Genomic DNA, 56,729 nt, shown 5'->3' with positions numbered 1-56,729 from the left:
TCGGTGGGGAGGTCGACCGCCCGCGCGGAGAGGCCGTCCGCCGCCGAGCGGAGTCGGCGCACCTCGTCCCGCCAGCGGGCCGCGTACGCGTCGCTCCCGCGCCGGGCCGCCCGCCAGGCCGCCGCCAGATCGTCCCCGTACTCCCTCGGCGGCTCCTCGCTCAGCAGGGCGACCACCTCGGCGGCCCGGTCCGCGCCCACCTCCGGCGCCGCGTCCAGCAGCGCCCGGGCCAGCCGTGGATGCAGACCGAGCCGGGACATCCGCACACCCCGTTCCGTGGCCCGCCCCGTCGCGTCCACGGCGCCCACCGCCGTCAGCACCGACCGCGCCGCCGCCATCGCCCCGCCCGGGGGCGGGTCCAGGAGCGCCAGCCCGGAGGCGTCCGGATCGCCCCAGCACGCCGTCTGCAACGCGAACCCCGTCAGATCGGCGAGCCTGATCTCCGGCGCCGGGAAGCGGGCCAGCCGCGCGTCCTCCGCCTCGGGCCAGCATCGGTAGACCCGGCCCGGCGCCTCACGCCCCGCCCGGCCCGCTCGCTGCCGTCCCGCCGCCTGCGAGGCCCGTACGGTCGTCAGCGCGCTCAGCCCGCGGGCATGGTCCACCCGCGGCTCCCGCGCGAGCCCGGAGTCGACGACCACCCGCACCCCGGGCACCGTCAGCGACGACTCGGCGACGGCCGTCGCCAGGACCACCCGCCGCCCGGCGCCGGGGGACAGCACCGCGTCCTGCACGGCCGCTGGAGCCCGGCCGTGGACCTGGAGCACCTCGACATCGCCCAGGCCCCCCAGCTGCCCCGCCACCCGGGCGATCTCCCCGACCCCGGGCAGGAAGCAGAGGACGTCGCCCTCGCACTCGGCGAGCGCCCGCCGCACCACCGACGCCACATGCGCGAGCAGCGCCGGGTCCACGCGCAACCCGTGCGGTGGCCGCACCGGGCGCGGAGGCGGGGCCCACACCACCTCGACGGGATGCGACACCCCCTCCGCCTCGACGACCGGGGCCCCGCCCAGCAGCCGCGCCCAGCCCTGCGCGTCCGTCGTCGCGGAGGCCGCCACGAGCCGCAGCTCGGGCCGCAGGGCCTCCCGCACATCGAGCAGGAAGGCGGCAGCCGTGTCGGCGTCCAGGTGCCGCTCATGGCACTCGTCGAGCACGACGACGCGCACGGTGTAGCCGATGCTGTGGCCGGGCTGCTCCCCGAGCAGCCACGCCATCCGCCGGGCCGCGGCCCGCGCGGCGATCCGGCGCGGCTCGGCGACGACCACACGGCGCGCCGGGCCGCCGCCGACGAGCCCGGCGAGGACCAGCGGCACAAGGGTCGTCTTGCCGGTGCCGGGCGGAGCGCACAGCACCGCGACACCGCTCCTCGAGCGCGTTCCGGAGGGCGGGGACGGCGGAGCGGACGGGAAGGCGGTCGAGGGCGTCGTGGCGGATCACTACACCAGTTTCCCAGGCGGCGCCGCCACGGTGTCAGGGAAGAAGGCCGCCACGGTGTCAGGGAGGAAAGCCGGCACGGAGTCAGGGAATAAAGCCGGCACGGAGTCAGGGCAGAAAGTCGTGCTGGCACCGGCGGCAGAACTGTTTCCGGTGCCAGTCGGCGCGTTGCCTCGCCGCCTGGGCCACCCTGTCGCGCAGCGACACCAGCCAGAGGCCCCCGCCGGCCACCCCGACGAAGCCGAGCCACGCTTCGCAGACGAGGAGGGCGCAGCCCAGGGTGAGCAGCCCCAGCGGTGCGCTCCAGCGCTCGTCGTGGAGCGCGGGACGTGCGAGCTGCTGTGCCCCGGCCCGCCGGTCGGCCGGAAGCGCCCTCCAGTGCGCGCTGAGCTTCATGGTCCTGTCGCTCCGCTTGCAGACCGGACAGACGTGCATGCGCGTACCCCCCACCGCGTGGCACCGCTGACCGCAGCCTCGAGGGCGACTTGTCGACTCATTGGTTCTGCCCGGCCCGCATGGCGGGCACACGCGGCCGGCTGCCCGCGCCGCCGATGGGCCGGAACCCGGCCGGAACCGCCCGGGGCCGCCCCTTCAGCCCCGCTCCCGCACGGTCAGCCCCGCCGGCGCGCCGTCAGTCCCGGTCGCACACGAAGATCGCCGTACCCGGGATCAGGCCGCCCCGCAGCGGCGACCAGCCGCCCCACTCCGCGGTGTTCCAGGCGGGCCACTCGGGCTCGACCAGGTCGACGAGCCGGAAGCCGGATGACGCGATGTCCCGCACCCGGTCACCGAGCGTGCGATGGTGCTCCACGTAGACCGCCCGGCCCCGCTCGTCCTGCTCGACGTAGGGCGTGCGGTCGAAGTACGAGGCCGACACCGACAGACCCTCGGGGCCCGGCTCGTCCGGGAACGCCCAGCGGATCGGGTGCGTCACCGAGAAGACGAAGCGGCCGCCGGGACGCAGCACCCGGTGCACCTCGCGCAGGACGAGGACCGGGTCCGCGACGAACGGCAGCGCGCCGTACGCGGAGCACGCGAGGTCGAAGGAGCCGTCCCGGAAGGGCAGCATGGCCGCGTCGGCCTGGACCAGGGGGAAGGTCCCGCCGATGCGCAGGGAGTGCTGGAGCTGGCGGTGGGAGAGGTCCAGCGCCACCGGACGGGCGCCCTGCCCGGCCAGCCACCGGGAGCACTGCGCCGCGCCGGCGCCGATCTCCAGGACGCCCTTGCCCTTGAGATCCCCGGGTGGGCCGAGCAGCTCCGCCTCGGCCTCGTCGAGCCCCTCCGGGCCCCAGACGAAGCGGTCGTCGCCGAGGAAGGTGCCGTGCTCGATCTGGTACTCGTCCGCGTTCCGGTCCCACCAGCCCCGGTTGGCTCGGGAGCTCTCCGTGACGCCCGCGGCACGTCGGGTGGCTTCCGGCTCGGACTGCTCGGGCTCTTGGATGATCGGCTCCCTCGTCGTACTCTTCCGTCCATCCCGCCTCGGTGGTGTCACGGAAGAGGTGTCTCAGGCCTGCGCGGCCTCGTGGCGTGTCCGGTATACGGGTGGTGTCGCAGGCCGCCTTGTGCCGGGAATGCGGCGATCCGCCCCGGGTGTGCGCGTTCGCGCATTGACCCTGTCCGGCTGCCCCCGTATGCTACAAGTTGCGCTGCGGGCCTGCGCACCTCAGACGTAGCAGGCTGCGCTCGCATCTGTTGTATGTCCCCTCGGTTCTCGAGGCGCTGCCACCAGTGAATGGTGGGGCGCTTCCTTGGCTGTCCGGCTTCTACAGAGCGAAACGGGCTCCCGGCGTAAGCAGTGCCTACGACTTCAATGTCCGTACCGGAGCCCTTTCCCACATGACGAGCAGCACCGAGACCACCGCCACCACCCCGCAGGTAGCGGTCAACGACATCGGTAACGAGGAAGCCTTCCTCGCAGCGATCGACGAGACGATCAAGTACTTCAACGACGGCGACATCGTCGACGGCGTCATCGTGAAGGTCGACCGGGACGAGGTCCTGCTCGACATCGGTTACAAGACCGAAGGTGTCATCCCGAGCCGCGAACTCTCGATCAAGCACGACGTCGACCCGAACGAGGTCGTTGCCGTCGGCGACGAGATCGAGGCCCTCGTCCTCCAGAAGGAGGACAAGGAAGGCCGCCTGATCCTCTCGAAGAAGCGCGCCCAGTACGAGCGTGCCTGGGGCACCATCGAGAAGATCAAGGAAGAGGACGGCATCGTCACCGGTACCGTCATCGAGGTCGTCAAGGGTGGTCTCATCCTCGACATCGGCCTCCGTGGCTTCCTCCCGGCCTCCCTGGTCGAGATGCGCCGCGTGCGTGACCTCCAGCCGTACGTCGGCAAGGAGCTCGAGGCGAAGATCATCGAGCTGGACAAGAACCGCAACAACGTGGTCCTGTCCCGCCGCGCCTGGCTCGAGCAGACCCAGTCCGAGGTCCGCCAGACGTTCCTCACGACCCTCCAGAAGGGTCAGGTCCGCTCTGGTGTGGTCTCCTCGATCGTCAACTTCGGTGCCTTCGTGGACCTGGGTGGCGTCGACGGTCTGGTCCACGTCTCCGAGCTGTCCTGGAAGCACATCGATCACCCGTCCGAGGTCGTCGAGGTCGGCCAGGAGGTCACCGTCGAGGTCCTCGACGTCGACATGGACCGCGAGCGTGTCTCCCTGTCGCTGAAGGCGACCCAGGAAGACCCGTGGCAGCAGTTCGCCCGCACCCACCAGATCGGCCAGGTCGTGCCCGGTAAGGTCACGAAGCTGGTTCCGTTCGGTGCGTTCGTCCGCGTGGACGAGGGCATCGAGGGTCTGGTCCACATCTCCGAGCTGGCCGAGCGCCACGTGGAGATCCCGGAGCAGGTCGTCCAGGTCAACGACGAGATCTTCGTCAAGGTCATCGACATCGACCTCGAGCGCCGCCGCATCAGCCTCTCGCTGAAGCAGGCCAACGAGTCCTTCGGTGCGGACCCGGCGTCGGTCGAGTTCGACCCGACCCTGTACGGCATGGCCGCGTCCTACGACGACCAGGGCAACTACATCTACCCCGAGGGCTTCGACCCCGAGACCAACGACTGGCTCGAGGGCTACGAGAAGCAGCGCGAGGAGTGGGAGCGCCAGTACGCCGAGGCGCAGCAGCGCTTCGAGCAGCACCAGCAGCAGGTCATCAAGAGCCGCGAGGCCGACGCTGCCGCCGCTGCCGAGGGTGGCGAGGCCGCCGCTCCGGCCGCGACCGGCGGTTCGTACTCCTCCGAGGGTGGCGACACCTCCGGCGCCCTGGCGTCGGACGAGGCGCTGGCTGCCCTGCGCGAGAAGCTGGCCGGCGGCCAGAGCTGAGCGCTCGCCGCTAGGCGGTAGCTGTTGACTGAGGGCCCACCCCCCATGGGGGGTGGGCCCTCAGGCGTGTCCGACCAGAGGCGACCGCCCGAACCGCAGGAGGGGGCAGCTCACGGACGCGGGCCCGGGAATGCCCACGTGCCGGAGCGCGTTGTGCCGGAAAGAACACGAGGAGGAGCGGTCCACAGTGCTTGATCCGCAGGGTTTGTACGCATGGGAGCCGAAGGGGCTCGCCGTCGTCGACATGGCGCTAGCCCAGGAGTCGGCGGGCCTGGTCATGCTCTACCACTTCGACGGATACATCGACGCGGGCGAGACCGGCGACCAGATCGTCGACCGGCTCCTCGACTCGCTGCCTCACCAGGTCGTGGCGCGCTTCGACCACGACCGGCTCGTGGACTACCGCGCGCGCCGTCCCTTGCTCACCTTCAAGCGGGACCGGTGGACGGCGTACGAGGTCCCGTCCATCGAGGTGCGTCTGGTCCAGGACGCCACCGGGGCGCCCTTCCTGCTGTTGTCCGGTCCCGAACCGGATGTGGAGTGGGAGCGGTTCGCCGCCGCCGTCGGGCAGATCGTGGAGCGGCTCGGTGTCCGTCTGGCCGTCAACTTCCACGGCATCCCCATGGGTGTGCCGCACACCCGCCCGGTGGGCCTCACCCCGCACGGCAACCGTACCGACCTCGTGCCGGGCCACCGCAGCCCCTTCGAGGAGGCGCAGGTCCCGGGCAGCGCCGAGTCCCTGGTCGAGTACCGGCTCATGGAGGCCGGGCACGATGTCCTGGGCGTCGCCGCGCATGTCCCGCACTACATCGCCCGCTCCCCGTACCCGGACGCCGCGCTGACGGTTCTGGAGGCCGTCACGGCCGCGACGGGACTCGTCCTCCCGGGGATCGCGCACTCGCTGCGCACGGACGCGCACCGCACGCAGACGGAGATCGAGCGCCAGATCCAGGAAGGCGACGAGGAGTTGGTCGCGCTCGTCCAGGGCCTGGAGCACCAGTACGACGCCGCCGCGGGCGCCGAGACGCGCGGCAACATGCTCGCGGAGCCCGTCGAGATCCCGTCCGCGGACGAGATCGGACAGGAATTCGAGCGTTTCCTCGCGGAGCGCGAGGGCGAGGGCTGAGGGCCGAGGGCACGGCCTGCCACCGCGACTGTCAGTGGCAGGCCGTAGGCTTCCCGTCATGCTGAAGGTGGGCCTGACCGGCGGTATCGGCGCCGGCAAGAGCGAGGTGTCGCGGCTGCTCGTGGAGTGCGGGGCCGTGCTGATCGACGCGGATCGCATCGCGCGCGAGGTCGTGGCGCCCGGCACTCCCGGGCTCGCGGCGGTCGTCGAGGCCTTCGGTGGGGACGTGCTCACCCCCGACGGCAGCCTGGACCGCCCCGGACTGGGCTCCCTCGTCTTCTCCGATCCCGGGAAGCTCGCCGTCCTCAACTCGATCGTGCACCCCCTGGTCGGCGCCCGCTCCCGTGAGCTGGAGACCGCCGCGCCCGAGGACGCCGTGGTCGTCCACGACGTGCCCCTCCTCACGGAGAACGGACTCGCCCCGCTCTACGACGTGGTGGTCGTCGTCGACGCGAGCCCCGCCACCCAGCTCGACCGGCTCGTCCGCCTGCGCGGCATGACGGAGGAGGACGCACGGGCGCGCATGGCCGCCCAGGCGTCGCGCGAGAAGCGCCTGGAGATCGCGGACATCGTCATCGACAACGACGTCCCCCTGGAGGAGCTGCGACGGCAGGTGAGGGAGGTCTGGGCGGATCTCGTGCGCCGGGCCGGGCGCTCACCGGAATAGCGATCGCCGCGGGGAGCGTTGAATCGCTCCAGTAAGGGAAGGACTCAGCCGTGCCCGAGATCAGCGATCCCACCGGACGTAGTCCGGAGACCCATGTGATCGACTTCCGTGCCGCCGAGCAGTTGCTCGCCGCACGGGATCCGCGGGGCGCGGTCAAGCTGCTGGACGGCGTGATCGCCGCGCACCCCGAGAACACGGCCGCGCGACTGCTGCGCGCGCGTGCCTTCTTCGCCGCCGCGCAACTGCGCCCCGCGGAGCTGGAATTCAGCATCGTGCTGGAGCGTGAGCCGGACAACGCGTTCGCGCACTTCGCACTGGCCCGCACCTATGAGCGTCAGGCGCGGCCCGAGGAGGCGAAGCGGCACTTCCGGCTGGCGGCCGCGCTGGACCCCAACCCGCAGTACCTGAAGGCGGCGGGCTTCGACTCATAGCCCGGACGCGGAGTCTCGGATCGCAGCCCCACGGCGCGCTTCGGATCGTAGCCCGGACACGGCGGGCTTCATGGTCCGGACACGGCGGGCTCGGGACCGTAGCCCAGAGGTGGCGGCTTCGGCCCCTGTCCGGACGGCCGCGGAAGCACGAGGGCCGCTACGGCCCCTACCAGCGGCGCCGGCCTGGCGGCGGATACGGCGGGACGTCGCGGCCCGGCTGCCAGTGGGGCCCTTGCCGGATGTGCCGGACGATCATGGCCATGTCCGCGGTGATCACCAGCCACAGCACTCCGCACGCGATCGCCCAGCCCGGCCGTCCCACCAGCGCGAAGATGACCGTTCCGAAGGTTGCCCAGGCCAGGCCCCAGACGCTCAGCCAGAAGCGCATCCGCAGCGCACTGCGCGCCGTCGCCGGTTCACTGCCCGTACGCATCACCATCATCACTCCTGACCGGTCACGTACCCTTCGTGGTGCATGTTCACCATGGAACGGCGACCGGAATCCGGAGGCGCGGGGGCGCGGCCGGGGTCACCAGGGGAGGCGATGGTGCTGCTGGAGGCGGTGCGGGCGGACGCGAGGCTCGCCGAGTGGCTGAGGGACCTGGAGCGCGAGGACGCCGCGGGCGTGGCCGTCGTCCTGCCAGAGGCGGACGAACTGCCCGACATCCTGCTCGACCTGGCCGTACCCCACGAGGACATCAACGAAGTCGTCGCGCTGCGGGTCCGGCTGGGCCGGGACCCCGAGGCGATGAGGCTGCTGGCGCGGTGCGTCACCCGTTTCGTGCGCGACATGGGGGAGATCGGGAAAGCCTGTGAGCCGCCCCTGTTCCCGGCCTCGGCCGGGGCGCTCGGGCGGTTCTTCCATCTCTACGTCTTCGTCGCCTCGCTTCCGTATGTGCGCGCGTACCACCGGGAGCGCGGTGTTCCGGAGGAGGTGACCCGCCGGACGCTGGCGGATCTCGGACGCCAGGTCGCGGTGCACCGCAGACGACGCGGCACCGGGGGACTGCTGTTCCCGTGGTGGCCGGCGCTGCACTTCCACGGAGAGCTGTTCCAACTCGGGCGGTTGCAGTTCCAGCGCGGACGGCTGGGGGAGCGCACGGGCCGGGCCGTCGCGGCGGCGGGGCACGGGCTGGGGCCCGGCGACCTGTGCCTGGAGCTGCACATACCCGGCTTCCGGGGCCCGCTGTCACCGGCTGCGTGCGAGCGTTCCCTGGCCCTGGCACGGGAGTTCTTCGCCCGTCACTACCCCGACGAGCGCCATGAGATCGCCGTGTGCCACTCGTGGCTGCTGGATCCGCAGCTCAGGCGGTATCTGCCCGCCGGCTCCAACATCATCCGTTTCCAGGACCGCTTCGAGATCGCGTACGAGGAGACGGCACCCGACGACGGGGTGCCCATCGGGTTCGTCTTCGGCGATCCCGACCTGCCGGTGGTGGAACTGCCGCGGCGCTCGAGCGTCGAGCGGGCGGTGGTGGACCATCTGCGCGCGGGCGGGCACTGGTACACGGGTCACGGCTGGTTCGCCCTGTGAGCCGGGCGCGGCGGCCGGTCATGACCGCCCGCCGTCGTCTCGACCTCGCCGTCCCCCTCCTCAGCGGCTGCCGGAGCCGCTCCGCCCCTGAGCCCGGTCACGGCCCCTCGACCCGCCCTGGCCACCGGTCCCGCTCTGGCCACCGGTCCGGCCCTGGCCACCGGACCCACCCTGGCCACCGGTCCGGCCCCGGCCACCGGACCCACCCTGGCCACCGGTCCGGCCCCGGCCCTCGGCCCGGCTCTGGGCGCCGAGGGCTTCGGCGTAGCCGTCGTACGGACTGCCGGGTGCCGTGCCCAGACCGCGCAGGCGTTCCATCTCGCGGCGGTCGCGCTTGGTGGGACGGCCGGCGCCGCGGTCGCGGATGCCCGCCGGAGCCACGGCCTCGCGGGGCGGCGGGGGAGGGCTGTTGTCGACATAGCACTGGACCGCCACCGGGGCCCCCACCCGCTTGCGGATCAGCCGCTTCACCACGACGACCCGCTCCCCGCCCTCGTGCCGCAGCCGTACCTCATCGCCGATCCGCACGGAGTGCGCGGGCTTCACGCGCTCGCCGTTGACCCGGACGTGCCCGCCCCGGCAGGCGGTGGCGCCGGCCGAGCGGGTCTTGATGAGCCGCACGGACCAGATCCAGCTGTCGATGCGCACACTCTCGCCGGGCGCCGGGCCGGCCGCCTCGGCGGCGGCCACCGCGGCAGCGGTCTTCGGGTCCCTGCCCTGGGCGGCGGCGTCGGGGTCCGGGGTGTCCGCACCGGACTCCCGGGGTGCGGTCTCGCCGCCGTCCCGGCGGGGCCCGGACTCCTGGTCCGTCGCCGTCGCGCGGGATGCCCCGGTCCCGCCCGCCCTCTCGTCGTCGGTGCCTTCGGAAGCCATGTCCCCGACCTTAGCTCGCCGGGCCCCGTGCACCCGACGCCTTTTCCGCGGGCCCGACGGCCCGGGCGCTCGCCGTGCGGACCTACCGTGGAGGCATGGACGACAGCAGCCTCGCCAGGCTGGACGAGGAGATCACCCGGTGCCGGGCCTGCCCCCGCCTGGTCGCCTGGCGTGAGGAGGTGGCCCGTACCAAGCGCGCCGCGTTCGCCGACTGGACGTACTGGGGGCGGCCGGTGCCGGGCTTCGGGCCGCCTGATGCGAGGCTGCTCGTCGTGGGGCTCGCACCCGCGGCACACGGCGGGAACCGGACCGGACGGATGTTCACCGGGGACCGGTCCGGGGATGTGCTGTACGAGGCTCTGCACGCTGTCGGGCTGGCGTCGCAGCCCACGTCGGTGTCCGCCGACGACGGGCTCGAACTCTACGGCGTACGCGTCACCGCGCCCGTCCACTGCGCTCCGCCGGCCAACAAACCGACGCCCGAGGAGCGGAACACCTGCCGGCCCTGGCTCGTGCAGGAACTGCGACTGCTGCGCCCGTCCCTGCGCGCCGTGGTCGCGCTCGGCGCCTTCGGCTGGCAGGCCGCACTGACCGCGCTCGCCGAGGCGGGCTGGGCCGTGCCCCGGCCACGGCCCGCCTTCGGGCACGCGGCCCGGGTGCCGCTGGACGGGCTGGAGCTCTTCGGCTGCTTCCATGTCAGCCAGCGCAACACGTTCACGGGCCGGCTGACCCCTGCGATGCTCCGGGACGTGCTGCGTGCGGCGGCGCATGCGGCGGGGTTGCCGACCGCACCGTAGGGGTGGACCGGCGCGGTTCACCGCCCCGTGGAAACCACGGCGGTCGCGGTGACCTCCACGAGCCGGCCGGGGTAGCCGAGGCAGGCCACTCCGCCAAGGGTCGAGGAGTGCGGCCCGGCGCCGAGCCCTGACGCCCCGACCACGTCCCACACGGCGGAGAGCACCGCCGGCCCACCGCTCACCACATACACGCGCGTGGACACCGCATGCGCCATGTCGCTCCCGACCGCGCGCAGCTGCGCGTCGGTGCTCGGCGCCGTCGTCTTCGCCGTGCCTGCCGCCCTGCTGCCCCGGCCGGCGGGGCTCATCGCCCTTGTGGCACCGTGCGGAGCGCTGATCCCCCGGCCCTTCGCAGCCCAGACCGCGGTGGTGACCGTTCTCGTCCTCGCCCTGGTCATGGCAGGCGGAGAACCGGCGGCCTCCCGGAGCCGGATCGGGGAGACGCTGATGGCCTGTGGGATCGTGCTGCTCGTCGGGCATCTGCCGCCCCCGGGGCAACGCGGCGGCACCGTACGGGCGCGGCCGGCCCGGGCGGTGGAGGCGGCGCACGCCCGCCTCGCGCACGTACTGGCCCACGAGGACGACCGCACCCGGCGCTTGCCTCGCGCACGTACTGGCCCACGAGGACGACCGCACCCGGCGCTTGCCTCGCGCACGTACCGGCCCACGAGGACGACCGCACCCGGCGCTGGGCGCTGCGCCGCGAGGCCTACCGTGCGCTCGCCGATGCCCGTACCGCGATCGACCTGGCCGCCGCCGAACTGCCCGCCCTCGCCCGGCACACACGGGGCACGGATGAGGTGGCCGCCACGCTCGAACGGCTGGTCGACACGACCACCCCGTGCGCCGTGCACCTCGACGACAGTGGGCGGCTGTCGCCCCGTCACCGGGAACGGCTCACCGGACTCCTCGACGAACTCGCCGAGCGACGCGCGCACGCCGGACTCGGCGCTCCGCAGGCTTCGCGTCTGCCGCCGGCGGTCTGACGGCGGCCGGATGACCGTGCCCGGCCCGTGAGCCGGCGCGTCCATGCGCCCACGCTGCCCGTGACGCAGGGGACTTGAGGTGCCCCTGTGTCCGAACAAATCAGGTCACTACGGGGCTTTCCTCATCAGTCGGCCGTGACCGAGTGTCGAATACGTCTCAGTACCGTCACTTCACGAGCCGTTCACCCGGGGAGAGGCGTTTAACTCTACGAGCCGATCGAGATCGGCCGCCGAGACTCGGCGTTGCAAGGAGGTGCAGGGTGAAGGGGCGAACGGTTCTGGAGCGCTTTCCCGCAGGCGGGCCGCGCGGCTCGTGGCCCGCGGAGGAGTACGCGCAGGCGCGCCGCCTGGAGGGGCAGCCCGCGGAGGTCGTCATGGACCTCGCGGCGGACGCGTTCCTGGTGATCGTGCGGGGGGCCAACGCCGCCGAGTGACCGCGTCCGTCACCCTCGGCCGGTCACGGTCACCGGGCGGGTCTGCCTTTGTCCGGCCGTGGCGGCGCCGCCCGCGTACGAGAAGACCCGGAGCGGCAGGCGCTCCACTGCGCCGGCGCGTCACATGGACGATCGATTCTCCGGTCAGGCGCTGAGCGGACGCGACCACGCCGGTGCCGTGCCCGTGACCTGACACAGGGCGAGATACAGCGGGATGGGCGGCGTGTACGGCATGGTGTCGCCCGGCCGGTGAATGAGACCCGGGCCGTCGGACGCCTCCGGGACGCGTGCTTCATTGGAGTAGCGGGCGGGCGCCGGCCAGCTCAGTGCGACATCGGAGTCCGACGGCACGATCCACCACCAGTCGGCCCGGTCGGCGTACACACAGCCCACCCTCGGCAGTCTGGAGAGCAACAGCGGGCCGTGGGAGGCGGGTACGGTCACCGCGTCGCAGCCCAGTGGCGCCGTCATGTCCTCGGGCAGGACGAGTCTCCTGGACGGCGCACCGGACGTCCGTCGCGCCCGTCCGAGGCGGACCAGCGAGGCGAGGGCCAGCACCTGTGCGGTCCCCTGTCCCGCGGACCCAGCGCCCCTCACGCCCACGCGGTCCCCGTCCCCCAGGACGCCTCCGCCCCGGAACCCCGGCCCTCGGCCGGGGGCCGCTTGGCACCCCAGCCCAGGTCCGAACGTGCCTCGTCCTCCCCTGGCGGCTTCTTGGCACCCCAGCCGAGGTCGGACCGGGCCGTCGTGTCCCCTGTCGCCCGGGACCTGCCGCCGGAACGCGACAGGTCCCGGGACGGCTGCTCGGGGCCGGACGGCTCACGGGACGCCGACTGTGCGGCGTCCCGTGCCAGCTCCGCCCAGACCAGCAGCCCGGGCCCCGCCTCCTGGGCTCCCCAGGCCCGACACAGCGCCGCGACGAGAAGGAGTCCCCTCCCGTGCTCCTCCTCGGGACGCTGTGGACCGGTGTGCGGCTTGCCCGGAGCGCATCCCTCGTCCTGGACGGCGATGCGCACCAGATCACCGGTGTCGTGCACTTCACACACGACTTGCTCTCCGGCGGTGTGCACGATCGCGTTGGTGACGAGTTCCGAGACGACCAGGGCGGCCGTGTCGCACGTGTCCTCGCACACCGCCCAGCCGGACAGCCGGGTGCGTGTCAGCCGCCGGGCCTGGCTGACGGAGCCGGGGTGTGCGGCCAGCTCGAACCGGAAACGGCGCTCGTCAGCCGCGGCGGGGCGCAGCGCTGAGGCGCCACCCAGGCCGAACCGGTCTGCGACGGCGTCTGTTCCTAACGGCGCGGACGGAATCACGCTTGCCACTATCGCCGTGACATGAACACTTGGCAAGGGTCACTCTGAAAAATGCAGAGTGCGGTGTGACTCGGTGAAGGGCCATGGCACACTGCTCGCAACGGCCTGCCGAGCGGCGCCAGTTGGGTTCCGCGGCAAGGGCGGCCAAGACCGGCACCCACACCGGCGGGGAACGGATCGGATCGGCAGGGAACGGATCGAACCAGCACCGAGCCGGTCGAGTCGGCATCGAAGCGGGTCGAGTCGGCGCCGAAGTGGGTCGAGCCAGCATCGAAGCGGGTCGAGCCGGTACCGAAGTGGGTCGTACCAGCACCGAAGTGGGTCGAACCAGTACGGAAACGGACCGAACCACCAAGAACGGATCGAGGCCGAACGCGGGTGTTTGCGGCGGAAGCGCCGGAAGGTCCCGAATGGCGTCATCCGGGCTGTCAGGGGACCGTCGGTACACGTGAGGACACATCAGGACAGGAGGAACGCGAGGTGAGCGAACCGCGTTCGGCACCGACGGTCGGCCAGGTCGTCCTCGGCCGACGCCTGCTGGACCTGCGTGAACGCGCGGGCCTCAAACGGGAGGAGGCCGCACGCATTCTGCGCGTCGCGCCCGCCACCGTCCGCCGCATGGAGACGGCAGAGGTCGCCCTGAAGATCCCGTACCTCCAGCTTCTGCTGAAGGCGTACGGGGTGAGCGACGAGGAGGCCGAGGCCTTCGTCCGACTCGCCGAGGACGCCAACAGGCCGGGCTGGTGGCAGCGGTTTCACGACATCCTGCCGGGCTGGTTCTCGATGTACGTCAGCCTGGAGGGCGCGGCCGCGCTCATCCGCCAGTACGAACCGCACTTCGTGCCCGGCATCATGCAGACCGAGGAGTATGCCCACGGCGTCCTGAGATCGGGTGCCGTAGGACAGACCAGCCCCGAGGACATCGAGCGTCATGTGGCGTTGCGCATGCAGCGCCAGGCGCTCCTCACACGCCAGGACGCCCCCCGGATCTGGGTGGTGATGGAGGAGACCGCGCTGCGTCGGCCCGTCGTCGGGCCCCATGTCATGCGTGCCCAGGTCGACCGGTTGCTGGAGGTCACGCGACTGCCCCATGTGACGTTGCAGGTACTCGAGTTCTCCTCGGGACCGCACCCTGGTACGTACGGGCCCTTCGTCCTGTTCCGATTTGCCATGTCAGAACTGCCGGACATGGTCTACAGCGAGTACCTGACCGGCGCCGTCTATCTCGACGCGCGCACCGAGGTGGCGACCCACCTCGAGGTCATGGACCGCATGGCGGCCCAGGCCGCTACGGCACAACGCACGAAGGAGATCCTCGAGGATCTCCGCAAGGAGCTGTGAATGGATCGCATCACGCCGCGCGAACGCGTCTACAACGGCATGCCCGCCCGTGAACTCGGCAGCGAGGGCTGGCACAAGCCGTGGAGCGGAGGCAACGGCGGCAACTGTCTGGAGGCGATGAAGCTCGCCGACGGCCGGATCGCCGTCCGCCAGTCCACCGATCCGGACGGGCCCGCGCTGATCTACACCTCCGACGAGATGACCGCGTTCATCGAGGGGGCCAAGGCAGGGGTGGCCGATTTCCTGCTCTCGTGACCGATCGTCGCTCCACGACGTTGTTGTCCGCACCACTGAAGCGCCCTGAGGCATCGGCACCACCGAGGCGCCGGCAGCACTGACTTGCCATTCAGTCGTCCACTTCAGCCGTCCACTTCAGTCGTCCGGTTCGGTTGTTCACTTCAGCTCAGTTCGGTTGTCCAGTTCAGTTGATCACTGACATACCCGTGGAATTACGGATTTCCTCCATGACCGGGCAGAACCCCGCACCGGACCCCGTCGTCATCGCCACCGGCAAGCCGCACCCGGCCCGGATGTACGACTGGTACCTCGGTGGGAAGGACAACTACCCCGTCGACGAGGAGATGGGCCGGCAGATGCTCGCCCTCGACCCGAGGGTGCCGGTGATGGCGCGGGTCAACCGTGCGTTCATACACCGCGCCACGCGCTGGCCGGCGCACCACGGCGTACGGCAGTTCCTGGACATCGGCACGGGCATTCCGACCGAGCCGAACCTGCATCAGATCGCTCAGGACATCGCGCCGGACGCGCGCATCGTCTACTGCGACAACGACCCCATCGTGCCGGCCCACGCGGCGGCCCTGCTGCGCGGCACGCCCCAGGGAGTGACCCGGTACCTGCAGGCCGACGTGCGTGAGCCCGACGCCATCATCGAAGGTGCCAAGCGGGTCCTGGACTTCGGCCGGCCCGTCGCGTTGTCCCTCGTGGCGTTGCTGCACTTCGTCTCCGACGAGGATGGCGCGCACGCACTGGTTGACCGGCTGCTGTCCGAAATCCCCTCCGGCAGTTATCTCATGATGACCCACGCCACCGCCGACTTCACCCCGGAGGAATCGGCGGCGGCGACGGAGAAGCTCAAGGCGGCCGGAGTGACCCTCGCGCTTCGCTCCCGCGATCAGGTCGCCCGCTTCTTCCACGGGCTCGACCTCATCGAACCCCGGGTCGAGGTGGTCCACAAGTGGCACCCGGAGCTGGGTGATCCGGTCCCGGGGCAGGACGACGGGGTCATCCCCGGCTACGGCGCGGTGGCCCGCAAGCCGTAACCGAGGGGATCCGTTCGACGGCCGTGGCCCAGGGGCCATGCGCCTGCTGGAGCGTGGCCCTCGGTCATCGACCCCTCCGACGCTGCGAGAGGGGGGCCGTCCGTCTCCGTGCGGCTACGCCGTCATCGGCCGGTCATACGGACCGATCGGCGCCGACAGGTGCGACGCACCGCTCGTCAGCCGCCGGTCGACCGCCGCCGCGACGGCCCGCCCCTCGGCGATCGCCCACACGATCAGCGACTGTCCGCGCGCGGCGTCGCCTGCGGCGTACACCCCCGGGACGTTAGTGCCGAAGTTCTCGTCCCGTGCGATGGTCCCGCGTGCGTCGAGCGCGATCCCGAGCTGGTCGATCAGCCCGTCCCCGCGGTCGGGTCCCGAGAACCCCAGCGCGAGCAGCACGAGGTCCGCGGGCAGCGTCCGCCCGGTACCCGACACCGGTCGCCTCCGCTCGTCCACCTCGACCAGGTGCAGGGCGCGTACATGTCCCTCGGCGTCCCCCGTGAAGTGCAGCGTGGACGCCGCGAACAGTCGCGCGTCCGCGTCCGCCGCGGGCGCCGTCCGCAGATCGCGCGCCTCCTCGTGCGCGGCGGACAGCCGGTAGATCTTCGGGTACGTCGGCCACGGCTCGGTGTCCTCGTTCCGGCCTGTCTTCGGCTGCGGGTAGATGTCGAGCTGGGTCACGGACGCCGCCCCTTCGCGCACCGCGGTGCCCAGACAGTCGGCCCCCGTGTCCCCGCCCCCCACGATCACGACGTGCTTCCCCGCGGCCGACAGGGGCGAGACCTCCAGGTCTCCCTCGCACACCCGGTCGGCCAGCGGCAGATACACCATCGCCTGATGGATCCCGTCCAACTCCCGCCCGGGCACGTCCAATTCCCGCCATGCCGTGGCGCCCGTCGCGATCACCACGGCGTCGTACCGCGCCCGCAGCTCGGCGGCTCCGATGTCCTTCCCTATGGCCGTCGACGTACGGAACTTCGTCCCCTCCGCCCGCATCTGCTCGAGCCGCCGGTCGAGATGCCGTTTCTCCATCTTGAACGCCGGTATCCCGTACCGCAGCAGCCCCCCGATCCGGTCCGCGCGCTCGTACACCGCCACCGTGTGCCCGGCGCGGGTGAGCTGCTGGGCCGCCGCGAGCCCGGCCGGGCCGGACCCCACGACCGCGACTGTCCGCCCCGACAGCCGCTCCGGCGGACGCGGCGGCGCGAACCCCTCCTCCCAGGCGCGGTCGGCGATGGCCACCTCCACGTTCTTGATGGTGACCGCGGGCTGGTTGATGGCGAGCACACACCCCGCCTCGCACGGCGCCGGGCACAGCCGCCCAGTGAACTCCGGAAAGTTGTTGGTGGCGTGCAGTCGGTCGCTGGCCGCGCGCCAGTCCTCGCGTGAGACGAGACTGTTCCACTCGGGGATCAGGTTGCCGAGCGGGCAGGCCTGGTGGCAGAACGGGACCCCGCAGTCCATGCACCGGTTCGCCTGGCGGCTGATGATCGGCAGCAGCGCACCCGGGACGTAGACCTCGTTCCAGTCCCGCACCCGCTCCTCCACGGGCCTGCGGGGCCACTCCTCCCGGGGGGTGCTCATAAAGCCCTTGGGATCGGCCATGGCCGTCCCCCTTGCGTACGCGTAAGGGGTCGCTTCGTGCCAGGGTACGACGCACTCCGCCGGTCCGCCCCTCGTCGTCAGGGCCCCCGGACCAGGGCTCGGGCCGCTCAGGAGGAAACCGGAGACCGCCCCGACTCACCGGTCACCATCAGTGACGCCGCACACGATTCCGGTGACCCCTCGCATACGGTTCGACTGGGCGGGCCTGGAGTGGCGGGGCCCATCCGGCCGGTGCAGGCGCCGTCAAGCCGCCTCTCGGAACCGCCACTCCCGCAGCACCGTCTCCACGCTCTCCGCGATGCGCCGGCGCGCCTCGGGTCTCGCCACCCCGTTCATCAGCAGCCGGTCGTACGGCGTCTCCAGGTGCCGTACCGACGCCCGCACCGCGGCCGTCACCGCGTCCGCCGACAGCGCCCTCCCCGCCGCGCTGCGGCCGACCCGTCCGCTCCCGCGCACCGAGGCATGCGCCGCGATCTCCTCCGCACGCCCGGCCGGGCACCCGGGAAACAACCGGCGGATCTCCCGTGCGAAAGCCTCCGTGAACCGCAGGTCCTCGGCCGCGCGGCGCCGGGCGTCCCGCGCCCGCCGTCTGCGCCTGGCCTCCGCATCCGCCAGGCACCGCTCCTCGGCCAGTGCGAGCGCCGCCGCCTCGACGAGCACTCCCTGCCGCTCGTACCGGCCCTGCCGCCGGTTGAAGCGCACCACCACCGCCGAGAGCGCACTGGCCTCCCGCGACCGCCGGGTCAGCGCCGTGTCGCCGCGCGGCAGGAACACCAGATGCCCGAGGTCCGCACAGTCCAGGCACCGGGGCGCCCCCTCCTCCAGCACCAGCAACGACAAAGGCCCGCGGCGGCACGCGGCGCAGTGCCGCCGCCTCAGCGGCTGGAAGACCAGAAGTCCGCCACCAGGTGGGAGAGTTGCCCTCGGTGCCATACCCGCTTCCTTCCCGCCCGGCCGAGCGGCGACCCCGCGGGACCCCGTGCCGGCGGCGGCCGCGACGCGCCCCGCGCCTCGGTCGCTTCGCAGAGCCCGGTCCCTGCGCGGGATCACCGGCCGCGTCGTGGTTCCACCCTGGTGGCGCGGCATCATGGGCCCTGTGCGACTTGAAGCGATCACCTGGGAGCGGCTCGGCGACCTCCTCGCCGACCGGCTGCTCGACCTGAAGCCCGACGACGGCAGCCCCTGGACCCGCGTCGCCTTCGACGGAGCCCCCGCCGCGCGCCCCGGCGACCTCGCTCAGCGTGTGTCCGACGCCCTGCGGATACGTGGCCGCTCCTCGGTCGTCGTCGGCGCGGAGGGTTTCCTGCGCCCCGCGTCCGTCCGCTTGGAACACGGCCACCGGGACCCGGACTCCTATTACGAAGGATGGCTCGACACCGGCGCCCTGTGGCGTGAGATCTTCGGCCCCCTCGAGCCCGGCGGCAACGGCAGCGTCCTGCCCGATCTGTGGGACCCGATCGCCGACCGCGCCACGCGGAGCTCCTACGTCCGACTTCCGCCCGGTGGCCTTCTGCTACTCCATGGTCCCCTCCTCCTCAGGCACTGGTTCCCCTTCGATCTGACCGTGCATGTGCTCCTGTCGGCCGGCGCCCTCCGCCGCCGCACCCCCGAGTCCGAGCACTGGACCCTTCCCGCTTTCGAGCGCTACGAGGCGGAGACCGACCCGGGCGCCCTCGCCGATGTCCTGGTCCGCGCGGACGACCCGCGCCACCCCGCCTGGAGCGGCTGAACCCCCGCCCGGTCCCCCTGCCGCCCGCCCGGCCGCACCCGCCCGTCCCGCGTTTCCGGGTGCGCCACCGTGCGGGCACGGCGAGAATTGAGGGCGCCGGGACATGCGGTGCGTCCCGTGCCGCGCCGGCCGTCCGGCCTTGGGAGGTACTACATGACCACCGCCGGAGACATCATGCACCGTGGTGCCCAGTGGATCCCCGCGCATGAGACCCTCGACCGCGCAGCCCAGCTGATGCGCGAACTCAACGTCGGCGCGCTGCCCATCAGTGACGAGAACGAACGGCTCTGCGGCATCCTCACCGACCGCGACATCGTCGTCGGCTGCGTGGCCATGGGCCACGACCCCTCACGGGTGACCGCGGGCGACATGGCCCAGGGCACACCGCGCTGGGTCGACGCGAAGGCCGACATCAGCGAGGTGCTCCAGGAGATGGAGGGGCACCAGATCCGCCGGCTTCCCGTCATCGACAACAAGCGCCTCGTCGGCATGATCAGCGAAGTCGACCTGGCCGAGCACCTGCCGGAGGGTCAGATGGTCGAGTGGGTCGAGAACGTCTACGCGAGGAGCACGCGCTGACCCTTCCGCCGGCCGGTCGGCCGGTTCGGACCGGCGGCACCGGCGGACACCCCCCGAGGGCCGGGCGCCTCCGGGCGCAGGCGCGGCGGGTCACAACCAGCCGTTGCGCTTGAACCCCCGGTAGAGAACGAGACAGGCGACGGCTATCACGACCAGAACCAGTGGGTAGCCGAATTTCCAGTGCAGCTCGGGCATGTACGTGAAGTTCATGCCGTACACACCGCAGACCATCGTCGGCACGGCGATCAGCGCGGCCCACGCGGTGATTCTGCGCATGTCCTCGTTCTGAGCGACGCTCACCTGCGCGAGGTGGGCCTGAAGGATCGAGTTGAGCAGCTCGTCGAAGGCCGCTATCTGCTCGATGGCGCGCAGCAGATGGTCGGAGACGTCCCGGAAGTACGCCTGTATCTCCGGGTCGATGACCCGGATCGGCCTGGTGGCCAGCTCCTGGATGGGGCGATCCAGGGGCGCCACCGCCCGCTTCAGCTCGAGGAGTTCGCGTTTGAGCTGATAGATGCGGCCCGGATCCAGTCGCGCGCTGTTCTCCGCGAACACGTCCGTCTCGACCTGGTCGATGTCCTCCTGCACCGCGTCCGTGACACGCAGATAGTCGTCCACCACCTGGTCGGCGATCGCGTGCAGCACCGCGGCGGGGCCCTTCGCGAGCTGCTGGGGGTGGGCCTCCAGCTCCTCACGCAGCGGGCCGAGCGAGCCGTGCCGTCCGTGTCGCACCGTGATGACGAAGGCGGGACCGATGAACACCATGATCTCGCCGGTGCTCACCACCTCGCTCGTCGCGGTCAACTGCTTGTGTTCCACGTAGCAGACGGTCTTGAAGACGGCGAACAGCGTTTCCCCGTACCGCTCCAGCTTCGGGCGCTGATGCGCCTCGATCGCGTCCTCGACCGCGAGCGGATGCAGATCGAAGAGTTCGGCGATCCCCGCGAACTCCTGGTCCGTCGGTTCGTGCAGCCCGAGCCAGACGAACCCGTCGGCGCTCTCGCGGACCCGCTGCACGGCGTCGACCGGATCCTCGCCGGCGGGAACGCGCACCCCCTTCTGATATGTCACGCAGTTGACGACCGCCGAGCCCAGGGGTGACCGGGCCGGGTGGCTCAGATCGACGCGCGCCCGCTGCCGCGCCAATCGCGCCACCTTACGGAGGCCACCGACCCTGTCGAGGCCCGTGACCTTCCGCAGATTCCCTGCCATGGACATCTGGATCTCCTTGCGTGGATCTCCTTGCGCCGTACTCCGCGCCTTCGCGAGCCAGTCTGCCAGTCGGCCTCGATCGCCGGAAAAGCCTGTGGAAACGGAAAGTTCCGCTTCGATACCTGGCTGGTGGGCGGGTGGTGCGGCCACCGTGCACCGGTCCCGCGGAGCGTCGTCGGGCACGGCCGGGGCGGAGAGCTGGGATGATCGCCGTATGACCGCGAGCGACGGGTATCTCCTCGACAACCAGCAGGCCGAGGCGGGTCGGCGTTTCGACGCGCTCTCCGCCCTCTTCGATCCCACGACGTTCCGCCACATCGAGAACCTCGGTATCGGACCCGGCTGGCGCTGCTGGGAGGTCGGCGCCGGCGGCCCGTCAGTGGTCTCCTGGCTGGCCAAGAAGGTCGGTCCGACGGGAAGGGTCCTCGCCACCGACATCGACACCTCGTGGGCGGTGTCGGCCGCCCGCCCCCCGATCCAGATCCGCACCCACGACGTCGGCACCGAGGAGCCGCCGGGGGAGAGATTCGACCTGGTTCACGCCCGGCTCGTCCTCGTCCATGTACCGGACCGTGAAAGGGCGTTGCAGTCGATGATCAAGGCCCTGCGCCCCGGCGGACGGCTGCTGATCGAGGACGCCGATCCCGCGCTCCAGCCCCTCATCTGCCCGGATGAGTACGGCCCCGAGCAGCAGCTCGCCAACCGTCTGCGCCAGGGTTTCCGCACGCTCCTCGCCGACCGCGGCGCCGACCTCTCCTACGGCCGCCGGCTTCCGCGCCTGCTGCGCGAGGCGGGGCTGCGGCAGGTGGAGGCCGACGCGTACTTCCCGATCGCCTCGCCCGCCTGCGCGGCCCTCGAAGCCGCGACCATCCGTCAGATCCGCGACCGGCTCGTCGCCGCCGGCCTTGCCACGGACGAGGAGATCGACCGCCATCTGTCCCACGTCGCGTCCGGCACGATGGACCTGGCCACGGCCCCCCTGATCTCGGCCTGGGGCCGCAAGGGGTAGAGGAGCACCGGGGAGGTCGGCGCCCGGCGGGGCACGGCCGGCCGCCGACGCCGGCCGTGCCGCTCGGCCGCCTACCCGGCGCCGGCCGGGGGCCTGCCTCCCACGTTCTCCACCGCCATGGCCCCGGCCCTGCACCCCTGCGCCGTCGCCTCCTCCGGCTCCGCCCCTGACAGGAGGGCCGCGAGGAAGGCCCCGGTGAAGGCGTCGCCCGCGCCCGTCGTGTCCCGCGGGATGGCGGGGACCGCCGGGATCCAGGCGCGGACCGTTCCCGACACGGCCACCAGTGCCCCCTCCGCGCCCTGCTTGACGACCACCAGGGGCAGATGGCGGCTCAGCTTGGCGGCCGCGTCCGCGAGGTCGGGCAGCCCGGTCAGCAGACACGCCTCGTCCCGGCTGGGGAGCAGCACATCGACGCCTTCGGCGAGCGTCAGGAACCGGCCCACGCCCAGCTCGGTGAGAAACCCGGCCGACGCCGGATCCATGCTCACCGGTACACCACGCGCGCGTGCCGCCGCCAAGGCCACCCTCACCAGCGCCCGGCTCGGCTCGGAGAACAGCAGATAGCCCGACAGATGCAGGCGTGCGACACCGTCGAGCAGCGCGTCCGACCAGTCGCCGGGGTCCAGCCGCAGGCAGGCCCCGCTGTCCGTGAGGAAGGTGCGCTCCGCGGCGGCGCTGCGGTCCACCAGGCAGATGACCGTTCCCGTGGCCGCCTCGGCGTCGACGACCAGATGGGACCGTACTCCCGACCCGGTCAGTTGCCGTTCGTGCCAGGCTGCGGAATCGGCCCCGACGCGTCCGAGCAGCCGCACATCCGGACAGCCCCAATGGGCCGCCCAACAGGCCACGTTCGCACCGGCGCCGCCGGGGAGCGTACGGATGACGGCGGCGGTGTCCGTGCCCGGCGCGAGCGGGCCCGAGTGCCGGGCGACGACATCCGTGACGACGTCCCCGACGACGAGCAGAGCCCCGCTCACGCCTTGGCCCAGGCCGCCGCGATCCGTGCCGCGAGGCGCACGTTGCCGCGCACCGCCGCCAGGTTGGCGCTCAGCGAGGCTCCCTCGGTCTGCCGTACCAGATAGTCGAGCAGGAACGGTGTGACCGCCTGACCGGTGACCCCCTCGTCCTCGCACGCCTGCAACGCGGCGGAGAGCACACGCGCGTGGAGCTGTGGATCGAGTTGTTCCTCCTCCGGAACGGGGTGAGCGACGATGAGCGCCGACTGCGGACCGCCGAGCGCGTCCTGTGCCCGCATGACGCCCGCCACCTCTTCCGGGGACTCAAGGGTCCAGTCCACCGGGTGCCCGGAGTCGGACAGATAGAAGCCCGGGAAGCGGTCGGTGCGGTAACCGGCCACCGCCACGCCCAGCGTCTCCAGACGCTGCAGCGTCGCCGGCACGTCCAGGATCGACTTCACGCCCGCGCACACCACGGTGATCCTCGTCCTGGCCAGCAGACCCAGGTCGGCGGACTCGTCATGGGTCGTGGTCCACTGCCGGTGCACCCCGCCGAGTCCGCCCGTCGCGAAGACGCGTACCCCGGCGAGTGAGGCCAGCAGGGCCGTCGCGGAGACCGTCGTCGCCCCGCTCACGCCCGTCGCGGCCGCGAGCGGCAGGTCACGGTGGCCCAGCTTGCGGATCCCCTCCTCGTTCGCGACTCGCTCGATCTGCTCCTTGTCCAGCCCGACATGGGCCTGGCCGTTCAGGACGGCGATCGTCGCCGGTACGGCGCCCTGCTGCCGTACGAGGTCCTCCAGTTCCAGCGCGACCCGGAGGTTCCGCGGACGGGGCAGCCCGTGCGCGATGATCGTCGACTCCAGGGCCACCACCGGCCTGCGGGCGGCGAGGGCCTCCCGCACCTCTTCGGACACCATCAGCACGCGCGTGCCTCCTGTCTCTCGGTCTTCCCTCATCTCTGGCGGGCGGCGTCCGCGGCCAAACACTTGCGAGCCGTGGGGAGAGAACACCAGCCTGGATGCATGACGGACAACTCGCCACGTCTCGACCATGTCGTCCTGTGGGTCCGGGACCCGGTCGCCGCCGCCGGTTTCTACGAGGAAGCGGTCGGCCTGGAAACGCTCGGGGTCGCCGATTTCACCGAGGGCAAGGTGCCGTTTCCCTCCGTGCGGCTCAATGAGGAGACCATTCTCGATCTCGCCCCGCTTTCCCTGGCCACGGACATGAGGATGGTGCCGGGAGCCGCCGAGAGCGCCGGGCATCCGGTGAACCACGTCTGCCTGGCCCTCACGGGAGGCGGCTTCGAGGAGCTCAGGGCCCGTCTGGAGGAGCGGGCCGTCCCCGTCTCGGACTTCTCCTACGGCTCCTCCGGTGCCCGTGGCGCGGCCCGGCGCAGCTTCTACTTCCGCGACCCGGACGGGAACGTCTTCGAGGCACGGCACTACGAGTAGCCCGCGGAGCGGGTCAGAAGAGCGGCTCCGGAAGCACCCCTTCGAGGGCGAGCAGCTTGCGTTTGGTCTCCAGCCCGCCTCCGAACCCGCCGATGCCGCCGTCGCTCTCCACCACGCGGTGGCACGGCACGACCACCGGCAGCGGGTTCGAGCCCATCGCCATCCCCACGGCCTGGGCCGCACCCGGCTGGCCGACCCGGCCGGCCAGGTCGCCGTACCCCACCACGGTGCCGTACGGCACGCCGGAAGCCAGTGCGCGCAGCACCTGCCGGTTGAAGCCGGTGATCAAGGACCAGTCCAACGGCAGCGTGAAGTCGCGCAGTTCACCGGCGAAGTAGGCGGACAGCTGGCGTATCGCCTCGGTCAGCAGCGGAGCGTCCGGGGCCTTGACCGGCTCCGTGCCGAGCCGGGATGCGAGGCGCGCCAGGGCTTTGTCGCGCACGGCCTCCGTCGCGTGGAACACCACGTTCACCAGGCCGTCGCGCGTCGCGGCCAGCAGCAGGGGGCCGATGTCCGTGGTGACCACGGTCCACACCAGGTGCTGCTCGTCCTGCACGTCACTGTTCATGTGGCCACCGTACGACCCGGCACCGACAACGCCGTCGTGGGTGGGGCCGGGCGGCCGGCCGCGGCCCGCGGGCGCCGCGGGATCAGCGGGCCGTGACCGCCGTCCGCACCACGTCGGGGACGTTCGTGATGACACCGTCCACGCCGAAGCCGTCCACCCGTCGGGCCTCGTCCGCGCCGTTGACGGTCCAGGCGAAGACCCTCATCGGCTTGTCGTGCGGCCCCTTGAGCGCGTGCACCGCGGAGACATAGCCGGGCGAGAGCCTGGTGTAAGACGCGTCGATCTGGTCGGCGAACCGCGAGTACGCCCGCAGCTCCTCCATCCGGGGCGTCCCCAGGTACGCGGTCCTGATCGCCGGTCGCAGCTCGTGCACCGTGCGCACACTGGCCGCGCTGAAGCTCTGGACGATCAGCCGGTTCCTCAGGTGGCCGGAGTCGAGCCAGCCCTCCTTGTCCAGGAGAGCCAGGGTCTCGCGCTCGATGCCCGGGTACAGCTCCGGGTTCTTGATCTCGAGGACCAGGCTCTGATGGTTGTGCGACAGGCGCTCCATGTACTGCCGCAGCGTCGGTACGCGCACCCCCGTGTACCGGCGGCCGTACCAGCTTCCCGCGTCCAGGCGCGCGATCTCCTTGGCGGTGAAATCCTTCACCCGCCAGGGCGCCCGGTGCGGGAACAGCTTCTTGACGTTGGTCGTCCGGTCCAGTGTGGCGTCGTGGATCACGACGAGCCGGCCGTCCTTGGTGCGCTGCACATCGTTCTCGACCCAGCCGAAGCCCATGGCGGCCGCCCTGTCGATGGCGGCCAGGGTGTTCTCGGGCGCATAGCCGGAGGCGCCGCGATGGGCGACGACGACCAGTCGGTCACCGCCCGCGGCGCCGGCGTGACGCGTCGGCAGTATGGCGATGCCGATTCCGAACAACGCGATGGCTGTGGCGGCGACTGCAACGCGCGCGTGCATGCGTACTCCTCGCATCGGGCGATCACATACAGCACCAGAGTGGCAGCAGTGAGTCAAGTAAGTGACCGTGCGAGGCGGGCACAGATTCGCGGGGGTTGCCCGAAAGCGCTCACAAGCGCCGCACAAGTGCGGCAGCGTCGTGCTTCTTTTGCCGGAAAATCGTTCGTCCGTTCCGGTGGGGGTCATACTCTCTGCCACACCCCCGACCGCCGTCGCGGTCCTGGGGACTGGGGGCATTTCCGTGTTTCGGGACGCATCAGGGTGAGGAGGGCCGCCGCGTATGCAGGGCACCGTCGACGGCTTCAGCTACGGATTTGTCACTCCGGTTGTGGCGTACCTCATGGCCTGCCTCGGCGGCGCGCTCGGTCTGCGCTGCACCACGAGATCGATGATGGTGGCCCAGTCCTGGCGGGCCGGGTGGCTCGCCCTGGGGTCGGCCGCCATGGGCTCCGGCATCTGGACCATGCACTTCATCGCCATGATGGGGTTCACGGTCCGGGAGACCCCGATCCACTACGACATGGCGATCACGTTCGCGAGCCTCGCCGTCGCCATCGTCATGGTCGGAGTCGGCGTCTTCATCGTGGGATACCGGGGCGCGACCGGGGTGGCGCTGTTCACCGGCGGCACCATAACCGGTTTGGGGATCGCCTCGATGCACTACCTCGGGATGGCGGGGATACGTCTCAACGGCGTGCTGGAGTACAACACCCTCACCGTGGCCGTGTCCGTCGTCATAGCGGTCGTCGCGGCGACCGCCGCCCTCTGGGCGGCCGGACAGATCCGCGGCTTCCTCTGGAGCCTCGGGGCGAGCCTCGTCATGGGACTCGCCGTCACCGGCATGCACTACTCGGGCATGGCCGCCCTCAGCGTCCACCTGCACGGCGTCGGCGGAACCCCGGACGGTCACGCGCCCGCCGCCCTGCTCGCCCCGATGATGATCGGCCCGCTCGCCTTCCTGTGTCTGGCCGGCGTCGTCGTGGTGTTCGACCCGCTGATGGTCATGGGCAAGCCCGACTGGACCCCGGTGGAGCGCAAGCCCGGGATCCCGGCCCATCCCCAGGTCACCCACACCGGGCGGCATCCGTCCCCCCGCCCCCGCCGGCGCACCGTACAGCGCAGCTCCCGGACCCCGCAGAACCGGTGACCGCCCCCGTTGTCAGTGCGGGGTCGTACGGTGGAGAACATGCGGCCCGTTTCCCAGATCGAACGCTCGGTGGCGCCTTTCGAGGTCGTCAGCCCCTACCAGCCCAGCGGTGACCAGCCCACGGCCATCGCCGAGCTGGACAAGCGCATCCGCGCAGGTGAGAAGGATGTCGTCCTGCTGGGCGCGACCGGCACCGGCAAGTCGGCGACCACCGCGTGGATGATCGAGAAGCTCCAGCGCCCAACCCTGGTGATGGCCCCGAACAAGACGCTGGCGGCCCAGCTGGCCAACGAGTTCCGCGAGCTGTTGCCGAACAACGCGGTCGAGTACTTCGTCTCGTACTACGACTACTACCAGCCCGAGGCATACGTCCCGCAGTCGGACACCTACATCGAGAAGGACTCCTCGATCAACGAGGAGGTGGAGCGCCTGCGCCACTCCGCGACCAACTCGCTGCTCACCCGTCGTGACGTCATCGTGGTCGCCTCGGTCTCCTGTATCTACGGCCTCGGTACCCCGCAGGAGTACGTGGACCGGATGGTCAGCCTCAAGGTCGGCGACGAGATCGACCGCGACCAGCTGCTGCGCCGCTTCGTCGACATCCAGTACACGCGCAACGACATGGCGTTCACCCGCGGCACCTTCCGGGTGCGCGGCGACACCATCGAGATCTTCCCGGTCTACGAGGAGCTGGCCGTCCGCATCGAGATGTTCGGTGACGAGATCGAGGCCCTCTCCACCCTCCACCCGCTCACCGGCGAGGTCATCAGCGACGACGAGCAGCTCTACGTCTTCCCAGCCTCCCACTACATCGCGGGACCCGAGCGCATGGAGCGGGCGATCAACGGCATCGAGAAGGAGCTGGAGGAGCGCCTGGCCGAGCTCGAGAAGCAGGGCAAGCTCCTGGAGGCCCAGCGGCTGCGCATGCGCACGACGTACGACATCGAGATGCTCCGACAGATCGGCACCTGCTCCGGCGTGGAGAACTACTCGATGCACTTCGACGCCCGCGAGCCCGGCTCCCCGCCGAACACCCTGCTCGACTACTTCCCGGAGGACTTCCTGCTCGTCATCGACGAGTCACACGTCACGGTGCCGCAGATCGGTGCCATGTACGAGGGCGATGCCTCCCGCAAGCGCACCCTGGTCGAGCACGGCTTCCGTCTGCCCTCGGCTCTGGACAACCGCCCGCTGAAGTGGGAGGAGTTCCAGCAGCGCATCGGCCAGACCGTCTATCTCTCGGCGACCCCGGGGCAGTACGAGCTGTCCCGGTCCGACGGCCAGGTCGAGCAGATCATCCGCCCCACCGGGCTCGTCGACCCGCAAGTCGTGGTCAAGCCCACCGAGGGCCAGATCGACGACCTGGTGCACGAGATCCGCAAGCGCACCGAGAAGGACGAGCGCGTCCTCGTCACCACGCTCACCAAGAAGATGGCCGAGGACCTCACCGACTACTTCCTGGAACTCGGCATCCAGGTGCGGTATCTGCACAGCGACGTCGACACCCTGCGCCGCGTCGAGCTGCTGCGCGAGCTGAGGTCCGGTGAGTACGACGTCCTGGTCGGCATCAACCTCCTCCGGGAGGGCCTCGACCTGCCCGAGGTCTCCCTGGTGGCGATCCTCGACGCCGACAAGGAGGGCTTCCTGCGCTCGGGGACCTCCCTCATCCAGACCATCGGGCGTGCCGCGCGCAACGTCTCGGGCCAGGTCCATATGTACGCCGACAAGATCACTCCGGCGATGGAGAAGGCCATCGAGGAGACCAACCGCCGCCGCGAGAAGCAGATCGCGTACAACAAGGCGAACGGCATCGACCCGCAGCCGCTCCGCAAGAAGATCAACGACATCGTGGCGCAGATCGCCCGCGAGGACGTGGACACGGAGCAGCTGCTCGGCACCGGTTATCGCAAGACGACGGACGGCAAGGGCGCCAAGGCCCCCGTCCCCTCGCTCGGCGGCCAGTCGGCGAAGGCCGCCAAGGCCGCCAAGGGCAAGGCCAAGGAGACGGTCCCGACCGACCGTCCGGCGGCCGAACTCGCCGAGCAGATCGAGGAGCTGACGGCGCGGATGCGGGCCGCGGCCGCGGACCTGCAGTTCGAGATCGCGGCCCGGCTGCGCGACGAGGTCTCCGAGATGAAGAAGGAACTGCGTCAGATGAGGGAGGCGGGCCTGGCCTGACGGCCCCGCCACCCGTGACGGACCCCGGAATGTTCGCGATGTGTTGCAACACCGACACAAAGCGCGGTCCGGGGTTCGTCACTGTCAGTGGCGCTGCGTAGGGTTCTGGCATCCGCGGAGTCCGCGGCCCACAGGGGACGCTTCGAGAGGGGACGGCGCGTGACCGTCAACATGACCAAGGGGCAGGCCATCAGCCTGCAGAAGAACGACGGAGGCACGCTGACCGCGGTGCGCATGGGGCTCGGCTGGCAGGCCGCCCCCCGGCGCGGCCTGTTCGGTTCGCGCACCCGGGAGATCGACCTCGACGCGTCCGCCGTGCTCTTCGCGGACAAACAGCCCGTGGACGTGGTCTTCTTCCGCCACCTGGTGAGCGACGACGGATCCGTGCGGCACACGGGCGACAACCTCGTCGGCGGAGCGGGACAGGGCGGCGACGACGAGGCGATCCTCGTCGATCTGCAGCGCGTTCCGGTCCACATCGACCAGATCGTCTTCACCGTGAACTCGTTCACAGGCCAGACCTTCCAGGAGGTGCAGAACGCGTTCTGCCGTCTGGTCGACGAGACCAGCGGCCAGGAGCTGGCCCGTTACACGCTGGCCGGCGGGGGCGCGTACACGGCTCAGATCATGGCCAAGGTCCACCGCGCGGGCACGGGCTGGACGATGACGGCCCTGGGCACCCCGGCCAACGGGCGTACCTTCCAGGACCTGATGCCGGCGATCCTGCCGCATCTGTAGGCCTCCGGACGCCGGACACACACAGCGACACAGGGGGACGAGGCGATGACGGCCGAGCTGGTCCGGGGGCAGAACCATCCGCTTCCGCGGGCCCGCCTCGAGGTCCGGGTGTCGGCCGGCACACCGGTCGTGGCCGGGGCCACGCTCGCCGACGCACGGGGCAGGGTGCCCGGCGTCGAGTGGGTGGCCCATCCGGGCGCGCCGGCGCTGCCCGGGCTGGAGGTCTCCCGGCAGGCCGCGGCCGACCACCGGCTGGCGTTCGATCTGGACGCGCTGCCGGAGAGTGTGCACCGGGTCAGCGTGCTGCTCGCCCTGCCCACGGGGACCGGCGGCCCGGCGCGGTTCGGGGGCCTCGCCGCCCCCGTCGCCACGGTCACCGGCATCGACGGCTCCGGGGTCGCCCACTACACCATCAGCGGCCTGGACTCCGAGTCCGCGGTCATCGCGCTGGAGCTCTACCGCAGGCAGGGCGCCTGGAAGGTCCGCGCGGTCGGCCAGGGCTATGCGGGCGGGCTCGCCGCGCTCCTCGCGGACCAAGGCCTGTCGGAGGCAGAGCCCCTCGCGGGAAGGATCAACGACGCCGTGGTCCAGGGTCTGGCCCGCTCGATCGCACCGCCTCCGCCGCGCAGCCCCGACGGCGACCGCACTCGGCAGACGGCCACCCCGGCGGCACCCCAGGGGGCCTCCGGCCCCGTACCGCCCCACCAGGACTCTCCGGGCGTACCCCGTGAGGGATCTCCGTACGACGTGGCCGGCTCGCCCGATCCCGTCCCGCAACCGGCCTCCGGCGGCCCGATCAGCCATGTGCACCCGGGGCGGAGCAGCGCGGCACCGCCGACGCCCCCGCCGACCGGGCCCGCCACCCCGCCGGGGCAGCCAGGACAGCCCGTCGCGGGCGACGCCACCGGCTGGTCCATGGAAGAGCGCCTTTACAACCAGGTGTGGGGCATGTTCGAGGACCTGGCGCGCACGGCCGCCGCGTACCGCAGCGCCGTCGACTTCGCCGACTCCCGCCTGGAGCGGGAGCTGGACAAGGCGCTCGCCGATCCGCGCAACCGGATCGGCGGGCAGGGCGACGCGGCGCGCGAGGCGGCCCGGAGCAAGCACACCCGACTCGTCACCCAGGCCAGGGCCTCGCTCGACCGCGACCTCAGCCAGCTCAGCGCTGAGTCGGATGTCGTCGAGCCCGCGCTGCCCCCGGCGTTCGCCCGCTGGGACAACCCGGTCTGGCACGGATACCGGGTGCCGATGGAGATCCCCATGGCCGCGCGCCTCGGAGATCTACACCTTCCCGAGAGCGAGACCTTGCGCATCCCCATGCTGGTGAGGCTGCCGCTGGAGCGCGGGTTGTGGATCGACAGCGGCCGCTCCGGATCCTTCGACCCGCTCGTGGACTCCGACGAGCTGCGCCGGCTCGCCATGGAGACGGCCGTGGTGCACGCGGCACGGCTGCTGGCGGTGTACCCGCCCGATGAGTTCGCGGTGCAGGTGATCGACCCGGCCGGTTCGGGCGCCCCGGCGCTCGCCCCCCTGGTGCGGTCCGGGGTGCTCGTCGAGCCGCCCGCCGTCGGCGGCGCGGGTGTCGCCGATGTGCTGACCCGGCTGACCCAGCGCGTCGACCTGCTCCAGATGGCAGCGCGCGGCGGCGCCTCGGACGCTCTGCCGCCGGGCCTCGACACCGCCGGGCGTCTGCTGATCGTCCATGACTTCCCGCACGGCTTCGACGACCGGGCCGTGACCCGGCTGCGCTATCTCGCGGACGAGGGCCCGTCCGTCGGCGTGCAGCTGATGATGGTCGCCGACCGGGAGGACGCCGCAGGCTACGGTCCGCTGCTCGACCCGCTCTGGCGCTCCCTGCTGCGGCTCACCCCCGTTCCCGACGACCACCTCGCGGACCCCTGGGTCGGCCATGCGTGGACCTACGAGCCGCCGCGCGTGCCACGGGGCAGCCAGGTACTCGCCCAGGTGCTCAGCCGGGTCGCGGAGGCCCGCCGCGCCTGGAACCGCTGACCCGATCACTTGTTCGCCAAGAGTGAGTAAAGCTGCGTAGACCTGGGATTTTGAACTTTACTTTACCCTGCCCTTTACCTTTCCTTGGTGATTGAGGTACTGTCTCTCCCACGGAGGGGAGTACTCCCTATCTGCAGCGGCGCACCCGTCAGTACGGATCAGGCCAGATCCCGGGGCGTCGGCCCGCAGGCACCGGACGCGTCACGCGCCCCGGAATCCTCGGGTGGAAGAGACCTCCGGCACCGACGACGCTGAAACTGCCGTGACGTACTGCCGGAGGCGCAGTGAATGTTTCCCTGGCCCTGTGGGGCCTGACGATCGTGGGCCTCGCCGCCCTCATCGCGGCCGACTTCCTCATCGGCCGCAAGCCGCACGATGTGTCGATCAAGGAAGCAGGTGTCTGGACGGTCGTCTGGATCGTCCTGGCCGGACTGTTCGGCCTCGGCCTGCTCGTCTTCGGCGGCGGGCAGCCGGCCGGAGAATTCCTCGCGGGCTTCATCACCGAGAAGTCGCTCAGCGTCGACAATCTCTTCGTCTTCGTCCTGATCATGGCGAAGTTCGCGGTGCCTTCGCCGTACCAGCAGCGCGTGCTCCTCATCGGCGTGCTCATAGCCCTGGTCCTGCGGGCCGGCTTCATCGCCGCGGGCGCCGCGATCCTCTCGTCCTTCTCCTGGGTCTTCTACCTCTTCGGCGCCTTCCTGATCTGGACGGCCTGGAAGCTGATCCAGGAGGCCAGGACCGGGAAGGAGGAAGAGGAGTACGAGGAGAACAAGCTGCTGAAGGCAGCCGAGCGTCGCTTCGGGGTGGCCGACCGGTACCACGGCACCAAGCTGTGGATCCGGCAGAACGGCAACCGGGTCATGACGCCGATGCTGGTCGTGATGCTCGCGATCGGCACCACCGATGTGCTCTTCGCCCTCGACTCCATCCCCGCCATCTTCGGCCTGACCCAGGATCCGTACATCGTCTTCACGGCCAACGCGTTCGCGCTGATGGGCCTGAGGCAGCTGTACTTCCTCATCGGCGGCCTGCTCAAGAGGCTGGTCCACCTCTCCTACGGCCTGTCGATCATCCTGGGCTTCATCGGGGTCAAACTGGTGCTGCACGCGCTCCACGAGTCCGGTGTGCACGCCCCCGAGATCTCCATACCGGTCTCCCTGGGTGTCATCTGCGCCGTACTGGTCGTCACGACGATCACCAGCCTGACGGCCTCCAGGCAGCGGGAGGCGACGGAGACGGCGCGGAAGGGCGGCGAGGGCGCGGGGAAGAACAGCGTCGGGGCGTGAGCGCACCGGATCGCGGCAGGCGGCCCGAAGGGAATGCGCGGCGCGTCGCCGCGCATTCCCGCGGCGGGCGTCGGGCGGTGCGGCGGCGCCCTGACCGGGCATGCGGGCCCCGCAGGGGTCTGCGACGATCATTAGCATGGTCGCCGGGCTCCGAGCACTCGCGGCGCGATGGACGGCCATCGTGCCGGTGGCCGCGGTGGTCCTTCTGACCCTCACCTGGGGGCGCGCTCAGCCCGGTGGGGTCGTCGTCCTGGTGACGGTGGTCCTCGCCGGATCCGTCCTGGCCGCTGTCCATCACGCCGAAGTGGTCGCGCACCGGGTCGGAGAGCCCTTCGGGTCGCTCGTCCTCGCCGTCGCGGTCACGGTCATCGAGGTCGCGCTCATCGTCACCCTCATGGCCGACGGCGGTGCCAAGAGCGCGACCCTGGCGCGTGACACGGTCTTCGCGGCCGTGATGATCACCTGCAACGGCGTCGTCGGCGCGAGCCTTCTTGTGGCCTCGCTGCGCCATGGGATCGCGGTCTTCAACCCCGAGGGAACCGGGGCGGCGCTCGCCACCGTCGCGACCCTGGCGACCCTCAGCCTGGTGCTGCCGACGTTCACCACGAGCAAGCCCGGTCCGGAGTTCTCCCCGACCCAGCTCACCTTCGCCGCGATCTCCTCACTGATCCTCTACGGGCTGTTCGTGACCACCCAGACGGTGCGCCACCGGGACTACTTCCTCCCGATCACCCGGCAGGGAGAGGTGATCCGCGCCGACGACCACGCCGGCGCGCCGTCCGCCCGTGCCGCCGCCCTCAGCCTGGGCCTGCTCGCCCTGGCCCTCGTCGGTGTCGTCGGACTCGCCAAGGGGGTATCGCCCGCCGTCGAGTCCGGTGTGGCGGCGGCGGGCATGCCGCAGTCCGTCGTCGGGGTGGTGATCGCGCTGCTCGTGCTGCTGCCGGAGACCATCGCCGCCCTGCGCTCGGCGCGCCGCGACCGGGTCCAGACGAGTCTCAATCTGGCCCTCGGCTCGTCGATGGCCAGCATCGGCCTGACCATCCCCGCCGTCGCCTTCGCATCCCTGTGGCTGTCCGGCCCGCTCGTCCTCGGTCTTGGTTCCCTTCACATGGTGCTGCTCGCCCTGACCGTGGTGGTGAGTTCTCTGACCGTGGTGCCCGGGCGTGCCACGCCGCTTCAGGGCGGTGTGCACCTGGTGCTGTTCGCCGCGTACCTGGAACTGGCGGTGACCCCGTAGACGGCCCGGCGCCCATGCCCGGCGGGCCGGCCGGCACGCGGGCGCCGGTGGGCTCGCGTCCGCTCACCCGGGCGCGGGTTCCGTCACCGGGACGGGTACGGGACGGATCTCCGGCAGCAGCGCGAAGCACCCCAGGCTGACCAGGGCCACGGCCGTCAGGTAGGCGCCGACCCCCCAGGGCACCCGGCCCCCGTGCCCGGCCAGCGTGGTGGCCACGATCGGGGTGAGAGCGCCGCCGAGCACTCCTCCGAGGTTGTAGCCCACGGCCGCTCCCGTGCAGCGCAGCCGGGGTTCGTACAGCTCCGGCAGATACGCGGCGGTCACGGCGAACATCGTGAGGAAGGGGAGCAGCGCTCCCAGGAATCCCAGGAACATCAGCAGGGGCACGCCCGTCGACAGCAGCGCGACCATCGGGAACATCCACAGGGCGACACCGGCGCATCCCGTGATGCACAGCGACCGCTGCCCGTAGCGGTCCCCCAGGAGGGCCGCGAGAGGGGTCAGGGCGCCCTGTACCAGAACCGTGGCCATGACACACGTCAGCATGACCGGCCGGCTCACGCCGAGCCGTTCCGTCGCGTAGGCCAGGGACCACGTGGTCACGGAGTAGAAGACCGCGTACCCGACCGCGAGGGCACCGGCCGTGAGCAGCACCAGCTTCCAGTGGACGCGCACGACCTCGGCGAGCGGCACGCGCGCGTGGTCGTCGATCTCGAGAAAGAGCGGACTCTCCGTCACCGAGCCGCGCAGCCACAGACCCGCTGCCGCCAGCAGACCCGCCGCCCAGAAGGGGATCCGCCACCCCCAGGAGGCGAACTGGGCGTCCGACAGCGTCGCGGACAGCCCCAGCACCGTGCCATTGGCCAGCACAAACCCCAGTGAGGGGCCCACCTGCGGAAAGCTCGCCCACAGGGCGCGCCGGTCGGGCGGCGCGTGTTCCATGGTCAGCAGCACCGCACCGCCCCACTCCCCGCCGAGCCCGAGCCCCTGGAGAAAGCGCAGTACCAGAAGGAGCACGGGCGCGGCCGTGCCGATCGTGCCGTACGTCGGCAGACAGCCGACCGCCACCGTCGCGGTGCCGGTCAGCACCAGGGAGGCGATGAGGACCGGCCGTCTTCCGCGCCGGTCCCCGATGTGCCCGAACAGCACCGAGCCGAGCGGACGGGCCAGAAAGCCCACTCCGAAGGTGGCGAAGGCCGCCAGCGTGCCCGCCAGCGGCGAGAAGGTGGGAAAGAACAGAGGTCCCAGGACCAGGGCGGCGGCGGTCCCGTAGACGAAGAAGTCGTAGAACTCGATGGCGGTCCCCGCCAGTGAGGCGGCCGCGAGCCGCAGCAGGGAAGGCGCCCTCACATTGCGTACATCGTGCATGCTGCCTCAATTACCCACCGTGACCGGCGATTACGGGGGCGCATGGGGGCTCGGTGCAGGAGGTGACGGGAGAGGGCGTACGCCCGGGGCCCGCGAAGTGATCAGTACGTCACGGTGATGCGCCGGGCAGGACCATCCACGCGCACGGTGCCGCCGTACGGGATGACGACCTGCGGATCGGTGTGTCCGAGATCCACATCCAAGACGACCATGGTGTGGGGAGCATAGGTCTTCAGGGCGCGCACCACCGCCTCGCGCTGCTCCGCCGCGTAACGGGTGCCCGCTGCCGGGCTGTTGGGGTGCTCGAGCGACCACGTCTTCGGCCGGCCCATGAGCAGTGCGGGGAAGCGCTGGAGCAGACCACGCTCACCCATGTTCCGCAGCAGGCGGAAGACCTCCTCGCCGCTCGGCATCTCCTCCGACGTCTCCAGGAAGAGCACCCCGCCGTCGTCGGCCCCGGGATCGCGCGGTATCTCGCGGTCGGCCATGAGCAGCCAGCCGACGATCTCCAGACAGCCGCCCCAACTGCGGCCCTCGACCACCCGATCCGCGTTCAGCCAGGTCCAGCCCGAGCCGGGCCGGGTCTCCGGTTCGGCGTCGAAGGTCGAGGGATCCGCCCAGTCGCCGCTTTTGTCTCGCCAGCGCTCGGCCGGCCTCACCTCGTACTCACCGGAGGTGAACAGGGCGGCGCGCAGGGACGCGGCGGTCAGGGGCGCCATAGCGCCGGGCCGGCCCAACTCGGTCATGACGCAGGCGCCGTGGTAGCTCACGATGCCCGTGTTCCACAGGAAGGCGTGCAGGTTGGTGTTGTCGCTGTACCCGAAGAACGGCTTCGGGTGGGCACGGATCAACTCCCGGTCCAGGAAGGGCAGCACGGTGATCTGGTCGTCACCGCCGATCGACGCGATGACGGCCTTGACGCTCGGGTCGGCGAACGCCGCGTGGAGGTCGTCCGCACGCTCCCGCGGGGTCGCACCCATCTTCCGGGTCGTCGGATACTCGACGGGTTCCAGTCCGAACTCGGTGCGGAGCCGTTCGAGGCCGAGTTCGAAAGGGAGGGGGTACAGGGCCGGAAGCCCCGAGGACGGCGAGAGCACGGCGACGCGATCATCGGGGGCCGGCTTGGGCGGGTACAACGGGTGCGTCGGATGCTTCGGCCGCGTCATGACCGGAGGGTATGCGGCGCCGTCTGCCGGGCGCATCGTGATAAACCGGGGGCCGTGCAGCGGTCCCGCGTGGGCCGGCAGACCCGAACGGACCGGAGGAACCGTGCCCCGTACCCTCGCCCATGCCCCGATCATGGTCCTCAACGGCCCCAACCTGAATCTCCTCGGGCAGCGTCAGCCGGAGATCTACGGTTCCGACACGCTCGCGGACGTAGAGGCGCTGTGCGTGAAGACGGCGGCCGCCTACGGGGGAACGGTGGACTTCCGTCAGTCCAACCACGAGGGCGAACTGGTGGAGTGGATCCAGGAAGCGCGGCTGAACCACGCGGGGATCGTGATCAACCCGGCCGCCTACTCGCACACCTCCGTCGCGATCCTGGACGCGCTCAACACCTGTGACGGAGTGCCGGTCGTGGAGGTCCACATCTCCAACATCCACCAGCGCGAGCAGTTCCGGCACCACTCGTACGTGTCCCTGCGCGCGGACGGCGTCATCGCCGGATGCGGTGTGCAGGGATACGCGTTCGCGGTGGAGCGGGTCGCGACGCTGGCGGGGGCGGGACGCACGGGGTCGTGACGCGCCGTCATCGCAGATGAGCGGAGACGCTCAGTCCGGTTGTCAGTGGCGGGTGCCACGATCAACTCATGAACTTCTTCGACGGATTGATCCTGCCGGAAATCCCGAGTGAGCCGCGGCCCCACACGCATCGGCTGGGCCCCTATCCGCGGGCGGACGACGAGTCGTTCCCGCCGGCCCACTGGTTCGTGCCGGCTCGCGTGCCCCAGGTCAGCGAGGTCGGCGCCGGCCCCGACGCGCGCATCATGCTCATCGGCTCCGACGTCTGGCCCGGATCGGTCACCTTACGGCTGGGCATCTTCCTGCGGACCTTCCGCGACGACCACTCGGAGCACCCCATCCCCTGGGGCGCCCGGGGCGGTCCCGGAGCCCTGCGGTTCGGGGTGCTGCTCGCCGACGGGCGGCGGGTGACCACCCTGGACGGACAGCACTGGCCCCGGCCCGCTGGCGGCAGTCCCCGGCCGACCCTCCAACTGGGCGGTGGCGGCGGTGGCGGGTTCCACTACGGCATCGACCTGCATCTGTCGCAGCTGCCGCCCGCGGGTCCGATGCACCTGGTCGTGGAATGGCCCGACAAGGGGGTGCCCGAGACGCGCACGGAGATCGACGCGAGGGCGCTGCGGGCCGCGGCCGACGACGCGGTGGAGATCTGGCCGGCGCGGGAGGACGAGCCCCCCGAGGAGGAGCGGAATGCCTCCATGGCGGAGGAGGGGAGCCTGCCGGGCATCCTCCTCCCCACGGCGGAGGAGAGCGTGCCGGGCCTCCTCGTCGCCACAGGACCGGGGGAGATCGTCACCACCATCGTCGGCCCCGCCGGGCGTATCGACGACGGGCCGTCCCAACCGCCGCGACCCGATCCCGACCGCGACGACTGGGAGGGGATGACCCGCGACGGCTGGAAGGACATCGGCCTCGTCAGAGCACGGCTGGCCCGGGGCGCCGATCCCATCGCCCCACTCGCACCCTGGAGCCGCGAGACCCCGCTGCACCTTGTCGCGCAGCACGACTCGCCCGAGGTCGTCGCGGAGTTCCTGCGCCGTGTCGAGGACGTGGACATCCCGGCGGACGACGGCCGGACCCCGCTGTGGGAGGCGGTCTGCCACGGCGCGCGCGAGACCGTGGAGATGCTGCTCGCCGCGGGCGCGGACGCCTGGAGTCCGCAACTGGGTGGACGGTCCCCCGGCAGACTGGCGCTCACCACCGCACTCGCCCCGCTCTTCGAGGAACTGCCGGGCGCGGTGCCGCTCACCGCCGAGGAGCGCGCGGCCCAGGAGGACGCCGACCGCAGGGCCGCCGTCTTCCACGACGTCCACACCGAGGGAGCGTCGTTCGCATTCGTGGCCGGGCTCGACGAAGAGACGGTGATACGGCGTCTGGGCGCCGACCCGGCCCTCTCCGCCGCACTCGACCTCGACGCGGAGCCGGGCCCGTACGGAACGGGACCCGACGGCTTCGACCCCTACGGCGAGGAGGCCGGCCGTTTCGTGGGGGTGACCGGTGTGCCGGGTGGCTGTGTGCTCCTCCAGCCCATGGGATACACGGTGAGCACCGAAGCGGTGCTCGACGCGCTGTCCCCCGGCACCACCGCGTACGGGCTCTACTTCAACCCCAAGGGAGGCACTTTCGGCGAGTTCTCGCGAGACGGCCGCAGCGAGCAGCACGAGGAGATCGGGTCCGTCTGGGGCGACGAGCCCGACCTGCACTGGCTGTACCGCTTCTGGCAGTGGGACAGGCCCGGGATGTGGGACGCCGGCAAGCTGGCGTACGCCTCGCACCGGGGTGGGGTGCGCCTGACCGACCAGCACGCGGTCGCGGGGCCGCCGCGGCGGTGGGCGGAGATACCGGAGGGCAGCCCGCTGCTGCCATGAGGACGGGCGGCGGGGCCCGACGCCCGGCCGCCCTGGAGCCCTTGGGGCGCCCGCCCCTCAGAGCCGCCCCTCAGAGCCGTCCCGCCTCCGTGATCCGGCGCAGAAAACGCCGTGTGCGCTCCTGCCGGGGATCGCCGAAGACCTGCTCGGCCGTGCCGCGTTCCAGGACCACCCCGCCGTCCAGGAAGCAGACCTGGTCCGCGACCTCACGGGCGAAGCCCATCTCGTGGGTGGCCAGCACCATCGTCATGCCCTCGTCCTTGAGGTCCCGGACGACGGCGAGGACCTCGCCGACGAGCTCCGGGTCGAGGGCGGCGGTGATCTCGTCCAGGAGCAGCAGCCGGGGACGTACGGCCAACGCGCGCACGATCGCCACCCGTTGCTGCTGGCCGCCGCTCAGCCGGTCCGGGTACTCGCCCGCCCTGGCCCCGAGCCCGAGGCGCTCCAGCAGCCCTCGGGCGTGCTCCTCGGCCGTGGCACGGTCCACGCCGTGCACCCGGCGCGGGGAGAGGGTGATGTTCTCCAGAACGGTCAGGTGCGGGAAGAGGTTGTAGGCCTGGAAGACCACGCCGATCCGGCGGCGGACGGCGTTCTGGTCGACACGCGGGTCGGTGATCTCCTCGCCGTCCAGCCAGATGGCACCGTCGTCGATGTCCTCGAGGAGGTTCGCACAGCGCAGCAGTGTCGACTTGCCGGAGCCGGAGGCGCCGATCAGCGCCGTCACCGTGTGCGGCGCGACCTCCAGATCGACGTCCCGCAGGACGACGGAGCCGCCGAAGGTCTTGCGGACGGACTCCATGCGCAGCACCGGGGAGCCGGGTGACTCCGGGGCCTGGGCGGGGCCGTTCGAGGGCAGGACGTCGCTCACAGGTTCCCTCCCTGCGCCCGCTGCCGGTCCATCCGGGCGGTCACCCAGTCCGTGAAGCGGGTCATGGGGATGGTCAGCGCCACGAAGACCAGCCCCGCGACGATGTACGGCGTGTAGTTGAGGCTGCGGCCCACGATGATGTCCGCGGCCCGCACCGCGTCCACCGCACCGCCGATCGAGACGAGCCCGGTGTCCTTCTGGAGCGACACCAGGTCGTTGAGCAGGGGCGGCACCTGACGCCGTACGGCCTGGGGGAGCACGACATGGCGCAGGGCCTGACGGTTGGTGAGGCCGAGGGAGCGGGCGGCGGCACGCTGCGAGGGATGGACCGACTCGATACCGGCGCGGAACACCTCGGCGACGTACGCGGAATACGTCAGGGTGAGCGCCGTGCCGCCGAGGAGCACCGGGTCGACGGTCACACCCTGAAGGCGCAGCGCGGGCACGCCCAGAACCACGATCATGAGGTTGATGATCAGTGGCAGTCCGCGGAAGAAGTCCGTGTACGCGGCGGCCAGCACACGCAGCGGGAAGAACACGGGCCCGCGCAGGGTGCGGGCGACGGCGATCAGCATGCCGAGGACCAGGACGGCGACCCCGCACACCAGCAGCAGACGGATGTTGAGCCACAGGCCGTCGAGGACCTTCGGGAGTGCCTCGCGCGCGTAACGGGCGCTGAAGAACGTCTCCTTGGTGCGCGGCCAGCCCGGCGCGTTCGCGACGATCAGATAGAGGAGGACGCCGGTGACAAGGGATGAGACCGCGGCGACGGCGGTGGCGCGGCGGGCGCGGGCGCGCCCGCGCCGCTCGCGCTCGATCCGTCGGGCGGAGGGGACGTATGCGTCCTCCCCGCCGGGCCCGTCCGCCGCGTCCCCGGTCGCCGCCCCGGCGTCCTCGCCGGATCCGTCCGCGGACTCCTCCTTGATGACGGTCACTTGAGCACCGGGGCGTCGACGGCGTCGGACAGCCACTGCTTCTCGAGCCTCGTCAGGGTGCCGTCCTTGCGCAGGGCGTCCACGGCGGAGGTCACGCAGGAGGTGAGCGCGCTGCCCTTGTCGAGGACGAGCCCGAACTGCTCCGGGGTACCGCCCTGGTCCTCGAACTGGCCGACGATCCTCGCGTCGGTCACCTCCGCCGCGGTGATGTAGAAGGCGGTCGGCAGGTCGGTGACGATGGCGTCGACCTGACCGTTCTTCAGGGCGGACTTGGCCTGGTCGTTCTTGGCGTACGCGGCCGGCTGTCGCGTCGGCTTCACCACGTCGGTGATGTAACCGAGGCTGGTGGTGCCGACCTGGGCACCCAGCTTGAGAGCCCTCAGGTCCGCGATGCTCTGCGCCCGCGCGGCCTTGGACCCCTTCAGCGCGATGACGGCCTGGCGGACGTCGTAGTAGCCGGACGAGAAGTCCACGGCCTTCCTGCGCTCGGCGCTGATCGAGACCTGGTTGATGTCGAAGTCGAAGGTCTTCTCGCCGGGCGCGAAGGCCTTGTTGAAGGGGACGGTCTGCCAGACCACGGCGCTCTCGCCGTAGCCGAGCCGCCCCGCCACCGCGTAGGCCACCGCCGACTCGAAGCCCTTGCCGTTGGACGGTCTGTCGGCCTTGAACCAGGGTTCGTACGCGGGCTCGTCGGTCGCGATGGTCAGCTTTCCCGAGTTCTTCGTGGCCAACTTTCCCTGCGTACAGGTGCCCGCGGCCGCTCCGGAAGCCTTGGCGGAAGCGTTGCCCTCCGGCTGCGGGGCGCATCCCACGGCGAGGGCGAGCAGGGCGACGGTGGCGCCGGACGCGGCGCGGCGCAGAGCGCGTTGGACACGATGCATGGCGGGAGAGTGACAGCGCACACACCGTTTGTCGAGGTCATGCGGACAACTGTCCGCATGGTGGGAACGGGTGTTGCAGCTCCGTGAACGCTGGGGCGGTGGGCGCGCCGGGGCCGCCGGCCGAGGGCGGGAATCGAGGGACCGGCGGCCCATGCCGCGCAGGAGCCGTCATCCTGAGCGGGGCTGCCTCCAGTTGACCGCGCGGACGCGGGCGCCGGGAGCGCGCGCGGGGGACCGGCGTGTGCGAACGGTTCACACGGGGCGCCTGCGCCCGGCCTTTGCGGCCGGGCGCGGTTCGAGGGCGGTGCTCACCACCCTCGCGCGTGCCACTCCGGCAGGTGCGGACGCTCGTCGCCCAGCGTGGTGTCGTTGCCGTGCCCGGGGTAGACCCAGGTCTCGTCGGGAAGCACGTCGAAGATCTTCGTCTCGACGTCGTGGATCAGGCGGGCGAAGGCCTTCGGGTCCTTGTGCGTGTTGCCCACGCCGCCCGGGAAGAGGCAGTCTCCGGTGAACACGTGCGGGTGCCCGTGCGGGTCGTCGTAGACCAGTGCGATCGAGCCCGGCGTGTGGCCCACCAGGTGGCGCGCGGTCAGCTCCACGCGCCCCACCCGGATCGTGTCGCCGTCGTCGACCGGCACGTCCGTCGGCACGGGGATGCCCTCGGCGTCGTCCCGGCCCGCGTATGTCCGCGCGCCGGTGGCCGCCACGACCTCGGCGAGAGCCTGCCAGTGGTCCCCGTGCCGGTGCGTGGTGACGACGGACGCGATGCCGTCGTGACCGATCATGCCGAGGAGCGTCCTCGCGTCGTTGGCCGCGTCGATCAGCAGTTGCTCGTCCGTAGCCCGGCAGCGCAGCAGATAGGCGTTGTTGTCCATCGGGCCGACCGCGATCTTGGTGATCATCAGGTCCTTCAGCTCGTGCACATCCGCCGGGCCGCCGACCGTCACCTGTCCGCTGTACGTCATGGCGGCAGCCTATAGCGGTGACGCGGCCGAAGGGCGCGTCTGCCTACAGCGTAGGGAGCGTCGGCAGCGGCCCGCCCTCGGCGCGCAGCACGGAGCCGTCCTGGCGGCCCGCGAGCCAGCCGAGCAGCGCGGGCGCGGGCCCTTGGACCGTGATCTCGGGCTCGGCCGCCTCCCGGCCCGTGCTCCACGCGCGCGTGCCGTCCGTGACGCGGGTGGACGGCACCTCCGCGAGCCCGGTGAACCGTTCGGTGAGGAAAACGATCTCCCGCTCGATGAACTCCGCCGGCAGGTCCTCCAGCTCGTACCCGATCCCGAGGTCGACGTGGTGCAGCTCGACCTCGCCCCACCGCCGGAACGGCACCCGGGCCGCCGTGTCGGTGACGCCGTTGCGCAGCTCCACCGTGCGTGACCAGTCCGCCGGCGCGTCCCCGGCCCGCTGGAACCGGTCCGCGCTCGTGCGCAGGTCGGCAAGCTGGGGATCCAGGGGGCGCGGGGCGTCCCGCTCGATGTCGGCGTCCCGTGCCTCGGCGGAGACATACATCGGACGCCCCTCCAGGACGTTCACGAGTGCGTCGGCGTTGCGGGAGAGATGGGCGAGGACGTGACCCCGGCTCCAGCCGGGCAGCCGTGACGGCTCGGCGACCGCCGCGTTGTCCAGTTTGGCGACAGCGGTGAGAAGTCGTTCGGTCGCGTCACGTACAGACGCCAGGTCGTGCGCGTGATCAATCATGGGGCCGACCCTAGCCCGGCCACTCCTTCGAGTGAAGCAGTCGGGCTTCGGACGCAAATCGAATGCGCGTGCTATATGGTCGAGTGCGGCGTCGGGCATGCTGGATGGCCGGGGATTGTTATGAACCCAGGAATCCGACCGGCGTTGTCAGTGGCTCCCCCTAGTCTGAGAAAGCACGGGGGCCCCGCCCCTGTCGCTTCTCTCAAGAAAGGTGCGGACCGGCGTGGCCGACCGTCTCATCGTCCGTGGCGCGCGCGAGCACAACCTGAAGAATGTCTCGCTCGACCTGCCGCGCGACTCGCTCATCGTCTTCACGGGCCTGTCGGGGTCGGGCAAGTCCTCGCTGGCCTTCGACACGATCTTCGCCGAGGGTCAGCGGCGCTACGTGGAGTCGCTGTCCTCGTACGCCCGGCAGTTCCTCGGCCAGATGGACAAGCCGGACGTCGACTTCATCGAGGGCCTCTCGCCGGCGGTCTCGATCGACCAGAAGTCGACCTCGCGCAACCCGCGCTCGACGGTCGGCACGATCACCGAGGTCTACGACTACCTGCGACTGCTCTTCGCACGCATCGGCAAGCCGCACTGCCCCGAGTGCGGCCGCCCGATCTCCCGGCAGTCGCCGCAGGCCATCGTCGACAGGGTCCTGGAGCTGCCGGAGGGCAGCCGCTTCCAGGTGCTGTCGCCGCTGGTACGCGAGCGCAAGGGAGAGTTCGTCGACCTCTTCGCCGACCTCCAGACCAAGGGCTACAGCCGTGCGCGGGTGGACGGCGAGACGATCCAGCTCACCAACCCGCCCACGCTGAAGAAGCAGGAGAAGCACACCATCGAGGTGGTCGTCGACCGCCTCACGGTCAAGGAGTCCGCCAAGCGCCGTCTCACCGACTCCGTGGAGACCGCGCTCGGCCTGTCCGGCGGCATGGTCGTGCTCGACTTCGTCGACCTCCCCGAGGACGACCCCGAGCGCGAGCGCATGTACTCGGAGCACCTGTACTGCCCGTACGACGACCTGTCCTTCGAGGAGCTGGAGCCCCGCTCCTTCTCCTTCAACTCGCCCTTCGGCGCCTGCCCCGAGTGCACCGGCATCGGCACGCGTATGGAGGTCGACCCCGAGCTGATCGTCCCGGACGAGGAGAAGACCCTCGACGAGGGCGCCATCCACCCCTGGTCGCACGGGCACACCAAGGACTACTTCGGCCGCCTTGTCGGCGCTCTCGCGGACGCCCTCGGCTTCCGGACCGACATCCCCTTCGCGGGGCTGCCGCAGCGGGCCAAGAAGGCCCTGCTCTACGGCCACAAGACGCAGATCGAGGTCCGCTACCGCAACCGGTACGGCCGCGAGCGGGTGTACACGACGCCCTTCGAAGGCGCCGTCCCCTTTGTGAAGCGCCGCCACAGCGAGGCCGAGAGCGACGCGAGCCGGGAGCGCTTCGAGGGCTATATGCGCGAGGTGCCCTGTCCCACCTGTCAGGGCACCCGGCTCAAGCCGGTCGTCCTCGCGGTCACGATCATGGACAAGACGATCGCCGAGATCTCCGCGATGTCGATCAGCGACTGCGCGGACTTCCTGGGCGAGCTCAAGCTCGACGCCCGGGACAAGAAGATCGCCGAGCGGGTCCTGAAGGAAGTCAACGAGAGGCTGCGGTTCCTGGTCGACGTGGGCCTGGACTATCTGTCGCTGAACCGCGCGGCCGGCACGCTGTCCGGCGGCGAGGCCCAGCGCATCCGCCTGGCCACCCAGATCGGCTCCGGACTCGTCGGCGTCCTGTATGTCCTGGACGAGCCGTCCATCGGCCTGCACCAGCGTGACAACCACCGGCTGATCGAGACCCTGGTCCGCCTCCGTGACATGGGCAACACGCTCATCGTCGTGGAGCACGACGAGGACACCATCAAGGTCGCCGACTGGGTCGTCGACATCGGTCCCGGCGCGGGCGAGCACGGCGGCAAGGTCGTGCACAGCGGCTCCCTGAAGGAGCTGCTCGCCAACGACGAGTCGCAGACCGGACAGTACCTCTCGGGCAAGAAGTCGATCCCGCTGCCCGACATCCGGCGCCCGCGCGACCCGTCCCGGCAGCTCACGGTGCACGGCGCCCGGGAGAACAACCTCCGGGACATCGACGTCTCCTTCCCGCTGGGCGTGTTCACGGCCGTCACCGGCGTGTCCGGCTCCGGAAAGTCGACCCTGGTCAACGACATCCTCTACACCCATCTCGCCCGTGAGCTGAACGGCGCGAGGAACGTCCCCGGGCGGCACACGCGCGTGGACGGCGACGATCTCGTCGACAAGGTCGTGCATGTCGACCAGTCGCCCATCGGCCGCACCCCGCGGTCGAACCCGGCGACGTACACCGGTGTCTTCGACCACGTCCGCAAGCTGTTCGCCGAGACCACCGAGGCGAAGGTCCGCGGCTACCAGCCGGGCCGCTTCTCCTTCAACGTCAAGGGCGGCCGCTGCGAGAACTGCGCGGGCGACGGCACCATCAAGATCGAGATGAACTTCCTCCCGGACGTCTACGTCCCGTGCGAGGTCTGCCACGGCGCCCGCTACAACCGGGAGACCCTGGAGGTCCACTACAAGGGCAAGTCCATCGCCGACGTCCTGAACATGCCGATCGAGGAGGCCATGCACTTCTTCGAGGCGGTGCCGGCGATCTCCCGCCATCTGAAGACGCTGCACGACGTCGGCCTCGGATACGTCCGCCTCGGCCAGTCCGCGACCACCCTGTCCGGCGGTGAGGCCCAGCGTGTGAAGCTCGCCAGCGAGCTGCAGAAGCGGTCCACCGGACGCACGGTCTACGTCCTGGACGAGCCGACCACCGGTCTGCACTTCGAGGACATCAGCAAGCTGCTCACGGTGCTCGGCGGCCTGGTCGACAAGGGCAACACGGTCATCGTCATCGAGCACAACCTCGACGTCATCAAGACCGCCGACTGGGTCGTCGACATGGGCCCCGAGGGCGGCGCGGGCGGCGGCCTGGTGGTCGCCGAGGGCACGCCCGAGGAGGTCGCGGGGGTGCCGGCCAGCCACACCGGCAAGTTCCTGCGCGAGATCCTCGGCGCGGAGCGCGTCAGCGACGCGACCTCGGTCAAGGCACCGCGCAGGGCGACGGCGGCCAAGACGGTCGCGGCCACGTCGACGGCCAGGAAGACGGCGACGGCCCGGACGGCGAAGAAGGCCGTGCCGGCCAAGACCGTGAAGGCCGTCAACAACACGGAGGCCAAGAAGGCTGCCGGCGCCACGAAGAAGGCGGCACCCGCGAAGAAGACCACGCGGGCACGCAAGGCCTGAGCCCCCTACGACACGACAGCCGGCGCCCCGCGGAACTCCCCGCGGGGCGCCGCTCGGTGCGGGCTACGGGGCAGTCAGCTCCCAGGCGTACGGCGGTTCCGCACCGGCCCGCGAGCACGTGATCGCCGCGGCGCGGGCCGCGAAGCGCAGCAGTTCGCGCCAGTCGTCCGCGTCCAGAGCGGTCGCAGCCGACGGGGAGAGGGCGTCGCGGGCGGCCAGGCCGTGCAGCAGCGCCGCGTTCACCGTGTCACCGGCCCCGATGGTGTCCACGACCTCGACCGGTATCCCCGGCACGGAAAGCTCCGCCCCGTCGCGGGTGAAGACCGTCAGCCCGTCGCCCCCGTGCGTGATCACCACCGCGGAGGGTCCGGAGGCCAGCCATTCCTGCGGGGTGCCGCCCAGCCACCGGGCGTCCTCGGCGGAGAGCTTGAGCAGGGACACCGATGGCAGCCAGCTCTTGAAGCGGGCCCGGTAGGCGTCGGGGTCAGGGATCAGCCCCGCGCGGATGTTCGGGTCGAGGGCGGTGAAGACGCCCTGGGCGGCGGCCCGGCGCATCAGCTCCTCGTAGGCGCTCGCTCCCGGTTCCAGAACCAGGGAGCAGGTGCCGAACGAGAGCGCCCGCGTGCCCTGCGGAAGGCGCTCCGGTGCCGTGAACAGCCGGTCGGCGGTGCCTTCGACGTAGAAGGAGTACGCGGCCGAGCCGTGGTCGTCGATCGTGGCGACGGCCAGGGTGGTGGGCTCCGGGCCGCGCCGCACCGCCGACACGTCCACACCTGCCGCGCGCAGCCCGTCGAGCAGGGCCTCGCCGAAGGAGTCGGAGGACAGACGCGAGCAGAAGGCCGTCGGGGAGCCGAGCCGGCCGAGGGCCACGGCGGTGTTGTAGGGCCCGCCGCCGAGCGCCGGCCGCAGTGGTGCGAGGGCGCCCGCATCCTGCGGGACCAGGTCGATCAGGGCCTCACCGGCGACGACGATCACAAGACGCTTCCCTTCTCGGAATGGGTGTCGGGGCAGCCGCACGAGGTGCGGTGGACGAAGGTGCAGGGGAGCCGCACGGTGCGGGAGGGACGGTCCGGCGCGTCGAGGCGCTCCAGGAGCAGCCGCACGGCCTCCGCGCCGATCTCCTTGCCGGGCTGGGCGATCGCGGTGAGCCGGGGCGAGAACAGGTCAGCCCAGGCGAAGTCGTCGAAGCAGACGAGCGCCAGGTCGTCGGGTACGGACAGTCCGTGATCGCGCAGGGCCCGCAGCGCTCCGATGGTCATGGCGTTGTTGGCGGTGACCAGTGCCGTGGGCGGTGTGGCGAGCGACAGCAGGGCGGCGGTGGCGCGCTGGGCGCCCTCCGCCGCGGAGTCGCCGTGTGCCACCAGCCGCTCATCGTGGGGGAGCCCGGCGGCCGCGAGTCCGTGCCGGTACCCGCTGATCCGCTCGGTCGTGGTGCTGAGCCCGGGCAGACCCGCGACCAGTCCGATCCGCCGGTGGCCGAGCACGGCGAGATGGGTGACCAGGTGGGCCATGGGGGCGGCGCTCTCGGCGCAGACCTGGTCGAAGTGGAAGGGGGAGCGGGCGGGCTCGTCGCGGGCAGTGGAGTTCCTGGTGTGTGCGTGCCGCGCGGGGCTGCCCGTGGTGTGCACGTCCCGCGCGGGGGTGTCCTCGTGCCGCGCGGAGGTGGCCGGGGTGTGCTCGTGGGGCGTGGCGGGGGCGGGGGAGACCAGCCGGTCGAGGAACACGGTCGGGACCCGGTGTCGCGCGAGCAGGGCGAGGAGACCGCGCGGGTGGGCGGAGGGCGCGACGATCACGCCGTCGACACGGCGCTCGTGCAGGAGCCGGACGACCTCACGCTCGTGCTCCGGGTCGTCGTGCGGATCGGCGATGAGCAGGCCGTAGCCGTGCTCCCGGGCGCGGGCCTCGACACCCTGGAGGATCTCCGTGAAGTACGGGTTGCTGATGGCCGACACCGCGAGCCCGATGGACCGGGTGCGCGAGGTGACCAGGGAACGGGCGAGCGTGTTCGGGGTGTAGCCCAGCTCGTCGATGGCGTCCAGCACGGCCCGGCGGGTGTGGGGCAGCACCGGGCGGGTGCCGTTCAGCACATGGGAGACGGTCGCGACGGACACACCCGCGTTCCGTGCGACATCGGCCATCGTTGCCAAACGCATCCCCCTTCTCGGGCCGTCAGGGCGGGAACGTATCCCATTCGACGGCCGACGTAAACGCTTACGCGAGCGTTTACGTACGCTCCCGAGGCCGAGCGCCCCTCGCCCCGGTCGCGGGCGGAATGGCCGCCACCGGTATCGTCGGCGTATCGCCCATCCGGCGTACACCGCCCCCCGACCAGTGGAGATCTCATGTCCACCCGTCCCTCCGCGAGCCGTCGTACCGTCCTGCGCGGGGCGGCGCTCACCCCGGTCGCCGGGCTCGGACTCGCGGCCTGTTCGCCCGGCGGCGACACCGGCGCGGCACCGGCCACCCCCACCGCCCCGGTCGCGCTCGGAGCCGAGGGTGAGGTCCCCGCGGGGGGCGCGAAGCTGTTCCGGGACGAGAACGTCGTGGTGAGCCGCGCCGCGGACGGCTCCCTGAAGGCGTACAGCACCATCTGCACGCACGCGGGATGCCCCATCAACAAGCTGGCGGGTACGACGCTGGTGTGCCCCTGCCACGGAAGCCGGTTCGACGCCGTCACGGGCAAGGTGGTGCAGGCCCCGGCCACCGAGCCGCTGCACGAGCTGTCCGTCGAGGTGAAGAACGGCAAGATCATGGCGGGCCCGGCGGCCTGACCGCCCGTCCAGCGTCCCGGCGAAGTGGCGGCCTGACCGCCCGTCCAGCGTCCCGGCGAAGTGGCGGCCTGACCGCCCGTCCAGCGTCCCGGCGAAGTGGCGGCCTGACCGCCCAGTGTCCCAGCGGACTCAGGACTCGGCGAGCCCGGTGGGCCGGCGGCTCAGCGCGTCAGGTGGGGGCCGGCGGCTCGGCGCGCCCGGCTCACTCCCAGTCCCATCCGATCCCCAGGAGCCCCGTCCGCACCCTCGGCTCCACCAGGTGCACCGAGCGGTGGCTCCCGCTCAGCCGCAGCTCCTGAAGGTCGCTGCGGGGGGCGGCGGGGGTGTGCTGGGAGAACCGGTGGCAGCGCACAGGCAGCGCCTCCTCGTCGAAGCGCACCTGGAGCGCGTACTGGCCGCCCGCCAGGCGAAACCCGCGGACGTACTCGCAGGACGCGCCGGCGGTGCCGTCCTCGAAGGCGTAGCGGAAGAGAAACGTATCGCCGGCATGCAGCCGGGTGCCGAAGAGCAGTTCCGCGACGAGAAGGCCGGTGTCGCGATGCCAGCGCACCCGGCCGGTGCGGCAGTTCTCCAGCGCGTGCACCGCGATCCGCTCGGGGGTGCACCCCGGGTCGCCGTGGTGGACGGCGAGATAGCGGTCCACACCGTCCTTGTGGGCGCGCACGATGTGGTGGGACTCCCGGGCCAGCAGTTCGCGGCGCGCCCCGATACGGACATGGTCCTGGTGGCCGATGGTGTGCAGTCCGCTGTCGAGCGGCGACTCCAGCTCGGCGAGGAGCCGCTCCAGCACGTCCGAGGCCTCCACCAGGGAGCGGTACGACCGGCCCGCCGGACGCTCGGAGCCGGCCGGCTCGGCGGTCTCGGCGAGCAGCCGGATGAGCGACTCGTCGGGCAGCTGGAGGATCTCCTCCAGGGCCCGCACGGCGCGCAGGGACTCGGGCCGCTGCGGGCGGCGCGCCCCTTGCTGCCAGTAGCTCAGGCTCGTCACCCCGACCCTGACCCCGTACCGCGACAGATGGTGCTGCACGCGCTGCAGCGGCAGCCCGCGGGCGGCGATCGCGGCGCGCAGCGCGACATGGAAGGGGCCGCCCCGCAGGGCTGCCTCCAACTCCGCCGGGATGACCGGAGCGACGTCCGCGTGCTGTGTGCCGTGCCGCATACCGTGGGGCCTTTCTGTGAAGGTGCGCGGCGGCTGGTCGGACCCCGCGCAGGGCCGTACCGGGCCGCGCCGGAGGCGTGTGAGGCCCGTTCACAAGCGAACCTCTCCGGCGGCGGCCCGAAGTTTTCCCGCATTGAAGCGTGTTGACCAAGCCCCGACAACACCTGAGTTCCGACAGTGGCCGGCCTGTGGCCGAAGGCTGTACCCGCTGCTGTGGGGCGGTCACCGGCTGCTGTGCGGAGGTGCCGAAAAGGGCCGCCACGCGCTTTCCGCGCGGGTGGCCGACACCACCGGCCATCGCGATCCGGCCGGATGGCGGGTCCGCGCCGACGCGCTGTCCCGGAAGGGGCGGGACGGGGCGGGCGGGGCGCAGGCCCGGGCTTCCGGCGACCTCGCGAGGCCGGGGGCGGGATCCCGCCGGGGGTTGTCCACAGGGGCGCCGCGCTGTCGGCCCCCGCCAGTAGGGTGTGAGACATGGCCGACCCCTCCAGCTACCGACCCAAGCCGGGTGAGATCCCGGACTCCCCCGGGGTCTACAGGTTCCGGGACGAGCACCGCCGGGTGATCTACGTCGGAAAGGCGAAAAGCCTGCGCCAGCGCCTGGCGAACTACTTCCAGGACCTGGCGGGCCTCCACCCGCGCACCCGCACCATGGTCACCACGGCCGCGTCCGTGGAGTGGACCGTGGTGTCCACCGAGGTCGAGGCCCTGCAGCTGGAGTACACCTGGATCAAGGAGTTCGACCCCCGGTTCAACGTCAAGTACCGCGACGACAAGAGCTACCCCTACCTCGCGGTGACGATGAACGAGGAGTTCCCGCGTGTGCAGGTGATGCGCGGCCAGAAGCGCAAGGGCGTGCGCTACTTCGGGCCGTACTCCCACGCGTGGGCGATCCGCGACACCGTGGACCTGCTGCTGCGCGTCTTCCCCGTGCGCACCTGCTCGGCGGGCGTCTTCAGGAACGCCGCCCGCACCGGCCGCCCCTGCCTGCTCGGCTACATCGGCAAGTGCTCCGCGCCCTGCGTCGGCCGGGTCTCGCCCGAGGAGCACACCGAACTGGCCGAGGAGTTCTGCGACTTCATGGCCGGCCGCACGGGCGCGTACCTCCGCCGTCTGGAGAGGCGGATGGTGGAGGCCGCCGAGGACATGGAGTACGAGCGGGCCGCCCGTCTGCGCGACGACATCGAGGCCCTGAGGAAGGCCATGGAGAAGAACGCGGTCGTGCTCACCGACGCGACCGACGCCGATCTCATCGCGGTCGCCGAGGACGAGCTGGAGGCGGCCGTGCAGATCTTCCATGTGCGCGGCGGGCGCGTGCGCGGCCAGCGCGGCTGGGTCACCGACAAGGTGGAGGACGTCACCACCGGTGCCCTCGTCGAGCACGCCCTCCAGCAGCTCTACGGCGAGGAGACGGGCGACTCCGTGCCCAAGGAGGTCCTCGTCCCCGCGCTGCCCGACCCCATAGAGCCGGTCCAGGACTGGCTCACCGGCCGCCGCGGGTCCAACGTCTCGCTGCGCATCCCCCAGCGCGGCGACAAGAAGGCGCTCATGGAGACCGTGCAGCGCAACGCCCAGCAGGCGCTCGCCCTGCACAAGACCAAGCGCGCCTCCGACCTGACCACCCGCTCCCGCGCCCTGGAGGAGATCGCGGAGGCCCTGGACCTTGACAGCGCCCCGCTGCGCATCGAGTGCTACGACGTCTCGCACCTCCAGGGTGAGGACGTGGTGGCCTCCATGGTCGTCTTCGAGGACGGACTGCAGCGCAAGAGCGAGTACCGCCGCTTCCAGATCAAGGGCTTCGAGGGCCAGGACGACGTCCGTTCCCTGCACGAGGTGATCACCCGCCGCTTCAGGCGCTACCTCGCCGAGAAGGAGAAGACGGGCGAGTGGGCGGACGGGGAGGTCGCCCTGACCGAGGACGACGGGCGGCCCAGGCGGTTCGCCTACCCGCCGCAGCTCGTGGTGGTCGACGGCGGGCAGCCGCAGGTCGCCGCCGCCCGGCGGGCCCTGGACGAGCTGGGCATCGACGACATCGCCGTGTGCGGTCTCGCCAAGCGCCTGGAGGAGGTCTGGCTGCCGGAAGAGGACGACCCGGTGGTCCTGCCCCGTACCAGCGAGGGCCTGTATCTGCTCCAGCGCGTCCGGGACGAGGCCCACCGCTTCGCGATCACCTATCAGCGCAGCAAGCGGGCCAAACGTGTCAGGTCGAGCCCCCTGGACGAGGTGCCGGGACTCGGCGAGACCCGCAAGCAGGCGCTCGTGAAGCATTTCGGCTCGGTGAAGAAACTGCGGTCCGCGACAATCGACCAGATTCAGGAGGTCCCCGGGATCGGCCGCAAGACGGCCGAGACGATCGCCGTGGCCCTCGCCCAGGCGGCCCCGGCCGCACCCGCCGTGAACACGGCGACTGGAGAGATCATGGAAGAGGAAGAATCCGGGCCGATGCCGGGTTCCCCCGGGGCGCCCGTGTCCACGGGCGCCCCGGACGAGCGACGGGGGCAGGAGACATGACCGAGCACGACCAGCGCGCAGAAGAACGCTCAGCCCAGGGCCAGGCCGCCCGGAGCGAGTCGGGCGAGGACCGGACGCAGGCGACGGTCCAGGAAAACGGAGCACAGGTGAGTACGGGCAGCGAAACAGCCGGGGCCGCGGACGCGGGCATCCCCGAGCTGGTGATCATCTCCGGCATGTCCGGTGCCGGCCGTTCGACGGCCGCCAAGTGTCTGGAGGACCTCGGCTGGTTCGTCGTCGACAACCTGCCGCCCGCCCTGATCCCCACCATGGTGGAACTGGGCGCCCGCTCCCAGGGCAACGTCGCCCGGATCGCGGTCGTCGTGGACGTGCGCGGCCGGCGCTTCTTCGACAACCTCCGCGAGTCCCTGGCCGACCTGGAGGCGAAGCACGTCACCCGGCGGATCGTCTTCCTGGAGTCCTCCGACGAGGCCCTGGTCCGCCGCTTCGAGTCGGTCCGCAGACCGCACCCGCTGCAGGGCGACGGCCGGATCGTCGACGGGATCGCCGCCGAGCGCGAGCTGCTGCGCGAGCTGCGCGGCGACGCCGACCTGGTGATCGACACCTCCAGCCTGAACGTGCACGAGCTGCGCGCCAAGATGGACGCCCAGTTCGCCGGCGAGGAGGAGCCCGAGCTGCGGGCCACCGTCATGTCCTTCGGGTTCAAGTACGGCCTGCCGGTCGACGCCGACCTGGTCGCGGACATGCGCTTCCTGCCCAACCCGCACTGGGTCCCGGAGCTGCGCCCCTACACCGGCCTCAACGAGGAGGTCGCCGCGTATGTCTTCAACCAGCCCGGCGCCAAGGAGTTCCTCGACCGGTACGCCGAGCTGCTCCGGCTCATCGCGGCCGGATACCGCCGTGAGGGCAAGCGCTATGTGACCATCGCCATCGGCTGCACGGGCGGCAAGCACCGTTCCGTCGCCATGTCCGAGAAGCTCGCCGCCCGCCTGGCCTCCGAGGGAGTGGAGACCGTGGTCGTGCACCGGGACATGGGGCGCGAGTGACCGGACGTGCTCTGCGGCTGAGCAGGCTGCGCCGAGTGGTGCCCGAGGGTCGCGGCGGCCGGGCGCGCCGCCGCGGCACCCAGCCCAAGGTGGTCGCCCTCGGCGGAGGCATGGGCCTGTCCGCCTCGCTCGCCGCTCTGCGCCGGATCACCGGCGACCTCACCGCCGTCGTCACCGTCGCCGACGACGGCGGCTCCAGCGGTCGTCTGCGCGACGAGCTGGGCGTGCTTCCGCCCGGCGACCTGCGCAAGGCGCTGGCCGCGCTGTGCGGCGACGACGACTGGGGCCAGACCTGGGCCCGTGTCATCCAGCACCGCTTCCATTCCCGGGGCGATCTGCACGACCACGCGGTGGGCAATCTGCTGATCGTCGCCCTGTGGGAGCAGCTCGGCGACCACGTCCAGGCTCTGGACCTGGTCGGCAGGCTTCTGGGCGCCCACGGCCGTGTCCTGCCCATGTCCGCCGTCCCCCTGGAACTCGAGGCCCTGGTCAAGGGCCACGACCCGGAGCACCCGGACGAGGTCGGCACCGTACGGGGGCAGGCGACCGTCGCCCTCACCCGGGGGGAGGTGCAGTCGGTGCACCTCGTGCCGCCCGACCCGCCGGCCGTCCCGGAAGCCGTCGCCGCGGTGCTGGACGCCGACTGGGTGGTGCTCGGGCCCGGCTCCTGGTTCTCCTCCGTGATCCCGCACCTGCTCGTGCCGGAGCTCCTGGACGCCCTCATGGAGACCAAGGCACGCCGGGTGCTCTCCCTGAACCTCGCGCCGCAGCCGGGGGAGACCGAAGGGTTCTCCCCGCAGCGTCATTTGGAGGTTTTGGGACGACACGCCCCTAAACTCGCCCTGGACGTGGTGCTGGCCGACCAGGCCGCCGTGCCCGACCGCGCCTCGTTGACCGAGGCCGCCAAGCGGTTCGGGGCTGCGGTCGAGCTGGCGCCGGTGGCCCGTACCGACGGAACCCCGCGGCACGACCCGGAGCTGCTGGCCGCCGCGTACGACCGTATTTTTCGGATGCATGGAAGGATCGGCCCATGGCGATGACGGCAGCGGTGAAGGACGAGATCTCCCGTCTTCCCGTCACCCGGACCTGCTGCAGAAAGGCGGAGGTCTCGGCGATCCTGCGGTTCGCGGGCGGGCTGCACCTCGTCAGCGGACGCATCGTGATCGAGGCGGAGCTGGACACGGCGATGGCGGCCAGGCGTCTCAAACGGGACATCCTGGAGATCTTCGGCCACAGCTCCGAACTGATCGTGATGGCTCCCGGCGGTCTGCGCCGCGGCTCCCGCTATGTGGTGCGCGTGGTGGCGGGCGGCGACCAGCTCGCCCGGCAGACCGGCCTGGTGGACGGCCGCGGGCGGCCGATCCGCGGTCTGCCCCCACAGGTGGTCTCGGGGGCCACCTGTGACGCCGAGGCGGCCTGGCGTGGCGCGTTCCTGGCGCACGGCTCGCTGACGGAGCCCGGCCGCTCGTCGTCCCTCGAGGTGACCTGCCCCGGTCCGGAGGCCGCGCTCGCCCTGGTCGGCGCCGCCCGCCGCCTGTCGATCGCCGCCAAAGCCCGGGAGGTGCGGGGCGTGGACCGCGTCGTCGTCCGGGACGGTGACGCGATCGGCGCGCTGCTGACCCGGCTCGGCGCGCACGAGTCGGTGCTCGCCTGGGAGGAGCGGCGGATGCGCCGCGAGGTCAGGGCCACGGCGAACCGCCTCGCCAACTTCGACGACGCGAACCTGCGCCGTTCGGCCCGTGCCGCCGTGGCCGCCGGCGCGCGGGTCGCCCGTGCCCTGGAGATCCTCGGCGAGGAGGTTCCGGAGCACCTCGCGGCCGCGGGGCGCCTGCGTATGGAGCACAAGCAGGCCTCCCTGGAGGAGCTGGGCGCCCTCGCCGACCCGCCGTTGACCAAGGACGCGGTCGCGGGGCGTATCCGCCGGCTGCTGGCGATGGCCGACAAGCGCGCCGCGGACCTGGGCATCCCGGGGACGGAGTCCAACCTCAGCGAGGAGATGGCGGACAACCTGGCGGGCTGACGGCCAAGCCCCCAACACACCGCTGCCGACGCCCGCTTGGGACGTCGGCACCGGTGTTTGTGTGTCCTTGGGGCGCTCTTGACTCGATCATGGATTGTCATGAGCTTTGCACCTGCTCGCCGCTGGGGCGAGCCACCGCCAGGGGGTCCACGTCCACTCCACGGAACTGTGGTTCGTGCTCTCGGCCAACCCCGATGGCTACGACTACACCTTCAAGGACCCGGGCACGCGCCTGTGGCGCAAGAACCTGCGGGACGCGAAGGGCGACGGCGTCATCGGCGTCGGCGACGGCGCCGACCTCAACCGCAACTTCGCCTACAAGTGGGCCCGCGACGACGAGGGTTCGTCGCCGAACCCCACCAGCCAGACCCACCGCGGGCCGAGCCCCGAGTCGGAGCCCGAGCCCCGAGT

52 protein-coding genes and 3 pseudogenes (2 of these 55 only partly in view) are annotated in these 56,729 nt (G+C 71.4%); 30 read left to right on the top strand and 25 right to left on the bottom strand.

Annotated features, from left to right (window positions below; genetic code table 11):
* The 3 genes from ACIP94_RS01085 to ACIP94_RS01075 all read right to left on the bottom strand — a co-directional run.
* Positions 1-1,349: the 5' portion of an ATP-dependent RNA helicase gene (locus ACIP94_RS01085; protein ID WP_402417840.1), read on the bottom strand. It extends 1,204 nt beyond the left edge of the window; only the first 1,349 of its 2,553 coding nucleotides appear in the window; its start codon is at positions 1,347-1,349; its stop codon lies beyond the left edge, outside the window.
* 190 nt (positions 1,350-1,539) lie between these two features.
* Complete coding sequence (locus ACIP94_RS01080; protein ID WP_402417838.1) at positions 1,540-1,827, bottom strand: hypothetical protein; 288 nt, start codon at positions 1,825-1,827, stop codon at positions 1,540-1,542.
* Between the two features lie 235 nt (positions 1,828-2,062).
* Complete coding sequence (locus ACIP94_RS01075; RefSeq protein WP_402417836.1) at positions 2,063-2,923, bottom strand: class I SAM-dependent methyltransferase; 861 nt, start codon at positions 2,921-2,923, stop codon at positions 2,063-2,065.
* 344 nt (positions 2,924-3,267) lie between these two features.
* Between ACIP94_RS01075 and rpsA the strand changes: the two genes are divergently transcribed.
* The 4 genes from rpsA (at position 3,268) to ACIP94_RS01055 (ending at position 6,982) form a co-directional block, all read left to right on the top strand.
* Complete coding sequence (rpsA, locus tag ACIP94_RS01070) at positions 3,268-4,758, top strand: 30S ribosomal protein S1 (RefSeq protein WP_310775576.1); 1,491 nt, start codon at positions 3,268-3,270, stop codon at positions 4,756-4,758.
* A gap of 187 nt (positions 4,759-4,945) precedes the next feature.
* Positions 4,946-5,884, top strand: a complete 939-nt coding sequence (locus ACIP94_RS01065) for a PAC2 family protein (protein ID WP_402417834.1) — start codon at positions 4,946-4,948, stop codon at positions 5,882-5,884.
* A gap of 58 nt (positions 5,885-5,942) precedes the next feature.
* Entirely contained in the window at positions 5,943-6,551 is a 609-nt protein-coding gene (gene coaE / locus ACIP94_RS01060) for a dephospho-CoA kinase (RefSeq protein WP_402417833.1), read from the top strand.
* A gap of 50 nt (positions 6,552-6,601) precedes the next feature.
* On the top strand, positions 6,602-6,982 hold the full coding sequence (locus tag ACIP94_RS01055) for a tetratricopeptide repeat protein (protein WP_402417832.1): 381 nt from the start codon (positions 6,602-6,604) through the stop codon (positions 6,980-6,982).
* A 166-nt stretch (positions 6,983-7,148) separates the two neighbouring features.
* Here ACIP94_RS01055 and ACIP94_RS01050 read toward each other — a convergent pair whose 3' ends face one another.
* Positions 7,149-7,424, bottom strand: a complete 276-nt coding sequence (locus ACIP94_RS01050; RefSeq protein ID WP_402417831.1) for a DUF6343 family protein — start codon at positions 7,422-7,424, stop codon at positions 7,149-7,151.
* A 105-nt stretch (positions 7,425-7,529) separates the two neighbouring features.
* Here ACIP94_RS01050 and ACIP94_RS01045 point away from each other — a divergent pair, with 105 nt between their 5' ends.
* On the top strand, positions 7,530-8,516 hold the full coding sequence (locus tag ACIP94_RS01045; protein ID WP_402420281.1) for an acyltransferase domain-containing protein: 987 nt from the start codon (positions 7,530-7,532) through the stop codon (positions 8,514-8,516).
* Between the two features lie 60 nt (positions 8,517-8,576).
* On the opposite strand, the gene ACIP94_RS01040 is transcribed toward ACIP94_RS01045, so the two are convergent.
* On the bottom strand, positions 8,577-9,389 hold the full coding sequence (locus ACIP94_RS01040) for an RNA-binding S4 domain-containing protein (RefSeq protein WP_402417829.1): 813 nt from the start codon (positions 9,387-9,389) through the stop codon (positions 8,577-8,579).
* Positions 9,390-9,484: 95 nt separating this feature from the next.
* Between ACIP94_RS01040 and ACIP94_RS01035 the strand changes: the two genes are divergently transcribed.
* Positions 9,485-10,186, top strand: a complete 702-nt coding sequence (locus tag ACIP94_RS01035; protein WP_402417828.1) for a uracil-DNA glycosylase — start codon at positions 9,485-9,487, stop codon at positions 10,184-10,186.
* A gap of 17 nt (positions 10,187-10,203) precedes the next feature.
* Here ACIP94_RS01035 and ACIP94_RS01030 read toward each other — a convergent pair.
* Positions 10,204-10,425, bottom strand: a pseudogene (locus ACIP94_RS01030) (hypothetical protein); the annotation flags it as partial.
* On the opposite strand from ACIP94_RS01030, the pseudogene ACIP94_RS01025 reads away from it, so the two are divergent.
* Both ACIP94_RS01025 and ACIP94_RS01020 read left to right on the top strand, forming a co-directional pair.
* A pseudogene (locus tag ACIP94_RS01025) lies at positions 10,415-11,172 on the top strand (FUSC family protein); the annotation flags it as partial. The pseudogenes ACIP94_RS01030 and ACIP94_RS01025 sit on opposite strands and share 11 nt — an antisense overlap.
* Positions 11,173-11,432: 260 nt before the next feature.
* Positions 11,433-11,606, top strand: a complete 174-nt coding sequence (locus ACIP94_RS01020; protein ID WP_402417826.1) for a hypothetical protein — start codon at positions 11,433-11,435, stop codon at positions 11,604-11,606.
* Between the two features lie 144 nt (positions 11,607-11,750).
* Here the strand turns inward: ACIP94_RS01020 and ACIP94_RS01015 are convergent, their stop codons facing one another.
* Together ACIP94_RS01015 and ACIP94_RS01010 are read right to left on the bottom strand one after the other, a co-directional pair.
* Positions 11,751-12,209: a hypothetical protein gene (locus ACIP94_RS01015; RefSeq protein WP_402417824.1), complete on the bottom strand. Its 459-nt coding sequence runs from the start codon at positions 12,207-12,209 to the stop codon at positions 11,751-11,753.
* Complete coding sequence (locus ACIP94_RS01010) at positions 12,200-12,928, bottom strand: ATP-binding protein (RefSeq protein ID WP_402417822.1); 729 nt, start codon at positions 12,926-12,928, stop codon at positions 12,200-12,202. Before ACIP94_RS01010 ends, ACIP94_RS01015 begins: the two co-directional genes overlap by 10 nt.
* A 471-nt stretch (positions 12,929-13,399) precedes the next feature.
* Here ACIP94_RS01010 and ACIP94_RS01005 point away from each other — a divergent pair, with 471 nt between their 5' ends.
* From ACIP94_RS01005 to ACIP94_RS00995, 3 genes are all read left to right on the top strand, one after another.
* Positions 13,400-14,260 (top strand): helix-turn-helix domain-containing protein, encoded by an 861-nt coding sequence (locus ACIP94_RS01005; RefSeq protein WP_402417820.1) that lies wholly within the window; start codon positions 13,400-13,402, stop codon positions 14,258-14,260.
* Positions 14,261-14,515, top strand: coding sequence for a DUF397 domain-containing protein (locus ACIP94_RS01000; protein ID WP_365159110.1), 255 nt, complete (start codon positions 14,261-14,263; stop codon positions 14,513-14,515).
* 209 nt (positions 14,516-14,724) lie between these two features.
* On the top strand, positions 14,725-15,540 hold the full coding sequence (locus ACIP94_RS00995) for an SAM-dependent methyltransferase (protein WP_402417818.1): 816 nt from the start codon (positions 14,725-14,727) through the stop codon (positions 15,538-15,540).
* A 114-nt stretch (positions 15,541-15,654) separates the two neighbouring features.
* Here the strand turns inward: ACIP94_RS00995 and ACIP94_RS00990 are convergent, their stop codons facing one another.
* Positions 15,655-17,145, bottom strand: coding sequence for a glutamate synthase subunit beta (locus tag ACIP94_RS00990; protein WP_402417816.1), 1,491 nt, complete (start codon positions 17,143-17,145; stop codon positions 15,655-15,657).
* 243 nt (positions 17,146-17,388) lie between these two features.
* Positions 17,389-18,078, bottom strand: coding sequence for a DUF2293 domain-containing protein (locus ACIP94_RS00985; RefSeq protein WP_402417814.1), 690 nt, complete (start codon positions 18,076-18,078; stop codon positions 17,389-17,391).
* A 154-nt stretch (positions 18,079-18,232) separates the two neighbouring features.
* Between ACIP94_RS00985 and ACIP94_RS00980 the strand changes: the two genes are divergently transcribed.
* Both ACIP94_RS00980 and ACIP94_RS00975 read left to right on the top strand, forming a co-directional pair.
* On the top strand, positions 18,233-18,874 hold the full coding sequence (locus ACIP94_RS00980) for a uridine kinase (protein WP_402417813.1): 642 nt from the start codon (positions 18,233-18,235) through the stop codon (positions 18,872-18,874).
* 153 nt (positions 18,875-19,027) lie between these two features.
* On the top strand, positions 19,028-19,453 hold the full coding sequence (locus ACIP94_RS00975; protein WP_402417811.1) for a CBS domain-containing protein: 426 nt from the start codon (positions 19,028-19,030) through the stop codon (positions 19,451-19,453).
* Between the two features lie 90 nt (positions 19,454-19,543).
* On the opposite strand, the gene corA is transcribed toward ACIP94_RS00975, so the two are convergent.
* Positions 19,544-20,671, bottom strand: coding sequence for a magnesium/cobalt transporter CorA (gene corA / locus ACIP94_RS00970; RefSeq protein WP_402417809.1), 1,128 nt, complete (start codon positions 20,669-20,671; stop codon positions 19,544-19,546).
* Positions 20,672-20,879: 208 nt separating this feature from the next.
* On the opposite strand from corA, the gene ACIP94_RS00965 reads away from it, so the two are divergent.
* Positions 20,880-21,674, top strand: coding sequence for a methyltransferase domain-containing protein (locus tag ACIP94_RS00965; RefSeq protein ID WP_402417807.1), 795 nt, complete (start codon positions 20,880-20,882; stop codon positions 21,672-21,674).
* A gap of 71 nt (positions 21,675-21,745) precedes the next feature.
* On the opposite strand, the gene ACIP94_RS00960 is transcribed toward ACIP94_RS00965, so the two are convergent.
* Together ACIP94_RS00960 and ACIP94_RS00955 are read right to left on the bottom strand one after the other, a co-directional pair.
* Positions 21,746-22,651 carry a carbohydrate kinase family protein gene (locus ACIP94_RS00960; RefSeq protein ID WP_402417805.1) on the bottom strand — a complete coding sequence of 302 codons (906 nt, stop codon included), beginning with the start codon at positions 22,649-22,651 and terminating at the stop codon, positions 21,746-21,748.
* Positions 22,648-23,553 (bottom strand): pseudouridine-5'-phosphate glycosidase, encoded by a 906-nt coding sequence (locus ACIP94_RS00955; RefSeq protein WP_402417804.1) that lies wholly within the window; start codon positions 23,551-23,553, stop codon positions 22,648-22,650. Before ACIP94_RS00955 ends, ACIP94_RS00960 begins: the two co-directional genes overlap by 4 nt.
* A 99-nt stretch (positions 23,554-23,652) precedes the next feature.
* Between ACIP94_RS00955 and ACIP94_RS00950 the strand changes: the two genes are divergently transcribed.
* Entirely contained in the window at positions 23,653-24,081 is a 429-nt protein-coding gene (locus ACIP94_RS00950) for a VOC family protein (RefSeq protein ID WP_402417803.1), read from the top strand.
* Between the two features lie 13 nt (positions 24,082-24,094).
* Here the strand turns inward: ACIP94_RS00950 and ACIP94_RS00945 are convergent, their stop codons facing one another.
* On the bottom strand, positions 24,095-24,649 hold the full coding sequence (locus ACIP94_RS00945; protein ID WP_402417801.1) for a methylated-DNA--[protein]-cysteine S-methyltransferase: 555 nt from the start codon (positions 24,647-24,649) through the stop codon (positions 24,095-24,097).
* Between the two features lie 82 nt (positions 24,650-24,731).
* Positions 24,732-25,607, bottom strand: a complete 876-nt coding sequence (locus tag ACIP94_RS00940) for a glycerophosphodiester phosphodiesterase (protein ID WP_402417799.1) — start codon at positions 25,605-25,607, stop codon at positions 24,732-24,734.
* A gap of 280 nt (positions 25,608-25,887) precedes the next feature.
* On the opposite strand from ACIP94_RS00940, the gene ACIP94_RS00935 reads away from it, so the two are divergent.
* From ACIP94_RS00935 to ACIP94_RS00910, 6 genes are all read left to right on the top strand, one after another.
* The gene (locus ACIP94_RS00935) at positions 25,888-26,754 is read left to right on the top strand and encodes an MHYT domain-containing protein (protein ID WP_402417798.1); all 867 of its coding nucleotides are present in this window, start codon (positions 25,888-25,890) and stop codon (positions 26,752-26,754) included.
* A gap of 39 nt (positions 26,755-26,793) precedes the next feature.
* Positions 26,794-28,932 carry an excinuclease ABC subunit UvrB gene (gene uvrB / locus ACIP94_RS00930; protein ID WP_402417797.1) on the top strand — a complete coding sequence of 713 codons (2,139 nt, stop codon included), beginning with the start codon at positions 26,794-26,796 and terminating at the stop codon, positions 28,930-28,932.
* 159 nt (positions 28,933-29,091) lie between these two features.
* Positions 29,092-29,670, top strand: coding sequence for a TerD family protein (locus tag ACIP94_RS00925; protein ID WP_402417795.1), 579 nt, complete (start codon positions 29,092-29,094; stop codon positions 29,668-29,670).
* A gap of 45 nt (positions 29,671-29,715) precedes the next feature.
* Positions 29,716-31,680, top strand: a complete 1,965-nt coding sequence (locus tag ACIP94_RS00920; RefSeq protein ID WP_402417793.1) for a TerD family protein — start codon at positions 29,716-29,718, stop codon at positions 31,678-31,680.
* A gap of 284 nt (positions 31,681-31,964) precedes the next feature.
* Complete coding sequence (locus ACIP94_RS00915; protein WP_402417792.1) at positions 31,965-32,966, top strand: TerC/Alx family metal homeostasis membrane protein; 1,002 nt, start codon at positions 31,965-31,967, stop codon at positions 32,964-32,966.
* Positions 32,967-33,102: 136 nt separating this feature from the next.
* Positions 33,103-34,203, top strand: coding sequence for a calcium:proton antiporter (locus tag ACIP94_RS00910; protein WP_402417790.1), 1,101 nt, complete (start codon positions 33,103-33,105; stop codon positions 34,201-34,203).
* Positions 34,204-34,266: 63 nt separating this feature from the next.
* Here the strand turns inward: ACIP94_RS00910 and ACIP94_RS00905 are convergent, their stop codons facing one another.
* Positions 34,267-35,571 carry an MFS transporter gene (locus tag ACIP94_RS00905; protein ID WP_402417788.1) on the bottom strand — a complete coding sequence of 435 codons (1,305 nt, stop codon included), beginning with the start codon at positions 35,569-35,571 and terminating at the stop codon, positions 34,267-34,269.
* Between the two features lie 101 nt (positions 35,572-35,672).
* Positions 35,673-36,737 (bottom strand): S66 peptidase family protein, encoded by a 1,065-nt coding sequence (locus ACIP94_RS00900; protein WP_402417787.1) that lies wholly within the window; start codon positions 36,735-36,737, stop codon positions 35,673-35,675.
* A gap of 103 nt (positions 36,738-36,840) precedes the next feature.
* Between ACIP94_RS00900 and aroQ the strand changes: the two genes are divergently transcribed.
* Together aroQ and ACIP94_RS00890 are read left to right on the top strand one after the other, a co-directional pair.
* Positions 36,841-37,314, top strand: coding sequence for a type II 3-dehydroquinate dehydratase (gene aroQ / locus ACIP94_RS00895; RefSeq protein ID WP_402417786.1), 474 nt, complete (start codon positions 36,841-36,843; stop codon positions 37,312-37,314).
* Between the two features lie 68 nt (positions 37,315-37,382).
* Positions 37,383-39,182 (top strand): ankyrin repeat domain-containing protein, encoded by a 1,800-nt coding sequence (locus ACIP94_RS00890; RefSeq protein ID WP_402417784.1) that lies wholly within the window; start codon positions 37,383-37,385, stop codon positions 39,180-39,182.
* 70 nt (positions 39,183-39,252) lie between these two features.
* Here ACIP94_RS00890 and ACIP94_RS00885 read toward each other — a convergent pair whose 3' ends face one another.
* From ACIP94_RS00885 to ACIP94_RS00865, 5 genes are all read right to left on the bottom strand, one after another.
* Entirely contained in the window at positions 39,253-39,981 is a 729-nt protein-coding gene (locus ACIP94_RS00885; protein ID WP_402420278.1) for an amino acid ABC transporter ATP-binding protein, read from the bottom strand.
* A gap of 65 nt (positions 39,982-40,046) precedes the next feature.
* The gene (locus ACIP94_RS00880; RefSeq protein WP_402417782.1) at positions 40,047-40,985 is read right to left on the bottom strand and encodes an amino acid ABC transporter permease; all 939 of its coding nucleotides are present in this window, start codon (positions 40,983-40,985) and stop codon (positions 40,047-40,049) included.
* On the bottom strand, positions 40,982-41,866 hold the full coding sequence (locus ACIP94_RS00875; RefSeq protein WP_402417781.1) for an ABC transporter substrate-binding protein: 885 nt from the start codon (positions 41,864-41,866) through the stop codon (positions 40,982-40,984). The genes ACIP94_RS00880 and ACIP94_RS00875 overlap by 4 nt, the downstream gene beginning before the upstream one ends.
* Positions 41,867-42,174: 308 nt before the next feature.
* Entirely contained in the window at positions 42,175-42,831 is a 657-nt protein-coding gene (locus tag ACIP94_RS00870; protein ID WP_402417779.1) for an MBL fold metallo-hydrolase, read from the bottom strand.
* A 43-nt stretch (positions 42,832-42,874) separates the two neighbouring features.
* Positions 42,875-43,561 carry a maleylpyruvate isomerase family mycothiol-dependent enzyme gene (locus ACIP94_RS00865; protein WP_402417777.1) on the bottom strand — a complete coding sequence of 229 codons (687 nt, stop codon included), beginning with the start codon at positions 43,559-43,561 and terminating at the stop codon, positions 42,875-42,877.
* A gap of 223 nt (positions 43,562-43,784) precedes the next feature.
* On the opposite strand from ACIP94_RS00865, the gene uvrA reads away from it, so the two are divergent.
* A complete protein-coding gene (gene uvrA / locus ACIP94_RS00860; RefSeq protein WP_402417775.1) occupies positions 43,785-46,850 on the top strand; it encodes an excinuclease ABC subunit UvrA in 3,066 nt (1,021 codons plus the stop codon).
* Between the two features lie 63 nt (positions 46,851-46,913).
* Here uvrA and ACIP94_RS00855 read toward each other — a convergent pair whose 3' ends face one another.
* Together ACIP94_RS00855 and ACIP94_RS00850 are read right to left on the bottom strand one after the other, a co-directional pair.
* A complete protein-coding gene (locus tag ACIP94_RS00855; RefSeq protein ID WP_402417773.1) occupies positions 46,914-47,825 on the bottom strand; it encodes a carbohydrate kinase in 912 nt (303 codons plus the stop codon).
* Entirely contained in the window at positions 47,822-48,997 is a 1,176-nt protein-coding gene (locus ACIP94_RS00850; protein WP_402420275.1) for a LacI family DNA-binding transcriptional regulator, read from the bottom strand. The genes ACIP94_RS00855 and ACIP94_RS00850 overlap by 4 nt, the downstream gene beginning before the upstream one ends.
* 195 nt (positions 48,998-49,192) lie before the next feature.
* Between ACIP94_RS00850 and ACIP94_RS00845 the strand changes: the two genes are divergently transcribed.
* Positions 49,193-49,621, top strand: a complete 429-nt coding sequence (locus tag ACIP94_RS00845; RefSeq protein ID WP_402417771.1) for a Rieske 2Fe-2S domain-containing protein — start codon at positions 49,193-49,195, stop codon at positions 49,619-49,621.
* A gap of 202 nt (positions 49,622-49,823) precedes the next feature.
* Here ACIP94_RS00845 and ACIP94_RS00840 read toward each other — a convergent pair whose 3' ends face one another.
* Positions 49,824-50,780 carry a hypothetical protein gene (locus ACIP94_RS00840; RefSeq protein WP_402417769.1) on the bottom strand — a complete coding sequence of 319 codons (957 nt, stop codon included), beginning with the start codon at positions 50,778-50,780 and terminating at the stop codon, positions 49,824-49,826.
* A 474-nt stretch (positions 50,781-51,254) separates the two neighbouring features.
* On the opposite strand from ACIP94_RS00840, the gene uvrC reads away from it, so the two are divergent.
* The 5 genes and pseudogenes from uvrC to ACIP94_RS00815 all read left to right on the top strand — a co-directional run.
* The gene (gene uvrC / locus ACIP94_RS00835; protein WP_402417767.1) at positions 51,255-53,291 is read left to right on the top strand and encodes an excinuclease ABC subunit UvrC; all 2,037 of its coding nucleotides are present in this window, start codon (positions 51,255-51,257) and stop codon (positions 53,289-53,291) included.
* Complete coding sequence (gene rapZ / locus ACIP94_RS00830; RefSeq protein ID WP_402417765.1) at positions 53,288-54,298, top strand: RNase adapter RapZ; 1,011 nt, start codon at positions 53,288-53,290, stop codon at positions 54,296-54,298. Before uvrC ends, rapZ begins: the two co-directional genes overlap by 4 nt.
* Entirely contained in the window at positions 54,295-55,338 is a 1,044-nt protein-coding gene (gene yvcK, locus ACIP94_RS00825; RefSeq protein ID WP_402417764.1) for a uridine diphosphate-N-acetylglucosamine-binding protein YvcK, read from the top strand. Before rapZ ends, yvcK begins: the two co-directional genes overlap by 4 nt.
* A complete protein-coding gene (gene whiA / locus ACIP94_RS00820) occupies positions 55,329-56,318 on the top strand; it encodes a DNA-binding protein WhiA (RefSeq protein WP_402417762.1) in 990 nt (329 codons plus the stop codon). The genes yvcK and whiA overlap by 10 nt, the downstream gene beginning before the upstream one ends.
* A 151-nt stretch (positions 56,319-56,469) precedes the next feature.
* A pseudogene (locus tag ACIP94_RS00815) lies at positions 56,470-56,729 on the top strand (M14 family zinc carboxypeptidase) (its annotated part continues 53 nt past the right edge of the window); the annotation flags it as partial.

The organism is Streptomyces sp. NPDC093261, from assembly GCF_044753645.1.
In the GTDB taxonomy this organism is placed as follows: Bacteria; Actinomycetota; Actinomycetes; order Streptomycetales; family Streptomycetaceae; genus Streptomyces.
Note: the sequence above shows the minus strand (reverse complement) of the source record. Positions and strands in the feature narration are given on the sequence as shown.

Coding starts and splice junctions, on each gene's coding strand:
- ACIP94_RS01080 (WP_402417838.1), bottom strand. CDS start 1,827: ATGAAGCTCAGCGCGCACTGGAGGGCGCTTCCGGCCGACCGGCGGGCC.
- rpsA (WP_310775576.1), top strand. CDS start 3,268: ATGACGAGCAGCACCGAGACCACCGCCACCACCCCGCAGGTAGCGGTC.
- coaE (WP_402417833.1), top strand. CDS start 5,943: ATGCTGAAGGTGGGCCTGACCGGCGGTATCGGCGCCGGCAAGAGCGAG.
- ACIP94_RS01050 (WP_402417831.1), bottom strand. CDS start 7,424: ATGATGGTGATGCGTACGGGCAGTGAACCGGCGACGGCGCGCAGTGCG.
- ACIP94_RS01040 (WP_402417829.1), bottom strand. CDS start 9,389: ATGGCTTCCGAAGGCACCGACGACGAGAGGGCGGGCGGGACCGGGGCA.
- ACIP94_RS01035 (WP_402417828.1), top strand. CDS start 9,485: ATGGACGACAGCAGCCTCGCCAGGCTGGACGAGGAGATCACCCGGTGC.
- ACIP94_RS01000 (WP_365159110.1), top strand. CDS start 14,261: ATGGATCGCATCACGCCGCGCGAACGCGTCTACAACGGCATGCCCGCC.
- ACIP94_RS00995 (WP_402417818.1), top strand. CDS start 14,725: ATGACCGGGCAGAACCCCGCACCGGACCCCGTCGTCATCGCCACCGGC.
- ACIP94_RS00990 (WP_402417816.1), bottom strand. CDS start 17,145: ATGGCCGATCCCAAGGGCTTTATGAGCACCCCCCGGGAGGAGTGGCCC.
- ACIP94_RS00985 (WP_402417814.1), bottom strand. CDS start 18,078: ATGGCACCGAGGGCAACTCTCCCACCTGGTGGCGGACTTCTGGTCTTC.
- ACIP94_RS00980 (WP_402417813.1), top strand. CDS start 18,233: ATGGGCCCTGTGCGACTTGAAGCGATCACCTGGGAGCGGCTCGGCGAC.
- ACIP94_RS00975 (WP_402417811.1), top strand. CDS start 19,028: ATGACCACCGCCGGAGACATCATGCACCGTGGTGCCCAGTGGATCCCC.
- corA (WP_402417809.1), bottom strand. CDS start 20,671: ATGTCCATGGCAGGGAATCTGCGGAAGGTCACGGGCCTCGACAGGGTC.
- ACIP94_RS00965 (WP_402417807.1), top strand. CDS start 20,880: ATGACCGCGAGCGACGGGTATCTCCTCGACAACCAGCAGGCCGAGGCG.
- ACIP94_RS00950 (WP_402417803.1), top strand. CDS start 23,653: ATGACGGACAACTCGCCACGTCTCGACCATGTCGTCCTGTGGGTCCGG.
- ACIP94_RS00945 (WP_402417801.1), bottom strand. CDS start 24,649: ATGAACAGTGACGTGCAGGACGAGCAGCACCTGGTGTGGACCGTGGTC.
- ACIP94_RS00940 (WP_402417799.1), bottom strand. CDS start 25,607: ATGCACGCGCGCGTTGCAGTCGCCGCCACAGCCATCGCGTTGTTCGGA.
- ACIP94_RS00935 (WP_402417798.1), top strand. CDS start 25,888: ATGCAGGGCACCGTCGACGGCTTCAGCTACGGATTTGTCACTCCGGTT.
- uvrB (WP_402417797.1), top strand. CDS start 26,794: ATGCGGCCCGTTTCCCAGATCGAACGCTCGGTGGCGCCTTTCGAGGTC.
- ACIP94_RS00920 (WP_402417793.1), top strand. CDS start 29,716: ATGACGGCCGAGCTGGTCCGGGGGCAGAACCATCCGCTTCCGCGGGCC.
- ACIP94_RS00910 (WP_402417790.1), top strand. CDS start 33,103: ATGGTCGCCGGGCTCCGAGCACTCGCGGCGCGATGGACGGCCATCGTG.
- ACIP94_RS00905 (WP_402417788.1), bottom strand. CDS start 35,571: ATGCACGATGTACGCAATGTGAGGGCGCCTTCCCTGCTGCGGCTCGCG.
- ACIP94_RS00900 (WP_402417787.1), bottom strand. CDS start 36,737: ATGACGCGGCCGAAGCATCCGACGCACCCGTTGTACCCGCCCAAGCCG.
- ACIP94_RS00890 (WP_402417784.1), top strand. CDS start 37,383: ATGAACTTCTTCGACGGATTGATCCTGCCGGAAATCCCGAGTGAGCCG.
- ACIP94_RS00885 (WP_402420278.1), bottom strand. CDS start 39,981: ATGGAGTCCGTCCGCAAGACCTTCGGCGGCTCCGTCGTCCTGCGGGAC.
- ACIP94_RS00875 (WP_402417781.1), bottom strand. CDS start 41,866: ATGCATCGTGTCCAACGCGCTCTGCGCCGCGCCGCGTCCGGCGCCACC.
- ACIP94_RS00870 (WP_402417779.1), bottom strand. CDS start 42,831: ATGACGTACAGCGGACAGGTGACGGTCGGCGGCCCGGCGGATGTGCAC.
- ACIP94_RS00865 (WP_402417777.1), bottom strand. CDS start 43,561: ATGATTGATCACGCGCACGACCTGGCGTCTGTACGTGACGCGACCGAA.
- ACIP94_RS00845 (WP_402417771.1), top strand. CDS start 49,193: ATGTCCACCCGTCCCTCCGCGAGCCGTCGTACCGTCCTGCGCGGGGCG.
- ACIP94_RS00840 (WP_402417769.1), bottom strand. CDS start 50,780: ATGCGGCACGGCACACAGCACGCGGACGTCGCTCCGGTCATCCCGGCG.
- uvrC (WP_402417767.1), top strand. CDS start 51,255: ATGGCCGACCCCTCCAGCTACCGACCCAAGCCGGGTGAGATCCCGGAC.
- rapZ (WP_402417765.1), top strand. CDS start 53,288: ATGACCGAGCACGACCAGCGCGCAGAAGAACGCTCAGCCCAGGGCCAG.
- whiA (WP_402417762.1), top strand. CDS start 55,329: ATGGCGATGACGGCAGCGGTGAAGGACGAGATCTCCCGTCTTCCCGTC.